The organism is Sphingomonas oligophenolica, from assembly GCF_039522915.1.
Lineage (GTDB): Bacteria > Pseudomonadota > Alphaproteobacteria > Sphingomonadales > Sphingomonadaceae > Sphingomonas > Sphingomonas oligophenolica.
Map to the genome: position 1 here is coordinate 1 of NZ_BAAAEH010000055.1, position 57,671 is coordinate 57,671.

Here is a 57,671-nt window from a genome sequence, read left to right on the forward strand (position 1 = left end):
ACGATCGCCCAAGCCGTCAAGCTAAAGCACTGATATCACTCACCTTAATTTCGGATCAGCCTCTTAGCGATCCAATAGTGCCCTTGGTGAGAGTCCTCGCTGACCGTTAGGAAGTCGGACCGTCAATTTTTGACTACTTCTACGGCGACGTTTGCGCATGTTTGCGTCTGCCCTCCGTATCCACATGCACCGGCCGGTATTGTTTCCGTCCGTCCAAACATCCGACTCCTGATATTTATCTCGCCATCGCGTCCACCTCTTCCCCATGTTGCCTTGCTCTCGTAACCATCGCGCGTAGTTTAGGTGATTATCACGATGGAAATTGAATTCGTGTGGGCCACCTCCACGGGGCTGCATTCTGATAAAATTGTATCTCCAGGAGCTTGACTAGATGGAGCAGCGCCCCCTCGGACAAACTGGAATTTCGGTGAGCGCCTTCGGGCTTGGCGTCATGACATTTGGCGGCCAGACGCCCGAAGAAGATGCGTTCGGCCAACTCGACCGCGCGTTTGCGGCAGGTGTAACGTTCTTCGATACGGCAGAATGTTATCCGTCGCCGATCTCCTCAGCGACGCAAGGGCAATCAGAAGCGATATTGGGCCGCTGGATCATGTCACGAGGCATCCGCGATCGTGTCGTGATCGGGACCAAGGTGAGTGGTCCCGGTAGCCCCGTCGGAGATATGAGCCACATTCGCGGCAAAGATCGCCGGCTAGACGGCGAAAACATCCGGCAGGCCGTCGAGCATAGCCTGCGGCGGCTCAAGACGGATTATATTGATCTTTATCAGGTCCATTGGCCCGAGCGAGTCAATCCGACTTTCGGTCGCTCGCGATATTCTTACATTCCGGACAAAAGCCGCCAGGTGTCGATCGAAGAGACCCTGCTAGCGCTCGGTCGATTGAAGGATGAGGGCAAGATCCGGGCCATAGGTATATGTAACGAAACGCCTTGGGGCGCGATGCATTACCTGTCGTCCGCCGAGCGCCATGGATTGGCCCGAATCGCGTCAATTCAGAACAGCTACAGTCTGCTGGATCGATCGTTCGAACTCGGTCTCGCCGAAGTCGCTGTTCGCGAACAGGTTGGCCTTATCGCCTGGTCGCCGCTCGCCGGAGGTCTCCTCACCGGCAAATACGGCCTCGACGGGCAGGCAATTTCGGGAAGTCGATCGAGCGACGGGCTCGTGCATTTTTCGAACGACCGTCGGCGCGCGACACTTGCCTATGCCGAGATTGCAAAAGCCAACGGCTTGTCTCTTCCGAACATGGCGCTCGCCTTCGCCCGACAAATGCCCTTCATGACGTCGGTGCTCATCGGTGCGAGTTCATTGTCTCAGCTCGAAATGAACCTTGGAGCGCTTGATATCGGGCTTTCCGAAGATGTGACGCGCGCCATCAACGAGGTCCATGACCGCGGACCTAACCCCCTCTGATCCATCGCTTCCTGCATTGAAAGGCTTGCCTATGTCTCGTCGTATTGTCTCTGGCCTCGATAGCGAGGGAAAAAGCGCAATCCTGATCGATGAGGAATTGCAGTTCAACGAGACGGGGGGAATACTGGCCTGGCTGACAACCAGCGTGCCGGCCGACAACACCGGGACGCCGCCAGCCGATGTTGTCCTGAGCCTGGAGCTCATGCAATCGGCGGCAAGCACTTTCATCGTCGTGCGCATTCCCCCCGGGACGGGGTCTGAAATGCATGCGACCGACACGATCGACTACATCACGATGATTTCCGGTCGAATTACATTCGGGGTGGAGACCGGGTCTCTCACGCTGTCGCCGGGCGACGTTCTGGTCGACCGGGGCATTGTCCACAGCTGGCGAAATGATGGCGACGAGGACGCTGTATATACCGTCGTCGCAATGCCCGCGTCGCCTGTCGTTCCTCGCCCGTGACCATGCGGCCCGGCTGGCGAGAGCCGGGCGAGGGGAGAACCGGCTATCTGCCATTGGACAGCCGAGACCATGAATTGATGGATACCGATGGCGCATCCGATGAGGAATTGAATGGCTATAAACATCCTTCCCCGTTCGCGCCTTGAAGAGGCGTTCGGCCTTGTTGGCAAGCGCGCGATCGTTACCGGCGCCGGCTCCGGTCTTGCCGAGTCCATCGCGAAAACGTTGGCCATGGCCGGGGCCAGCGTCGTCGTGGCCCACGATGACATTGCTCAAGCCGAGCGGGTCGTCAGCGAAATTGCCGCTAACGGCGACACTGCGCGCGCTGCTATGTGTGACGTAACTGACGAAGCGTCCATCATCGCGTTGATGGCCGACGAGGAAGAACCGGACATCGTCGTGCTTGGCGCAATGCAGCAGGGCGGGGTGCCCGCGGTGGACATGAGCGCGGCCCAATGGGATGCAATGTTCGCGATCAATACCCGCGGCGCGTTCCTTACGGCGCGCGAGGCGATCAAGCGGATGGTAGCCGCAGGGCGCGGAGGTCGGATCATCGCCTTGAGCACGATCGGCTCCCAACGCCCGATGCTTCGCGGAAACGCGGCCTATGGCTCCTCCAAAGCCGCGCTCAACCAATTGTGCCGCAATCTCGCATTCGAACATGCCGCCGACGGCATCCGGGTAAACGCAATCTTGCCGGGCGCTTTTCCGACCAACGCACCTAGGATGCCGGGCGCCGAAGACTTTGCGCCCAGCGGGCCCGGGCTCACGATGACCCGTCACCTGAGCGGCATGGGCGAGCCGGCCGATATGGGATGGCTCGCGGTCTATCTCGCCAGCCCGGCCGCCCAGTACATTACCGGCCAAAGCTTCGTGATCGACGGTGGCTTCCAGGTTGGCTGAACCGGCTCGCGTCCCGCAACCGGGAACTGGATTGGCCGAAATTTTCGCGCGTGATTTGACGCATTACCTCCCAACTTTATAGCGTACAGTTGATAGAAACGAATCGCATTCCAAAGATCGTGCGAGAGGATCAGATATGGCCAAACAGGACATCCCCGGTGGGGACCCAACTCCACCTCGCCTTGCTGGCCGTGTCGCCATCGTCGCCGGAGCCGGTGGCGCAATCGGCCGAGGGATCGCACTGCGCCTCTGTCGTGAGGGCGCGTCGGTTGCCATCGTCGATGCCGACCCTGAGGCTGCACAGCAGGCATCGGAAATGATCCGTGAAACCGGCGGATCGGCTTGGGCAGCGGGGGATTCGCCGTCCGACCGCACCACAGCCGATGTCGCGGTAGAGCGCGTACTTTCACGGTTTGGCCAAATCGATATCCTGGTGGCAGCCGCGGACTACCGCACACATTGGCAACCGATTGCGGATAAAAGCGCAGCGTCCTTCGCTGAGGCCATGAGGTCGTTCAACGAAGCCCTCTTTCTGATGCAGGCGGTTTACCCGGTGATGCGCCAGGCCGGCGGCGGATCGATCATTGCGTTGGGAACGACCTACGGCCATTTCACGCAGCCCTATATCGCCGATTACATCGCGGCGAAGGAAGCGATCAAGGCCATGGTCCGTAGCGCTGCCCAGGAATGGGGGCCGTTCAATATCCGCGTAAACCTGCTCGAGGCCGCGGCCGATACCAAAGAGTTTCAGTTATACCGTACTCGGCGGGGCGCCGAGGAGATCGATGCGGCGCTGGCGATGGTGCCAATCCCTTACCGGGGAGACGTCGTGCGTGACATTGGCGGGGCTGCGTTGTTTCTTGCCTCGGACGATTCCCGTTACATAACTGGCGAAATCATCCGAGCCGATGGTGGCGAACATCTGGCAACGCCGGTTTTCGAGCCTGACCTCACGCTGGCGGAGTTGATATAATGGGTCGCATGAAGGGGCGTGTCGCCATTGTGACCGGCGCCACACAGGGCATCGGTAAAGGTATCGCCCTGCGCCTGGCGTCCGAGGGTGCGCGGATCGTCTTTTGCTCGCGCAACGAGGCGAGAAGCGAGGACGTGCTCGCGCAAATCGCCGCGCGAGGCGGGCGGGGCGTCTACATTCGCGCGGACTTGACCCAAAAGGACCAGGCCGAAAACCTTGTCGCCGAAGCGGCGAAACAGTTCGGCAGGGTCGATATCCTGATCAACAACGCGCAGAGCCGTACGCCACCCGGCACGATCATGGAGAAGAACGCAGACGACTTTCGCGGGCTGTTCGAAGGCGGTGTCATGGGAAGCCTTTGGACAATGCAGGAGGCGTTCCCGCACATGCGCGAAGCCGGATGGGGACGGATCGTGAATTTCAGTTCGTTCAGCGTTTCCGTCGGCATGGCCAAGAAGGTAGATTACAACGTGGCCAAGGCCGGCATTGCCGCACTGACAAAGACTGCAGCCCAGGAATGGGGTCGATACGGCATCACGGTAAACGCCGTCTGCCCGGCAGGAGCGAACGAAGCGATTCAGGCGTTCCTCGACAGTAACCCGGCCGCCGCTGCCTCCATTCGTGAGGAAATTCCTCTCGGCCGCCTGGGTGATTGCGAGCTGGATATTGGTGCGGCAGTGGTCGGGTTGGTGTCCGATGAAATGGCGTTCGTGACCGGGCACGTGCTAATGCTTGATGGCGGCGGCCATCTCAGGCCGATCGCCGCAGCGGGCAAGCTGCCGGTGAAAACCGCCTCCGCTTCTTAGTCGATTTCCCTCGAGTAACATTGAAGAACGTGCGGCGCGAGACGCTGACGTCACGTCGCTGAAATGGCGATCTTTCCGACGTGCTGCCGCCGCCCAAAATATTCGAACGCTTCGCGAAGCGACGACAATGGGAAAGTTGTGTCGATTACCGGCGAGATCCCGGTGCGCTCGACGGCGGCGATCATCGCCTCCTGATGCTCCCTGCTTCCCACCGTTATCCCGCTGATCCGACGATTGGCGTGAAGCATCGCCTGGGGGGCGAACGCGATCGATTCCAGACTGAGCACTCCGACTAAGCAGAGCCTGCCGCCCGTGCGAAGCGAACTCAAGGATTGCGTCAGGTCTCCGCCCGACACTTCGATAAGGTGGTCGGCGCCGCCATCGGCCAGTTTGCGCACCGCCAGACCCCATTCGGGATCAAACCGATCGACGACTCCATGGGCGCCGAGCGCCCGCAGCCGATCCGCCTTTTCCGGGCTTCCTGTAGTGGCGATGACACGGGCACCGGCGGCACGCGCAAATTGGAGAGCGAACATCGACACACCGCCGGTTCCCTGAACGACGACCGAATCTCCCGGACGCAACGATCCTTCGACGAACAGCGATCGCCAGGCGGTGAGCCCGGCACAGGGCAAACACGCTGCCGCGACCGCGTCGAGCGTCGCCGGGGCCTTCGTGAAGCCCGCTTCGGGCATGACGACGTAGCTGGCACCGAACCCGTCGATATGGTCGCCCCGCATCTGTGCAACACCGTCGGCATAGGCGTCGCCGCGATGCCAATCCGGAAAGAAAGTGCCCATCACTGTGTCGCCAACGCTGAACCGTTGCGCCTGGGGGCCGCACGCCTCAATCACCCCTACGCCATCGGCCAGAGGGATGCGACCCGGCGTGGTCGCTATGACTCCGGTTGCGATGAGGTAATCATGGAAGTTCAGCGAACTCGCCTCGATCCGAACAAGAATTTCATTCCCTGCAGGGGGGCGCGGCTTCATCGGAACGGAAGCCAGCTTCGTGAGCTTTTGGTCAGCCGCAATCTCGTATTTGATCAAACCCATGTTTCTGGCTCCCCTCACAGATTCGCTTTGTAAATCAGCAAAGCGCAAACCTCGCACCCAGGATCAGCGCGTGCCCGACCGGCGCAAACACTTATTCCATTCGTGATGCATGATCCCTGTGGCCGTCACGCATTTCGTCTGGTTCATCGTGCGATCCGCGTGAGACAGTCGTCGTCGGCGTGAACTCAGGCTCTCTGCGGTAACCGGCGCAAACTCCCGTCTTGGAGACACGGTTCGCGTCAATCCCGCCGCGCGGTACAGACTAATGTTGGCCTTCAAATTCACCTCGACCGGCAGGTGGGGCGGGGCCGGCCGTCGGTTGACTTTGCCCCTTTCACATTTAAACTGCATGCGAAAGGGAGAGCCGTAATGAGCAAGAAGCTCGTCAATTCGCTGGAATTTGCGCGGAAATTCACTCAGGTCGAAGACGCTCGCGTCGTTGCTGATCCAGGCGAGATCACTTGGAACGAGGAAAGCGATTTTGTTGTCGTCGGTTATGGAGGCGCCGGGGTTGCGGCTGCCAACCAGGCGGCGGATGGCGGCCTTGAAGTCATCGCGCTCGACCGTTGCGACGGGGGCGGCGCCACCAAGATGAACGGCGGCATCATGTATTTCGGTGGCGGCACATGGGTGCAGAAAGAATCCGGATATGACGACACGCCAGAAGAAATGTTCATTTATCTCAAGCGGGAATTGCGGGACGCGGTGACGGATGAGACACTCCGCGCTTTCTGTGAAAGTGGCCCGGAAACGATCAAGTGGCTTGAAAAGCACGGAGTCGAGTTCAAGGCCTCGGCCTATCCGACAAAGACCAGTTACCCCAGTGAGGGATATTATCTGTATCATCCCGACAATAGCCTCCTGAAGCGCTTCAGGACCAACAGGCGGCCGTCGCCGCGAGGGCACAAGGCGGTGTCTGAAGCGAAGGATGCAATAGGCTCTGGGATCGGCATCTTCCGCCCGCAGGAAGAATCGGCGGCCAGGGCCGGCGTTCGCGTTTATGGCCAGTGCCAGGTTCGGCAAATGATTGTCGACACAAAGGGTGCCGTCGTAGGCCTGAAGGCGCGGCGCGTGCCGGTCGGAACAGCTGCCCACGCCGCGCTGGTCAAAGCCCAGCAATCGATGAACAAGTGGCTGTTCGTCTATCCCAACAGTTACCCCGGCGGGAAGATCCCCTATGGGATTGCCAAATATTACGAGCGCAAGGCAAGCCGGATCGAAGCCGAGCATGGCGAGGATTTCTTCGTCCGTGCGCGCAAGGGTGTTTGCCTGTCCAGCGGCGGTTTCATCTTTAACACCGAGATGCTCCGACACTATGCGCCGACGTGCGCGGACGTGGCGACGCTCGGCACGCCAGCGGATGATGGCAGTGGAATACTCCTCGGCCATTCGGCTGGTGGTGTGATGACCGAGATGGACGAGGTCTCCATCTGGCGCCACATGAGTCCACCGAAGTCATGGCCCAAAAACATGATCGTGAACGCCCGGGGCAATCGGTTCGTCGATGAGGCGTCGTACGGTGCCGATATCGGGCGCGAGATGATGAAGCCGGAGTCGGGGGGGCGGGCCTGGCTCATCCTTGATGCCAATATGTGGAAGCAAGCAAATCTCGACCTCAAGGACAAGAAGCTCGTTACGTTCCAGAAGCTTCCGCCCAAAGCTTCCATGTTGTTCGGGTCCAAGAAGGCGCCTACTCTGGAGGCCTTGTGCAAGAAAGTCGGGATCAATCATGCCGGACTTCTCACTACTCTCGAGACATATCGACGGGCCGCCGCCGGAGAGATTGCGGACCCATTCGAAAAAGACAGCGGGGACATGGTGGTCCCTAAGGACGGGCCATTTTATGCAGTCGACGTCGGCGTCAATACGCCGCTGAACCCTGCGTACGCAATCACGGTTGGCGGGCTTCTGGTAGACGAGAAGTCGGGTCTGGTCATGCGGGAAGATGGTACTACCATCCCCGGACTTTACTCCGCAGGGCGGACGGCTGTCGGCTTATGCACTCGTCTTTACCTGAGCGGCTTGTCAGCGAGTGATTGCATCTTTTCCGGTCGACGCGCCGGTCGGCATGCCGCCGATGCGACGATCGACCATTCGCCCATCCATCAAGGCGTCAGCGCGGTCTGGCCGCAGGAAGAGTTGGTCGGTTGACGAACCCGTGAGGTCCACAACTGGCGCGACGCGCGCTTGATTGAGTGGATACGTGCCGGAGGCCGGCACCCACCTCGGAACTGGCCCAATGATGGAGAGCTATCGCATGACGAGCAACGCCGCACCCGACAGTGCAACCCAATTGGAAATTTACAAGCGGGTCGCTCTGCTGAAGGCAAATGACGAGCGCAGCCGCAAGGTCATCATGACCGGTCGCCTCGTCATGCCCTATTACAGTTATCGCGGGCAGGAGGTGATCCCGTCGGCGCTGGCAGCGACGTTGACCGACGACGACTATTGGGTGACGATCTACCGGGGCATCCACGACATGCTCGCCAAAGGCATGCCCCTCAACGATCTCTGGGCCGAAATCGCCGGTCGACGTGACGGCATATGCAAGGGCAAGGGCGGCCCGATGCATCTGACCTATCCGAAGAAGGGTATCATGGTCACCACCGGGGTCGTCGGGTCGTCAATGCCAATCGCCAACGGCATCGCCTGGGGTTCTCAACTCTCCGGGAACAACCGCGTGACGGTGGCGACATTCGGGGACGGTGCCTCCAACATCGGCGCCTTTCATGAGAGCCTTAACCTGGCCTCATTGTGGAAACTGCCTGTAATCTTCCTGTGTCAGAACAATCTCTATGCCGAGCATACCACGTTCGAGAAGCATTGTTCGGTGCCGCGCGTCGCCGACCGCGCGAGTTCCTATAACATGCCCGGCGTGCGGGTGGACGGCAACGACCCGATCGCCATGTATGCTGCCGCGCGTGAGGCAGTGGACCGCGCCCGCGCCGGCGAAGGCCCGACCCTGATCGAGGCGATGACCTTCCGCTTTCATGGTCATGTGTTCGGCGACGCGGACGGGTATATGGACAAGACCCAGAAGAAGGCGGCGATGGCGGCTGATCCGGTGCCGGTCTTCCGCGCCCGCGTGATCGCTGAGGGCATCGCCACCGAGGATCAGCTTGCAACGATCGAGACTGAAATCGAATCCCGGATCGACGCGGCGGTGGAATTTGCGCTGGGCTCGCCATTCCCCGAACTCGATGAACTCACCAAGGATGTCTACGCTGAAGGATTGGCGGCATGAACGAGACCGCGACCAAGGTGAAGACCGTCACCATCCTCCAGGCTATCAACGCCGCTATCACCGATGCGATGGCCGATGACGAGAGCATCCTGGTGCTGGGTGAGGACGTGGCCGATCCCGAGGAAGGCGGTATCCTCGGTGTGACCAGAGGCCTGTCCTCCCGCTTCGGAGATATGCGCGTACGCTCCACGCCGATCGCCGAGCAGGCGATCGTCGGCGCGGCCATTGGCGCCAGCCTTGTGGGCTACAAGCCGATCGCCGAAATCATGCTGATGAACTTCACCACGGTTGCGATGGACATGATCGTCAATCATGCGGCCAAGCTACGATTCATGTCCGGTGGCCAGACGCATGTCCCGATCGTCGTCCGTACCATGACCGGGACCGGATTTGCTTCCGGCGGACAGCATTGCGACTATCTCGAGGCGTGGTTTGCCCATACGCCCGGTATGAAAGTGGTCGCGCCTTCAAACCCGGCCGACGCTTATGGCCTGATGCGGGCAGCAATCGACGATCCCGATCCGGTGCTCTATATCGAGAATCTGCCGGCATACTGGACGCCGGGCGAGCCTGCGGAGACCGGTCATGTCGTGCCTCTTGGCAAAGCCCGTATCGTGCGTGAGGGCACTGATGTTACTATCATCAGCTATTCGCGTGTCCTTACCGAAGTGGTTGCGGCCGTCGAGGAGATGGAAGCTGCGGGGGTGAGCGCCGAGATTATCGACCTCCGGACCATTTCGCCCTGGGACAGGGAAACCGTGTTCGCGTCGGTCGCCAAAACCGGGCGTTGCCTCATCACCCACGAAGCCGTGACAGAGTTCGGCGTGGGCGCGGAGATCGCCGCGACCCTGCAATCGGAGTTCTTCGGCAAGTTGAAGGCAGCGGTCGGACGTCTCGGCGCGCCTTACGCACCCGTTCCCTTCTCCAAGCCGCTTGAAAATGCCTACGCGCCAACCGCCACGCGCATCGCCAAGGCAGCAATTGCGCTAACGAAATAAGGTATCTCACTATGGCTATCGAAGTGCTTCTTCCCAAGCTCGGCTTTTCGATGAACGAGGGCACTATCGCCGAGTGGCTGGTCGCCGATGGCGGACAAGCTGTCGAAGGCGATCCGCTGTTCGCGCTTGAGAGTGACAAATCGACCAATGAGATCGAAAGCCCCGCCTCCGGCACACTCCGGATACTGAAGCCCGCAGGCGACGTGTATGAAGTCGGAACGGTGCTCGCTGTCATCGAATGATGGCTCGGCCGCGACCATCCTTGGTCGGGAGTGTCTGCGGCAGCGATAAATTGTCGCATGATGGCATTGCTGGTACTTGCCAACCAAGCAGACGGTGCTCGACATCCGGCTCAGGCCGATAACGACACCCGCCCTTGTCTGGCACCCCTCTGGCCAAGGGGCGGACGGCACCTTGAAGGCGGATTCCCAGACCTGTCCCTTCGACTGACTCTGAGCGCGACTTGTCGAGCATCGCATCCGCTAGCAAGCGTTTCCCATCCGAGACCTCTGTATCGCCACATCTGGTGTCGATCATCTTCGCGCGATCTGCATCCGGCATGTATTCCGTCGCCTTACCTACGTGTTTTACCGAAATATCATCGGCTATAAAGTATGAATAAGCGTTGGAATCATGCCCTTACTCTACGTTTCAACATAGCATGGCAAACAAGGTCGTTATTATTTCTGTAATTTCACGTTCCACCATAAATCCACCGGAGGATGTCGTCTCAGCCTTGTCGCTCTTGAATGTCAATGTCGCGCAGCTGACCTAGCTTCAATCATAAATGGGATTCTTGGGCGGCCCTTCTGACATTTTGCTTTACCCGATGCCCGCAAAATGGGCATCTTTGGTTCTCAAGCTGATCAGAAATCGAAACTATCCAAAAGAATTTCGCGCAGCTTCAGTTCAGGAGAGGTATATGGGTATTCTGCAAGACCGTGTCGCCATCGTAACCGGGGCGAGCTCGGGGGCTGGCCAAGGCGCCGCTCGTCGCTTCGCCGAAGAAGGTGCCATCGTTGTTGCCAGTGCGCGTCGCATGGATCGCCTGGAAGCGCTCGTTAAAGACATAAAGGCCAAAGGCGGCAAGGCGATCGCCGTGCGCTGCGATGTCTATAAGGAGGACGAGATCGACAACGTCGTGCAAGCCGCGATTACGGAATTCGGGAAGATCGATGTCCTGGCTAATATCGGACAAGGCGCTCTCGATCAGCAGACCTATCTCGTCGACACGACGAAGCAGCACGCGTTCGATTCATATATAGGCGGCCCCCTGCAGAGCCTCCTTTTCATGCAGAAATGCTTCCCGTATATGAAGGAGCGGAATTACGGTCGCATAGTTAACTGCGGTTCGCAGTCTGCGCTTATGGGGCTGCCTGGTTTTGCGGCTTATCAGATGGCGAAGGCGGCGGTTCAGGCGCTGACGCGAACGGCTTCGCAAGAGTGGGCGAAGTACGGGATTACGACCAACGTAATCCTTCCCGCGCACTGGTCCGATGCGTTTGCGCTATCTCCGCAGGGTATCGAAGCGGGCAACGCCGCCGCCGCGGCGTCTCCGATGGGGCGTCTTGGACAGCCTTATGAGGACGTTTCGCCAATGATCGCTTTTCTTGCGAGCGAAGGCGCAGGCTATATCAATGGACAGTCGATCGCGATCGATGGAGGTGTTCGCTTGATCGCATAGGCGGACTGTACCAATTGTAGTTCAAGAGTGGGATATTCAATAACATTTAACATTGGGAGGGGAACTAGACATGAAAAATAGAAAACTGATTCTTTGTGCATCTGCCGCTTTGGTCACTCTGACGACCGCGCCGTCCGCACTTGCGCAGTCTGCGCCTGAGGCCGCGCAGCCGGGTGGCGGACTTGAGGACATCATCGTCACCGCGCGGCGCACGGACGAAAATCTGCAGAACGTCCCGGTTGCCGCCTCGGTCCTGTCGGGCGAAGCGCTCTCGCGTCAGGGCATTGCGACGACCCGCGACCTGCAATTCAGCGCTCCGAGCCTCGTCGTTAATGCGGACCCGCTGGGCGGTTCGAGCACGCCGATCATCCAGTTGCGTGGTCAGACCTCCCCGCTCGGCACGGATAACACCGTTGTCACCTATTTTGGTGACGTGCCCGTCGATGCTCGCGTACTTGCTGCTGGTGTTTATGATCTGGCCTCGGTTCAGGTGATCCGCGGTCCGCAAGGCACTCTGTTCGGCAAGAACAGCACGGGCGGCGCCGTGGTTTTCACGCCGCAGAGGGCCACGGCCGACGAGGTCAAGGGTTTCGCGGAAGTCACCGTTGGTAATTACAACCTTCATCAATTCACCGGAGCGGTGAACCTGCCAATCATCAAAGATGTTCTGGCGATACGCTTTTCCGGACAAACTACCGATCAGGACGGGTTCGCAAAAAACCTTGCCGGGCCGGACGGAAACGATAAGCACTGGCAAGCTGGGCGTGTGGTAATAAACTTCACCCCTGGTGACCGGCTGTCGAACCAGACCATGTTTACGTATTTCAATGGGCGGCAGCATATCAATCCCAGCATTTTGAGTCAGATCAGCGGGATATCGTTCTTCATTCCTCCGGTAGTCGATGGCTTCAATCTCCAGCAGAAGCTTGGCCCCCGCACGTTTTCGATGTCAGAATCGATCGCACCTAACAACGACACCAATAAAAGTTATCTCATCGCCAATGTAACCACGTACGACTTCGGTGACATTACGCTGAAAAACATTTTTGGGTACAGCAATACTCACATCAACCTCCGCCAAAACCAGCCCGCCATTGAATTTCATGACATCGACGTTCTTCAGGATAGGCATCTGGATCAGTACAGCGATGAACTTCAGCTGTCAGGAAATTCGCTGAACGGAGGTCTGAAGTGGATTGTCGGCGGTTTCTGGTCGCAGGCCAAAAATACGGTGGATCAGCAATCGCGCCTGTTCTCTCCCACCGTTAATTCCGTTTCCCAGTCCACGGAAAAATATACATCAAAGGCTGTATTCGCACAGGCGACTTATGACTTCACCAATATGGGTCTCAACGGTCTGAAGCTCACCGGTGGTATCCGCAGTACATGGGATACGCGGACTGGATCGAACGTGCAGAGTGTTCCAACGCCTATTCAGACAAAGGGCGATCATATCAGCTGGACCGTCGGACTCGATTATCAGGTGACGCATGATATCCTCTTTTACGTCGCCAGCCGACACAGTTACAAGGCGGGCGGTTTCAACCTGGTCTCTCCGCTTATCCCGAAGTCGAGCCTTATTTACACCCCTGAAACGCTTACCGACATCGAACTGGGCGCGAAGGCCAAATTCAATGTTGGATCGGTTCCGGTTCGTACGAACCTGGCACTGTATCGCGGCTGGTATAAAGATATCCACACGCAGGTCACCGGCACTTGCGGCGGCCTTTCCGGACAGACGTCGCTGATTATCAATGCCGGTAAAGGCTCGCCCAAAGGGGCGGAATTCGAAGTCGAGGCGCTCCTGACTCCGAAGTTTCGAGTATCCGCGTTTTACAACCGAACATTGGGCAAATATGACGACTTTGTTGTTCCGGACATCGCCGGTTGCACGATCTCCTCGGTTCCAAATATAACCGGGCAAAGCTTTGGTAATATCTCCAAAAACACGGCTGGGCTCAACGGCACTTATACATTGCCGCTTCCCGGGGATGCTGGTGAACTTCAACTTAACGGCAATATGTATTATCGAAGTTCACGAGTGGGTAATGCGCTGCTGGGCTTTAACTCCCCGATTGCGGGCTATACCATCTTCAATGCGCGCCTAGACTACAACAATATTGCGGGGAGCCGTTTTGGCGTGGGTGTTTATGTCCACAATATCGGTGACAAGCTATATCTTGTGTCACGCAACATATCTCCTAACGCTGGTTATGACGTGGTGCAGTTTGGTGACCCTCGAAGCTTTGGCATAGTCGGCAAGGTTGAATTTTAAGTGGTTTCAGGGGCCAGGTCTCAGGACCTGGCTCTTATCATGGTTGAATGAGGAGAATTGCCCGGCGGCTGGTAAGCAAGCCCTGGCCTTCCACCTACAATTTCTGGTGTTTTGACCAGCTCTGCATGGTGCACGATGTACGCGTTGCGGTTGCTGTCGGAGCTCTGTCCGCTCCGACAGGTCGAAAATGGAGGAGTATTCTCACGCGACGTGTAGCCGCTTTGAGGCTTGACGCGATACGTTGCGTTACCTCATTTTGCGAGAGGCCCGAGTTAATCGAGGTCGGCCGGGTCGTCGAGGATATCCGGAGTGTCCGACTCGTCAGTTTCACGGGGCATCCGGTGCGCTTCGGGTGGAACGATCGAGCCACCCCTTATCGTGATTGCCGTCGGATCAGGCAGCTCCGAAGGAGCGATACCCCGCCTAGAATCGGAATCAAAGGCGCGCGGTCCGTCCTGATGGCGACGACTGGAAGTCACCCAGTCGGGTAGTCTTGGGAGGGTAGCACCTCGGAATGACCTTCATGCCGAACAATCGGTGGCTCAAAAGCGGAGAGGTTCAAGAAGGCCTATTGACATCCCGCTGGTCGGATATACGCAGATTGCCGATCGGTTGTTTGATAGAACGCCTGTTGGACGCGTGCCGCCGGTTGGTGAGTACGCGCGTTTCTGTGTTCGCCAAGCGAGGAGTTAAGTCATCTTGAGCAGTACGCTGGTAGAGCGGCACGATGCTGATGGGGTCGCGACGATCACGCTCAATCGGCCCGAGGTTCTGAATGCGATTTCGGTCGCCACCTTTCGCGAACTTCGTGCGCATATAGATGCCATATCGGCCGACCCGGAGGGGGTCGGTTGTGTTGTGCTGCGCGGAGCCGGTCGTTCGTTTTGCGCTGGCGCAGACCTCAAGGCTTTCAAGGACCGGAAGCCCACTGATCCGGACCCCACGCCGTTCAATCGTGAGACCATGTCGGTTTTGGCGAGCCTGCCCCAGCCGGTTATCGCGGCGGTCCACGGCCATTGCATGACTGGGGGCCTTGAACTAGCGCTGACAGCCGACATCATTATCGCCGCTGACAACACCCGTTTTGCCGACACGCACCAGAAATGGGGGCTGCATGCGGGCTGGGGCCTGACGCAGCGGCTGCCGCGCCGGATAGGAAGCGCGATGGCGAAGGACATGATGTTCTCAGGCCGCGAGGTTTTGGCCGACGAAGCATTGCGCATCGGGCTGGTCAATCGGGTTGTCCCGCTGGACGACCTGCCCGCCGAGGCACAGGCCTATGCGGCGCAGATTGCCGGACACCCGCGACAGGTGGCTCGCTGGCTCAAGACGACGATTGACGTCGGCGGGGAGCTGCCACTCGCCGAGGGTCTGGATCTGGAAGTCCGGACCAACCCCGGCCGCAACCCTGACCTGGAGGCGCGCCTGTCAAGTGGTGGTTTTTGAGGCGTCTCAATATGGGAAAAGGGCACGAGTAACACGGAGGCGATCGGGTGGATCGTTCCCGGTGGAGTGCTCACCCGCCAGCCACCCGGTCACGATGGACGGATATTAGGAATGCGATTGCTCGACACAGAACCGTTCTCCGGAATGCGACTTCCGCTCGTCGCGGCTCCGATGTTTCTGGTTACGGGCCCGGACATTGTCATTGCCGCATGCAAGGCGGGGATCATGGCGGGCGCGGCTTCGGCCTCGGCCCGTACGGCCGAAGAGTATGACGAGTGGCTGGCGCGTATCACGGAGGAACTCGCCCATTTTGAAACGCAGACTGGGCGGAAGCCCGGGCCGTATGCCGCCAATCTCAGCGCGGGCGCGGGCAAGGACGGTCAGCGCGCTGCGCTGTTCGAACGGCAACTTGAGATTTGCAAGCGCCGCCGTGTGCCGATCGTCATCAGCGTGGGCGGCGCGCCGGCAGATTTGGTGAAAGAGGTGCATGGTTGGGGCGGCGTCGTTTTTCACGATGCGACAAGCGTTCGGCACGCGGAGAAAGCCGCAGAGGCCGGTGTCGATGGTATCAATCTGATCGCCGGAGGAGGGGGGGGGCACGCCGGTACGATCAATCCGTTTGCGCTCGTACCGCAGGTCAGACGGTTTTTCGGCGGCGTCATCGTGCTGGGAGGCGCTATCAGCACGGGCAGCGGCATTCTGGCCTCGCAAGCGCTCGGAGCAGACCTCTGTTACATGGGCACCCGTTTCATCGCCACGCAGGAGTCGATGGCGCCGCAGGCCTACAAAGACATGCTGGTCAGCGCCGAAACGAGCGATATCCTCTACACGCCCGCTTTTACCCAAGGGGTGCCGTGCAACTTCATGAAGTCGTCGATCCGGGCTAACGGATTCGACCCCGACAGGCTTTCCGCTGAAGCAACGCCAGACAATCCCCGGTTTGCCGAGCGGAAACCTTGGCGGGATATCTGGGCGGCGGGGCACGGCGTCGGGCTAATCCAGGATGTTCCAACGGTCGCTCAGTTAGTGGATCGCCTTGAAGAGGAATATAACGTCGCCATTGGCTCTTTGGGCACGCGCGCCAAGTGCTTCGCTAAATCATTAGCATGAAAAGTTTTTGCTGAGCTCCCTTGTCGATTGAACGAACCTGGATTGGCTGGCGGAAGAGAGTACCATCGACGAGATACGTTTAGACTCAATGAGATGGAGAGCAGGATGAAGAAGCGCGTTGTTGTATGGGGCACAGGCCCAATTGGAATGCCCGGCTTGCGCGGGCTGATTGACCATCCCGAATATGAGTTGGTTGGCCTGCTGGCCTGGGCTCCGGAAAAGGTGGGTCGCGATGCAGGCGATATCGCCGGGCGTCAAAAAACCGGCGTCATTGCAACCAACAATCCCGCTGATCTGCTTGCGCTCAAGCCGGATTGCCTAGTCTATCAGGGCAACTATTCCCATCGCGAGGCCGAATGCGTGGCAGACGTAATTCCGTTTCTCGAAGCGGGTATCAATGTGGTCGGGCCGGCACTGATGGACCTTATCGCGCCGGACTTCGGCCGACCAGAGTTCGTCGATCCGATTGCTAAGGCTTGCGAGAAGGGCAATTCGTCGATCTTTTGCGGCGGTACAGACCCGGGCTATATGACCATCGGGCACCTTTTTAGCTTGCTCTCGGGCGCTGGCGCCGTCGACAGCGTGGATGTTTGCGAGATTTCCAATCTCAACGGGTACAGCAGCTTCCTCTCGATCATGAACTGGGGGTTCAATCAGCCCCTCGATTACCGCGCGCCGATGTTTTATGACGATATCGGCAAGGGGTGGCACGAAAGCACCATATGGGGCATCGCGCAGTATCTTGGTGTCGAACTCGACGAGATCGTCCAGACCTATGAGACCGCGGCGCTGGACCATGACTATGACGCGGCGTGGGGCAAAGGCCTCGCCAACACGATCGCTGCTACCCGGTGGACGATGAAGGGCATGTATAAGGGTCAGCCGCTGATCATTTATCGCAAGGTCGAGCGTTGTCATACCGACGCCGGCCCCGAATTCGAACAGCCGCTCAACGGCGCGGAGTGCGGCTATCAGGTGATCATCAAGGGAGACCCTAATATCCATACCGAGATGGCGCTCAGCCTGTACGACGGATGCTCGATCACCGCACTGCATCCGATCAACGCTATTAACGAGGTGTGCGCCGCCAAGCCTGGTATTCTCGGCCAGCTTGATATGCCGCATTTCTGGACCCGGAACGTTCGCCGGTAAGGGACAGTTGCCTGGAAACGGGATCGCGAGCACCCGACGGCCGGGCTGCTCGCGACGGCTGTAGGTTTGATAGAAAGCCGCGCCTGAGAATTTTCGACGAGATGCGCGAAAATGTGAACCTTCTGATTGGGGTGGAAGGTAGCCTCGGTCGGCGGATCTGATACCGAAAGGCCCGCCTGCGACCAAATTCGCAAGCGGGCCATCATGCGGTCGGATAGCTTATGGAGCGGCTCGTTAATTATGCCGTGCCGTGCTCCTTGCGGATCACGATTTTATTGATCTTGCCACTGGGCAGTTTGGGCAGATCATCGACGAAGATAACACTCTTGGGGCATTTATAGCCGGCGATCAGTGTCCGGCAATGGGTGATGATGTCCGCCGCACTCGCGCTCGCACCTTCCCGTAATTGCACGACCGCACGCACGGCTTCACCCCACTTCTCATCCGCAACGCCGATGACGGCCGCATTGGCTACCGCGTCATGCTGGTAAATCGCTTCTTCAACTTCGCGCGAGTAAATATTCTCTCCGCCCGAGACGATCATGTCCTTTTTTCGATCGACAAGATAAATATATCCGTCGCTGTCGAATTTGCCCATATCGCCGCTGTGAAGCCAGCCGTCCCGCAGTGTTTCAAGCGTGGCGTTGGAATTGTTCCAATACCCCTTCATCATGATGGGACCGCGCATCAGAATCTCGCCCGGCTCGTCCACGGCGCAGTCCTTGCCCTCTTCATTAACGATGCGGACAAGGATGCCGGGGAAGGGGATGCCGATGGACTGGAGCCTCCGGCGGTCGCGATCATCACCGTCGGGTAGGTGGGCTTCGATCGGCAATACGATTCCCGACCCCTCGGTTTGCCCATACATTTGCAGGAAAACCGGCCCCAGTTTGGCAAGGCCACGCCGCAGGAGAGCAGTCGGCATGGCTGCCGCAGAATAGACGATCATGCGCAGGCTGCTCAGGTCGTAATCATCAACCCGCGGATGATCGAGCAGCATCTGGATCATGGTCGGCGCCATGTGGGTGATTGTAATCCGCTCATCCTGAATCGTACGCAGAATCAGTTCGGGATCGAAGTCCCGGTGCAGATGGATCGCCCCTGCGCGCCAGCTCTGGCCGAGCGACATGTCCTTTGCCCCGACATGGAACATCGGCATCATCAGGAGTATGCGATCCATGGGTCCGGCAGCCATGAGCGAACTAATCGATTGTGCGCATGCCACCTTGCCGCGATGCGTGAGCATGACGCCCTTCGGGCGTCCGGTCGTGCCGCTGGTGTAGATAATGGAACAGATATCCGTATCTTCGACGATGGCCGAGAAGGACTCGTCACCGGTTTTGATGACGTCGTCATAACTTACGGCCCAATCCGGCGCATTTCCGATACAGACGAAATGCTCTACGGATGTCAGCGACGCGCGAATACCATCGATCAGACCTGTAAACTCTTCCTCGAAGACGAGGATGCGAGGCAGGCTGTCATTGACGATATACGTAACTTCAGGCGGAGCGAAGCGGAAGCTGATCGTCGCGGTGACGAAACCGCCGATTTCACTTGCGGCATAGACTTCACAGATTTCGAGCCTGTTCCGGCTCATGACTGCAACGCGCTCCTGCCTGATGAGGCCGAGTTTCGTCCATGCCGAGGCCAGTCGCTTACCCTGCGCAAGATATTCCGTATGTGATAGCGTTTTCCCCTCGAAGACAAGCGCAGGCGCATCTGAATAGTTGCGAGCGTTCGATTCGAGGAGACTGGCGAGCGTGAAAGAAGGGCCATTGCTCAAGGATATTCTCCATTTATGCGGTGGCGATAGCCAAGAAAATAGGTCCGCATCGATACAGTTGCGAACCTTTCAGGATTATCGATCAGGACCACGCCCAATAACGCTTTCCCTCGCCCTTTAGCAAGCGACCGAACTCAAGTCCTGGGAAGTGCGACGAAGAGACATGAATGTTGGTCCCCTCGATTTCCTGGCGGAGGATGTCCTTCGAGCGCTTCGCCATGGCCGGGTCGATATCGGACATGATAGCGAACTCGCTGTCTACCAGTTCGAGCGGACAGTGGATCACGTCGCCCAGCATCATGGCCCGTTCCTCGCGCGAAGATACGATCGCGATTGAGCTACCAGGGGTATGGCCGGGCATATGCCGCAGATCGATGCCGGGGGCTACCGTGCAATCGCGATCCCAAAGCTCGATCTGGTTGTGCACCGGCTTCATCCGGCTCTTCGTGGAATCGACACCCAGCATCAGCTTGAAGGTCGTCTCGTCGGGCGCTGTGTCGCTCAGGAAGAAATCCGCGTCGGCCTGGTGCGCCCAAAGCTTGGCATTGGGGAAGAAGGACGCGCCGTCCCGCGACACCCAGCCCATGTGATCCGGGTGGAGGTGCGAGAGGACGACGTCGGTAATCTCGTCCGGTCGAACGCCTGCCTTCGTCAGGCTGTCTTCCAGCCAGCCATGTTCGAGCTTCTGGACGCGCAGCATGTTGGTGAACCATTCAACCTGCGCTTCGGGCGCTCCCTTAGAGCGGAAAAACTCTTCCACCTCCGCCTCGACCATCTGGGGTTTCATCTGATGTTCCGGATGGCCACAGTCGCCGTGGCCGCAGCCCTGTGCCGAAGGACCAAGGCCTGCGTCCAGCAGGACGACTTGATTGCCGGTACGGACCAAGAACGCACCCAGTTGTGCGCTCATCTTCCCATCGGGCAAGATGTAGTTGCTGTGAACCGCCGCAGCTTCCGGGTCCAGATCCGGCAGACCCGGCGCTGCAGGTGTCGTCCATTCTCCGTCCAGGATCTGGATGATTTCGAGGTCGCCAATTCTCATGTCGATTTCCTTCGCGTTCGGGATCGCTCAGCGGCCGATCATCGCGTTGCCAGCGCCCGCGAGATGCGCGCCATCAACCGCGACTTCGGCGCCGTTTACGTAAGATGCATAATCCGATAGCAGCCACGCGGCGACTTGCGCATCCTCCCACGGACGGCCCATCCGCCCCTGGGGGATCGTCTTGAGAATGGGTTCGAGCATGCCTTCATAGGCGGTTTCTTCCCGCTCGATACCAAGGATGCCGCCGGTTGTGAGCATGTTCACGCGGATATTGTCCTTTGCGTAGGTGGCCGCCGCGACCTTGGTCAATCCGATGATCGCGGCTTGGGAAGACGACGCATAGGGAGCCGGCGTGAAGGCCCGATGGGCGACCGTTGATCCGTTGTTGACGATGGCGCCGCCGCCATTGGCGATCATCACCGGGATCGCATATTTGATCGTCAGGAAGCTGCCGTGTATCTTGACATCGTGGACATATTTCCAGTCCTCGAACGCCACGTCGCAAAGCGCGACCTTCTCGGTATCCACGCCCGCATTGTTGAAGAGGCCGTCGATACGGCCGAACTTCTCAACCGTAATACTGATCAGCTTCTTGACCGACTCTTCATTGGTGACGTCACATTCGACCCCCAGAGCCCGACCGCCCGTTTCCTCGATTTCTGCCGCCACCGCTTCCACGATGGCACCACGACGTGCACAGATGACGACCGTCGCGCCCGCCTTGGCGAAACCGTAGCCCGCAGAAAGTCCGACGCCCTGGCTTGCACCGGTGATGATGATGACCTTGTCTTGCAAGGTACCGGCAGGCACGATTGTCCTGTCTTTTTCGTTCATCATTCTCTCCAGGTCGATTGTCGGGTCTTCCGAAAATTTCTACCACTGTAGTTCAAGCGCATCCAAGCCGAAGCTGATGCCGCCGTGCCAGGGTGGCTGGTAACCGTCCGGCATCCGGAACTGCGGCATGGTCGCCAACCAGCATTCGATCGCCGTAACCAGTTCCAGCCGCGCCAGGTGCATGCCGATGCAGATATGCTGGCCGAAGCCGAAGGCGAGGTGCCTCAGGCTGCCCCGATCGAAATCGACACGGTCGGGATTGATATAGTCGTGCGAATCTCGCGAGCCGAGCGTGCTCGGGCACACGACCCTGTCACCCGCCTTTATGGACACGCCACAGACATCGATGTCGCGGACTGCGGTCCGGGTGAGTGTCGTGAAGGAAAAGGCCCGGAGCATCTCGTCAACCGCTGCCGGGATCAGGGCGGGATCGCGACGCAGCCGCTCCTGATCGTCAGGATGCTCGGCCAAATGCTTGAAGTGCCAACCAAGCGCGGTAACGACCGTATCGAGACCGGCCGCGAAAAGGATCATGGCCATTCCAAGCGCTTCCGCCTTGGGCGCCCGACCCATAGCCTCCGTGCCGCGAACAACCTCGCTCAATAAATCGTCGCGGGGCGTTTGGCGCCGCATCTCGATCGCCTCGTCCAGATAGGTGCGGATTTTGGTCCACGTCTCTGCGAGGTCGTCGGGGCCGTTTCGCCCCATCGCGGTGTCTTCCCACTCCAGGAATTGTGGAAGATCGGCAACGGGCAGCCCCATTATCTCCAGGAAAATCTGGGTCGGCAGCTTGATCGCGAATTCCCGGATGAATTCACACCGATCGTGCCGCGATATCTCGCCGATCAATTCCATAGCAAGCGCGCGAATACGCTCCTGGCGCGCCTTCACGACTTTGGGCTGAAAGAATGGCTGAACGACGGAGCGAAGCCGCTGGTGATCGGGAGCATCGGACTCGAGCGGTGCGAGAACGAGATCCTCGCCAATCAGCTTACCTACCCCGGTTGAACCTTTACTGATGAAATTGCGGTTGTCGATGAGGACGGCCCTCATTTCCTTCGCGCCGACCGCGATCCAGCAACCGTCGTCATGATCCTGGGGCAGGGGATTATAAGGCGAATATCGAAAACCGCTATCGCCCGCTACCTGCCGCAGCCAGTCGTGAGGCGGGGCTGTCCCACTGTGCCAGGGGTTCTCCTTCACCACAAGGGAAGGCGGGACGTGGGCCGGAACTTTATCGAGGATATTCGGGGTCATTCGAGACATCTCGCTGGTTCGAGACTGTATGAGTCGCTTTGCAAGCCGGTCAGCATTCGTCCGTGATCCACCGGACCAGACGATGCAGCGGGAAAAAACCGTCATGGGGAATGCCGACACCGCCGCCCAGTGCCCAACCAAGCGTCACGATACGCTGCGCACCCGCGGCCGCGAGCTTTTCCCTGATTTCGACCTTGCGCGCAGCAGGGTACACGCCAACCGTTTGGGTGGCGACGCTGGCGTAGCGGAGCGCGTCTTCCAATCTTTCGACTGGCACCACATTGACCGTCTTGGCTTCCGGGTGGAAGTCCACCGGGTCCTCCGACAGAATGACGACACCGCGGCCATCGGAATCTCCCCATACCTTGTAGAAAGGATCGAGCGACCGCAGCGCATCGATATCCTCTCGCAGGGCAGGAGGCATCCGCGCCCCGGCGATCGAGGCCGTCTGGCGCTCCTGGCCCATCGCGGCCTGAAGCAGTTCGCAATAGGCCTCCGCCTCCTCCATCGTCGCCTCGATGAAATGAAACCGGCTCGACGTGCATGCCGACTGATCGTAGAGGCAACTGTCGGTCGCGGCGTGATCGGCGACCTGCGCTAATGTTTCCGGTGACTCGAAAGCTTCTCGACCGATCATCGAAATGGACGTTTTCGGATCGAACGCCACCAGTTCGAACCCCGGTCCGACATATTTCTTGGCGCTGCGAAGCGACCCCTCACCACCCCATGCGACGAGCTTGTCGAAATAGATGGGGCGCAGGAGATATTTCTCGACCGCTTCGTCGCCCCCTTTCCAGTACACGGCGGAAAAACTCTTCACCACGGGATGATCGGGGTCCACTTCAGCCATCGTGCGCAGGATCGCGGTCGCGGTGAAGAGATCGTTCGACGGCAGCTTAAGCAGGTTGATGCCTTTGGTCAGGGCCCCCCGGATGATCGAAATCGCCGCCACGCCCGGCGCGTTGCCTGCCAGCACATGGACCAGACGGGGCGGGAAGGCGCGATATTGCGCGGGGCGGCCTGACGGATCGGTCACACGCCGCCAGCCATCCAAAACGTCTGCGCCAAGCTCGCCCTCGACAAGGAATTTGAGCCAGTCCATCGTAAAAAGATGCGGCAGACTGTCATAAGCGCGTTTCAGCACGCCCCGGTCCAGATCGCCGACGTCCGCCATCGCCTCGAAGGCATCCGCCATCACGCCCGAGGGATCGGCCTTCATCCGTTCGCCTGTGGCGACCAGCAGGTCCATGATCTCCTTGAGCGGCGTGGAAAAAGCCGGCCCGGCTTCGCTGCGCGGCCAGACCAGCGCATCGATATCGAGCGCGGGCGTTAAAAAAGCGCCATAATTTGCGTCTTCGCCGACGACGAGCCGACCCTTGACGAAATGAGGCACGGAAACTTTCGGCGCCACCACGCTGGCCAAATCGTTCATGCTCCGATCTCCCCGCTGATATAGGCATCGATCGTGCCGGCGCAGCCGATCTTGTCCTCTTCGCCGATATCGGCGTAACGTGAGATGTTCGGATGCACGACCAACCCCGGCAGGCGCGTCTCGGGACGTGTTTCCCGAAAGTCCATGGTGACGCGGTCCCCGGTGATCAGGCCGTTCCAGCGCGCCTCGTTCGACAGATCGAGATATGCGTATCGTCCTTCGACAACGCCTTCTCGCGGCCCGGCTGGTCTGACCCCGTCGCGATCAAGCACAAACGGAATGATCCAGGGAACCTGATGATAATATCCGTCCTTGTCCATCGGGAACCCGGCCGACATTTCGGACATGCCATAGCCCTGCTGCGTGCGGACGTTGCCGAAAAATTCGAAAAGCTGTTCCCGATAGTCCGCTGGCAGTTTCGCACCCTTGAGGCCGCCGCCGCTTTGGATAACGGTATCGGGATGGAAATCGCCGTTCGGAACGCCGGCGGCACGCGCACCTTCCATCACCTGCCACATTTGCGCCCAACCCCCGGTGATGATCATGGGCTCGTGTCTCAGATCGATGATCTTCGCGATCATTTTCGAGAAACGCTCGGCCATCTCGGCGCCTTTCGAGCGACCGCTATCTTCCAGCGCAGCAATCTCGCTGGGCGCTGCCCTGCCTTCCGCCATCTTCAGGCGCATTTCCGCCATTCGGGTAATATCGCTGAGACGCAGCGGTTCGTCCGAGAGATAATGGCGCGAGTCGGGCCTGCCATAAAGACTTGCGACATGGTTTGCGGCGACCAGCAAAAGATACGGTCCGGTGCGAGGCCCCATGAAGAAAATGTGATGCTTGCCTTCCGGTGTAATTGGCTCCGGCCAGCATAGGTGCTGCAGATAGCGCTGTAACACATCGTCATCACCCTGCGTTCGGTTAAGGAACGAAACCTTGCCTGACGTGCCGCTAGTTGTATTGACCAGATGTCCCGCCGCCCAAAGTCGGCTGACCCAGTCGTCAATATCCTTGACGTCGTTCAGGTCCACGCCGTCCATTGGTCGCGTCGTCAATGTGCCCAGCCATTTCGTCATTCGGTCCCACTGGCCGTTCTGCACGAAGGAATTGGGGTATGACTTGAAGGACGTGTGAGAAAATAGGAGGGGAATGAGGTCGTCGAGAGTTTTTATCTGGTCTACACCGCTTTCGCGCGCGCGCCTGTCCAGGATCGGCAACTGCTCCCGACGTTCCGCGAACAATTCCCTGGCGGCTTCCAGTTGCAACGGCACAAGCTCGGATTGCGGCGCGGTGTAGCACCCGTCCCGGTGAACCATTCCAAGCAAAGTCGCACGTGCTGTCATTACCCGACATCCTCTCAGAACAGATTATTGCGGGCTTGGAAGCCGCTTGTTGACACCATGCCCGATCGAGGCGGATATCGAGGGCTGGCGAATGCCTAACCCGCTGTTTCCGTTGAGAAACCTGTCGCCGTCTGATCTTGGCGATTAGGCTGTCATTTTATCTACCTGTCGTCAATTAGAAAAGTGACGCCGAGCCCTGTCAGCTTGACTCGATCGGCGCATAGTCATATCGGACGCTTGATAGAAATGAACTGCGGTTGGAGAAGCTTCCCCATGAAACCCTATGTCCTCAGCTGCGACTCCCACGTTGTCGAGCCCCGTATGCTATGGGCGGACAATCTGCCCGCGAGCATGCGCGACAAGGCGCTGATGACTCGCAAGGACGAGAAGAACTTTTTCGTCGACGGCAATGGTATGACCCTGCTCAAGATGCAGGTCGCCGACGGTGTTTCGGGAAACGAGAAAATTGGCCGTTTCGAGATTGATCTGCGCATCAAGGACATGATTCGTGACGGCGTCGATGCCGAAGTCGTGTATCCAACGGTGGGGCTGGTGACATCGCGTCTGGCCGACCGTGATCTGGAGATCGCGTCCTGCAACGTATACAACGACTGGGTGCTGAGCCACTTCAGCAGTCACCGCAACATATTCATTCCGGCGGCCGTCCTGCCGATGTGCTCGATCGAGGACGCGGCGGCTGAATTGAAGCGCTGCGTGAGCATGGGCTTTACGACCGCGATGATTCCGGGGCGTCTTCCGGCTGAGGTGCCGGCCTACAATTCCGATCAGTGGGACGTTTTCTGGGATGTTGCCGCCAGCGCCGACATGCCTCTCATCCTTCATTCCGGGACCGGTGGCGCAACGACGATGGAGCGCGGTTACGGCGCGGCGTTGATCAATTACATGCTATCGGGCCGCGGTCCGATCGATGCAGTTACCTATCTGGTAGCGAGCGGCGCACTCGACCGGTTCCCGAAGCTCACGGTCGCGACCATGGAATGCGGGTCGTCCTACCTGAATTATCTGGCCGAGATCCTTGACGAGATTTATCCTGCGCACATTCATTATGTGCGTCCGAAGCTGAGCCGCAAGCCCAGTGAGATCATCGCCCAGCAGGTCAAGGCTGCATTTTCTCACGACCGGTCGGCCGTTGAAAATCGCAAGGTGCTGGGGCATCAGACTCTTATGTTCGCGACCGACTATCCGCATCTCGAGGGTTCTTTCCCCTTCTCGCGCGAGGCGATCGCTGAAAATTTCCGGGACATCGACATCACTGAGACGGAGAAAGCGGACATTCTAGGCTTGACGGCGGCGAAGCTTTTCAAGATCGAAAATCCGCAGGTGCTCACGGACGCCTGAATGCCGTTGCATGGCGATCGGGCCTGCTTGGCGCCGATCGCAATGACACGTTCGGAGGATTGGGAGAGCGATAAGTGAACGTAGCTGTTAAGCCGATCATGGGATCGGCCACCGACGAACGCGTAATGATGCACGGCTGCATTCGTACTTCGCATGCGGTGATGAGCTATCCGATGAGCTTTCGCGACGTGCATGCGGATTCTCTTTTCGGAATGCGTATGTTTCGGGAAATGGGCGTGCAGGCGGGATCGATGGTGATGTTCACCTCCGGCTCTTCCGAATACGCCAACTTCTGGCCCTATGAGGTTGCCGTATCCAATCTGGAAGCGTGCGTCGCGATCGCCGAAAATTTCATTTTCGATGCGGGGCGCTCGGAAATGTTCATGCGCCGCTTGTCGATCAAGGTGGCGTTCGGCATCACTAACGCCATCCTCGACGGAATGGGGGCCTTGAAGCTCGATGTCGTCAAGGCTTTTGAGCCGGCGGAGGTGATTTGCGCGCGCGACGGGGCTGCGGATCGGCTGAAGGAGCTCGGTTTTTCGCCTTGGCGTATGGTCAGCTTCGGCCCGGCTTTTGGGTTCGTGTCCCCGCAGGGCGAGACGTTCTATGACGCCGATGAGTGGTTGATCGAGGAAGTGGGCGGCGAGTTCCTGATCACCGCCCGTGCGACACGGGCATTGCCGCTGGTTCGCCTTCCGACGGGGGTGAAAGGGTCGGTCAACAGCAACGGTCAATTCACGCTGGCCTGACGCAGTGTTATGCGCGAGGTTCCATGATATCATAGGGGCTGTCTCACGCCGCTCCCAGTCCCGGTGCAGCCAGCGGATTGGTCCTGAGGCATGGGCAACCGGCGGTAAGCGCGCTATTCTTTGGAGTATCTGATGTTCGATACCATCCGCCATCTGTCATTCTACACCATTTTAGAAGAGCATGTCCGATCCTATCCGGGGAAGATTGCGCATGCGTTCGGCGGGCAGAGCACGACTTTCGCGCAACTACTCGAACGTGTGGATCGACTGATCGATGCCCTGGAAACCAGTGGCGTGGTGGCCGGTGACCGTATCCTGTGGCTCGGTCAGAATTCGGACCGGATCATGGAGTTGTTGATCGCCGCTTCTCAGCTTGATGCGATGCTGTGCCCCTCAAACTGGCGGCAGAGCAAAACCGAACTTGCCGCACAGATTGACGATCTGGAGCCGAAAGTGATTTTCTGGCAGAATGAGGAGGTCGGCCCGGAAATTCGCGCTGGCCGCGAACTCGCGAGCTTCAAGGGAGGTCGCTGGCTGCAGCATGATGGCGACGGCGAGGATTCTTACGAGAGCTTTCTGGCGTCAGGTCGTGCCGACCGGAATGATCATCGAGAAGTCGATACCCGCGCCGGCGCTCTGATAATTTATACCGCGGCTTTTGATGGTCGGCCAAATGGTGCCGTACTGAGCCAGAATACCATATTGCTCGAAAATCTCGTTCTCGCCCCCACGCAGCGGATATCCAACGAGACGGTATTTCTGGCGGTAGGACCGCTCTTCCACCTTGGCACCTTGATGCAGTGCCTGACGGTGTTCCATTTGGGCGGCACCAACGTCTTCGTTCGGCGGAGCGACGCGCAATCGATCGCGCAATCGATCCATGATCACAAATGCACGCGCACGTGGCTCGTAAGTAAAACGATGGACGAAATCATCGAGCTAAACCATGATCGCCGCTACGATATCAGCAGCCTTCGTTCTATTCCCTATACCGAAGAGTGGAACCGTATGGTGACGGTCGAACCCGTCGAGACCCATGTTCCGGGGTACGGGCAGACTGAGGTTATGGGGCTGGCGGTGCTACCGCAATATGGTCGCCACGCCATCGGCATTTTCGGTCGCCCGTCACCGCTTTGCCACATGCGGATCGTCGATAGCGAGGACCGCGACGTCGAGCCGGGTCAGGTGGGTGAAATCGTGTTTCGCGGACCCATTGTGATGAACGGCTATTGGCGGCGCCCCGAGCTCAACGCCCAGCGCCATCGGAATGGATGGCATCATACCAACGATCTGGGGCGTCGCGAGGCTGACGGCAGCCTGACCTTTATTGGACCCAAGGTCCAGATGATCAAATCGGGCGTCGAAAATATTTATCCGGCCGAAGTGGAGGCCTGCATCCGCCGCCATCCGGCGGTCGCCGATTGCGGCATCATCGGCGTGCCCCATCCCCAATGGATACAGACTGTCAAGGCGATCGTCGTCCTGAAGCCGGGAAGTGAAGCGACCGAGAAGGACATCGTCGAGCATTGTCGTGCGCAGATCGCCTCCTACAAGAAGCCTTCGAGCGTGGAATTCCGGGAGGACATGCCGCGCCTGGCCAGCGGTGGGGTCAATTATAAGTTGCTGGACGAAATCTATGGCGGCGGCAATTATCCGGGTGGTGAAACCCGAACTTCGTAATCATTGAACGAACGCATCGAGTTCAACAGGAAGAGCGCAAGAGACATGGCAACGGAACGTCCATATTTCGACCCTGAAATCGAGACCATGCCGCGCGACCAGATCGAGGCGCTGCAATTTCCTGCTCTAAAGAAAGTCATCGAACTTGCGTACGAGAAGGCCGGTCTCGTGCGAAAGAAATGGGACGAAGCGGGGGTAAAGCCTTGGGATATCAAGTCCTTGAGCGATTTTTCGCGCCTGGTTCCGTTTATCACGAAAGACGACATTCGCGATTACCGTGCCGAAACGGGCGATCCCTTTGGCGGGATCCTGTGCGCACCAGTATCGGAACTGCGCTCGATCAGCGGCAGCTCGGGCACGACCGGCGATCCGACGTTTCTGGCGCGGCGTGATCTTCACGGGCCCCAGGCCAATTCCCGGTTCGATCGCTGCTTCTGGGATCTGGGCCTGCGTCCAGGCGAATATGCAGTTACCATCAATCCAACCATTCGCGGCTCGACGCTGGCTCCATTGTTGCACTTCGGCTTAACGCCGCTTTGTTTTGACCATACGCCTACCGAGATTGGCCGGCTCGTAGAAACCTGTCGGACCTTCAGGCCTACGGTGATCTCGGCGCTATCGACACCGCTGCTGATGGGGCTGGAACAATTCGAGATCGATACCGGCATTGACCTTGCGGAGGTTTTTTCGAGCTGCAAGGCGGTCGTATGGGGTGGCGAGCCGCTCGGTCCGCGCGGCAGGTCGATTACAGAGCGCTGGAAGATGAACATCATCGAGATTTTGTCTCTTGGCGATGCCACCATAACGCTTCAAGCCGCGAATCATACCGGCGCCTATGCCTGGGAAGATGAGGTTTTCGTCGAACATATCGATCCCGAAACCGGCCTGCCCGTGGAAGACGGCACTCTGGGTGAACTGGTGGCAACGCCTCTGCAAAACATGGTCGATCCCTTAATTCGGTTTCGTAGCGAGGATCTGGTCTGGCTTACCCGTGAGAAGTGCCCGTCTGGCCGAACGCACGCGCGTTTTATGGTAAAAGGGCGCGCCGGGGACCAGATTGTCGTGGCAGGCAAGCCCTTGCTGCCGATCAGCATCTGGCCGACGATCGAATCGCAACCCGAGTCCAAAGCGGGGCTGTTCCAGATCGTCCGCCCCGGTGCGCCGGAGGATTTCCTTCGCTTGCGCGTAGGCTATGCCGGGAACCCCGACCTTGTGTCTCTCGAAGAACGGCTGAAAGACGAGATTCGCACACAGCTCGGCCTCGAGTCCCGTCTGGAACTGGTGCCTAATGACGACCTTCTCAAGCTGGGGCCGCCGCACAAGATTCCGCGAATCGTGAAATTGTAGTCTGTTTGCTACGATGACCGGGAAAATCGGCTTTATCGGGCTCGGTCAAATGGGGTCGCGCATGGCGGCCCGCCTGGTTTGCGGAGGTGACGGTCTCGCGGTATTCGATGTGGACCAAACCGCCGTCGACCGGCTGACGGCGATGGGGGCGACAGCGCATGCGTCGCCCAAGACGATCGGCGATACATGTTCGGTCGTCTTGTGCAGCCTGCCCCGTCCCGAGATCGTGGAACGGGTTTTGCTGGGTGACGGCGGCGTTGCGGAAGGATGTGCGGTCAAGATTGTCGTCGACCTTTCGACGACCGGATCGGTCGTGTGCGAGCGCATAGCTTCTGCGCTGGCCGCCAAGGGCATCACTCTGGTTGACGCACCTGTCAGCGGGGGCGTGGGCGCGGCCGAAACCGGATCTCTGACCCTCATGATCGCAGGGCGGCCGGACGCGCGGTCGCAAGTCGATGCTGTTTTGCGGCGCTTGGCTACACACTTGTTCGTCATCGGCGACGATCCTGGCCTCGGCCAGAAGATGAAGCTCATCAACAACATGCTCTGTGCGGCAAACGCGGTGACGACTTTCGAGGCATTGGTGGCGGGGGTGAAGGGCGGTCTTGACGCCGACACCATGCTGAACGTCATCAATGTTTCGAGCGGCCGCAGCTTCATCTCGACGGACAAGGTGCCACAATGCGTTCTTCCCCGTACATTCCCGCCACGCTTCGCGACGGAACTTCTGCTCAAGGACATGAAACTGGGGGTCAATGAAGCCCTGGCGAATGACGCGCCGTTATGGATGATGATCTCGGCGCTGGAATTTATCTCGACGGCGATCGCTGAAACCGGGCACTTGGCGGACTATGCCACCCTGATCCAATATTTCGAGCGTCGTGCAGGCGTTGAGGTTTCTTCAACTGACAATGGGAACCGTGATGACTGACATGCGCGAAACCGGCAGGGGCATCCTGCGCGAAGTTGTCGGCCAGGAGTATTTCGACAAGCGGGAGGCCTCGACCAACAGCTTTAACGCCGACGCTCGCCGCCTTTCGGAGGAATATTGCTTTGGCGAGATTTGGTCGCGCCCCGGCCTGGAGCGTAAAACCCGCAGCTTGCTCTGCGTCGCCACGATGGTTGCGCTTAATCGGCAACACGAATTGCGCATTCATATCGGCACCGCGCTGACCAACGGCGCCACGGCGGAGGAGATCAAGGAGGTCTTGCTCCAGAGTATCATCTACTGCGGACTTCCCGCGGGGCTGGAGGGCTTCCGGGTAGCCGAAGAAGTTCTCGCCTCCCGGGGCGTGCTTTAAGATTTCGCGAACCCGTCGCAGCTGGCGTGGCCCTGATCGAAAATGAGATGCTGGTAGGAGGTTTTGGATGAGCGAAGTTGGGATTCGCGTCGAATGGGCCGCCGACTACGAGGGCGTGCTTGTCGTTACGATCGATAACCCCCCGGCCAACGCCATGAAGCTGTCGTTGTTTCGAAACATGCGCGATCTCTTCCTCAACGTCCGCGACGATTATGTGAATGCGCGTTGCATCATCCTGACGGGCGAGGGGAAGATTTTCTGCGCGGGCGCCGATACGCGTGAACTGGCGGCCCGGACGACCGAGATGCAAATCGCACGCTCCGAGGTTTCCCGCTCCTGCTTTGATGCCATTCGGCGGTGCGCCTTGCCGGTGGTCGGCGCGGTCAACGGGGCTGCGGTCGGAGCAGGCGTCGTGCTCGCCGCATGCTGCGATATCGTGCTTGCATCGGACAACGCCCACTTCTCCTTGACTGAAGTGCTTATCGGCGCACTTGGGGGCACCCGCCATACCGCCCGCCTCGTTCCCAACAAGCTGATGCGATATATGGCGCTTACCGGCCAACGCGTCAGCGCTGCCGATGTGGCCCGTTACGGTGGCGTTCTGGAAGTGACCAGCCAGGAAGAACTGATCGGGCGCGCACTTGAAATTGCGGGTCAGATCGCGAGCTTGAGCCCGTATGGTGTGCAGCTCATGAAGGAATCGATCAACCTCACCGAAGAGCTGCCCGTCACCGAGGGATACCGGATCGAACAGCTCTACACCACACTGGCATCCAATCTTCCCGACGCTGCCGAAGCGGGATCCGCCATGCGGGAGAAGCGCAAGCCAAACTGGACGGGGCAGACCGTATCCCTGCATCGCAGGAACGACCCCGAGCGCTGATCGCGCAGCCGCGCGTGCGCTGGTCTGCTCGGATATGTTGAACGTGACCGAACGGTGGATCGCCGAGCGCCCGTCATTCGGGTCCGCGAGACAGCTGTCTCGCATTAATCGGTCGATTGTTAGAAAATCTCGTTTTTTTTGATCTTGGTCAATGAACCACGATCCGTTTCGCTGTTCTCTTGCTCCAGGAAGCACGAACGCGAGGCCCAAGATGAGCAATGATAACCGTCCCTTCGTATTCAGCTGCGATGCTCACATCGCGGAGCCGTCCGACCTCTTCACTGCCCGGATGCCGGAGCATCTGTCGCAATATGCCATCACCCTGACCACGGAGGGCAACCGTCGTATCTACCGGGTAGGGGACCGCGTGATCATGCGCTTCCTGCCGGACTTTCCGGCCCACAAGACAGGTAAGACCGACGACGAGTTCTACGCCCAATCTGCGAGCGTAGTGGACACGATGCGCCGTGGATTCAAGGATCTCACGCTGCGCGCGGCCGACATGGATCGCGACGGCGTAGATGCGGAGCTTTGCTTCCCCACCGTCGGCTTGCTCATCGCCAAAATCGGCAATCTTGAGGGCGAGCGCGCGGCCGCCCAAATCTGGAACGACTGGGCTTGGGACTATACCGAACCGATGCGGGACAGGCTGATCCCGGCAGCGGTGATTCCGTCACACGACTTCGACGATGCGCTGGCCGAGTGCAAGCGCGCGGCCGCAAAGGGCTTCGCAGCCTTTTGTATCTGGGAAGGTCTGAACAATTACAACGATCCGCGTTGGGATCCCATCTTCGCATTCGCTGGAGAGGCGGGAATCCCGATCGTGTTCCACACCGGCTTCGGCGATATCGATACCCGGCCGCTGAAAGGACCGGGCGGTGCGCTCTTCAACTATACCCGGTTGATGAACGACTCCGTCGATATCATTTCGCAACTGGTCGGCGGTGGCGTGCTCGCGCGAAATCCCAAGGCGCATATCCTGTTTGCCGAACACAGCGCCGGTTGGCTCTGGAGCCTGGCAGAGCGTATGGACGAGGTCTACATCGGCCACGCCAACAGCGTCGAGCCGAAGCTTTCGCGGATGCCGAGCCAAATCGTTCGCGACCAGGTCCATTGCTCCTTCCAAAACGACACCGGCTCCTCGATGGCCATCCACCGTGGCATCGGGACGTCAGCCTTGTTGTTCGCGACGGATTACCCGCATTCCGAAGGCACGTTTCCATTCACCGGCGATGTCATCCGGCAACTGCGGGCGAACAACCCGGACGTCGCGCCGGACGATCTGGCCGAAATGCTTGGTGGCAACGCGGCCAGGTTATTCACCCGCGCCAACCTGAAACGGCAGTATGAAAAACGTCGCGCCGATTTCCTCGAAGTCGCAGAGGCTTGATCGACGGCGGACAGCCAAAGCGCAATCACGACATATCGAGGAGAGCCAAATGTCGGTTCAAGATCTGCTCCGTCCGATTCCTCCCGCCCGCGTTCTACCCGAGACCAAGTGGATGCCGCCAGCGGGCGTTCGCATCATCTCGACCGATGACCACAACCTCGAGGCGCTGCACCTCTGGGAGGAGCGGCTGCCCGATAAGTGGAAGTCCCGTGCGCCGAAGCTTTACCGCGACGAAACCGGCGCGATGCGCTTCGAAGCGGAAGGTCGCTCGCTGATACCTCAAGGCGTCGACGAGGGCGTTTCTTCCGGCCTGCCCGGCTATTGGGATCTCGATGAGAAGATCGCCGCGATGGATGCGGAAGGTATCGACATCAGCTTCCTGTTCCATGGCACCACCCAAGGGCTCAATACCCTGGAAGACAAGGAGTTGTACTGGGCCTGCATCGACACGTACAACGAATGGCTGATCGAATATTGCAAGGGTCGTCTCGATCGCCTTGTGCCGATTGCCATCCTGCCGGCCTTTCTGAAACCTGAAGCGGCACACGACTATGTCGCAAAGATCAGGCAGCTTGGCTACAAGGCGCTCCAGATGCCGGCGTTCCCGCGCGGTGTGCGCTATAACAGCATGAGCATGGACCCCCTGTGGAGCGCGATCGAGGCTTCCGGTATCCCCCTGATGTTCCACGTCGGCCCTTACGTGGAATTCGTCGGGAATGGCTCGGTCGGTGCTAATATCACCCGCAATCTCGCCCCATATCGTAGCTTGCTGGGAGCCTTGACGTTCTCCGGCGTGTTCGATCGCCATCCTGAGCTTAAAGTCGTCTTCTGCGAAGGCGGTGCCACATGGGTAGCCCAGGCGATCGCCGATATGGATTATGTTGTGAAGACCTATCACAGCGAACTTAAGCCGAAACTCGGCATGATGCCCTCGGAATATTGGTATCGTCAGTGCTATACCTCGTTCATCGCCGATGCGGCCGCCTTGCGCCTGGTTGATATCATCGGTGAGGACAACATCATGTGGGGTGCGGATTATCCCCATGCCGAAGGGACATGGGGATACACCAACGAAATGTTGCAGGGCATGTGGGAACAACTCGGCCCGGTTGCCGGTGCGAAGTTCCTCAGCGGTAACGCCGCCAGATTGTGGAACCTGTAACAGGCCGGACGCAAGGTTAAGGTCTGTCCGTGGGGGGCTGGACCTCACCAGGTCAGATACACACCCCCCAGGGGCAAAAAGACAAAATCAACTCTTCACGTCCGTTTCACAACACGTTGCGACAACGCTGGGTTTTAAAAAATGGTCGAGATAGGCTGACGGCGCCCCGCCGCAACGCCAACACGTCCCTCCCGGGATCAGTGGAACGGAGAGCGGCGCCTGCTTCACTGCGCGGCCAGGGGTTCCCAGAACGCCGCCGCCGTTGTCGTTCCATCCATGGCGTCCGTAAGCACCATCCGGTCCGTACCGGCACGGCTCATCAACTCGGCCTTGAATGCCTCGAGATCATCGGTTTCGATTTCGTATATCGTCATATACCGGTGTGGCCCCTCGCCGGCGATCACGAAGCGCTCGGCCGAAACGGCGCCAGGAACAGCCAGAACATCGGGGATATGCTGGCGATCGTACCATTGCCCGAATTCCTCGTCCCGCCCATCGGCGGCGTTGGTTAGCGCCACAAGCTTGTATCGTTTCAAATTTCGTCTCCTGAGGTGCGATCGAACTTAAACCGTCGTGTCGTCGTCTGTTCGCCAAGAAATGCACGGGTGCCCAGATACGGTCAAGCGAAGTGGGCTGCGCTGAACGGTGGCGGCGGTCGTGCGCGTCGACATCCGGCGGCAGCACAGCGGGCACGGGGCGACAGAACCAATGATTTAGGGTCACGCGAGGGAGATGCCACCGACTGACACGACGGTCTGAGCTCCAATTTATACATTTGTGATAATCAGCGTGATCGCGGACGAAGCGCGCGCGTCGGCCAGCCTCCACGGCTTGAGATGTTACTGAATAAACCGCGCATTTTCGCCGTTGCGTCGTGCTGATCGTGCAGGTGCAGCGCATGGCACGGATTGTTGCTGCGGTGCATCAAAAGCAATTGACGGGCCCGTTCGCTCTGAATTAGGTGCCGTTCTAAACCATCAGCAGTGTTTTGATTGGAAACATCATTATGTCTCGTAACCTGTTTGCTCTGTTGACCGCCGTTGCTGTGGTGACATCAACTCCTGCGTTTGCGAAAGATGACGCGCCCAGCGCTCCCGCAGGTAGCGCTGCCGTGGTTGCGAAATCGGGCCAGGTCATCCGTGACGTCAACGGTCGCCGGATCGGCGTGGTCGACACCGTGCGTGGCGACAAGGTCTTCATTATAACTGCCACGAAGATGGTTTCCGTTCCGACTTCCACGTTGAGCCTTGGGTCAGGCGGGCTGCAGACAAGCTTGAAGAGCTCGGACGTTCACTGAAGGTTTGTACCTTGGAACCCGGCCTAATTACCGAAGATTGCGGGGCATCTCCCAATCTGACGATGGCCGGGTTCTCGTGGCTGCCACGTGATGCGCCCAAGATAGTCCGGAGCATTGTCGTGCGATGACGACCAGGCCGCATCGATCAACTGTTCGTGGCCTGATTGTGCCCGGCCGCATTTCAAGCAGAATGTGACTCCGTTCTTCTCTAACCCGAGCTTGGTGAAGCCAGCGCGATTGCGTCACGCTCCGGCCTGCGGGCGAGTTTGGGGACGTACCGGATCGAGCGCCTGAGCCAGCGTTTTCGTTACTTGCGGACACAATCCTGAATGTGTTGGTAGATGAAGTCGATCTTTTCGCTCACTGATGTGCTTGATTGATCAAGCGCAAGCACCGGCAGGATATAGGTGCGAACCACGCGTCGCGCGTCGTCTGCGGATGAATATTGCTGACGGCTGAGATTGAAGATTTGATGCAGCAGCCACTGGCGCAACTCGTCGAGCGGCGCGGTGCAACGACAAATTCCCCGAGACTTGGCTTGTAACAATGCGGGGACGAGCGTCTGCTCGGAAGAGAGTTCGAAGGCATTCGAAAGAATGCCTTGAGTCGCGCTCGATGATCCACGCTCCAGTTCCCGCTGCAGCCAGCGATGGCGATGCGCGGCTAAAATGGAGAAAACCAGAATCTCCTCGAAGCGCTCAAGAAACGATCCCGTGCTTGCCGCCAGGCGCCGGCATTCGGCGATATCCGCGGCGGTGCGGTTAAGGACAAAGGCCGTCAAGATTTCGTCGCGGTTCCCGTACCGCCGATAAAGGGTGGTGCGCGGTACGCCCGAATAACGGATGATATCATCCTGGGTCACCCGTTCGAAACCCTTCTCATCGACGGCCTTTTGCACATCATCGAAAAAGGTCGACGCTTGGTCGGTCCCGGCATTGCCCTCCCCAATGATATCGTCAGCGCGTTGCAGCTCGATCAAGGTCTGGCTCCGATGGAGAGGGTGTCCGGTGCGGCATCTTATAAGGGCTTTGATTTTCGTTTGGAATGGGATAAAGAAGCAACACCGTTCCATAACATGGAACGAAAACTGCCGTCATGTCCTTAGGTTTCCGGGCTGCGCTCAAGCGGAAACCAATGTTTTCATGATGAGTGGAGTATAGGACAGGTGGTGAATGATAGAGCCTATTGAGCCGTTTCATCTGAGGGTGCCACAGGGCGACCTGGATGATCTGCGCGCGCGCCTCGCGAACGCGCGCTGGCCCCAAAAGGAGACCGTCGATGACGGCAGCCAGGGCGTTCCTTTGCAAAAAGTTCAGAAGCTCTGCGATTACTGGGCCAATGATTATGACTGGAGGCGCTGTGAAAGGCAGTTAAACGATCTCGGCCAATTCCATACAGTGATCGATGGACTGCAGATTCATTTCCTGCATATCCGGTCGCCCGAACCCGATGCCATCCCGCTTATCATGACTCATGGCTGGCCGGGTTCGGTCCTTGAATTTACCAAGGTCGTGGGACCGCTCACGGATCCGCGCAGCCATGGACGCAATCCCGAGGATGCCTTCCATCTCGTTCTGCCCTCGTTGCCGGGATATGGCTTCACCCAAAAGCCGACTCAAAGCGGGTGGAACGCCCAAAGGACCGCCGCGGCCTGGGCTCAATTGATGCGTCGTCTGGGCTACGAACGCTGGTTCGCCCAAGGGGGCGACTGGGGAAGCGTGGTGACGCGCGCGCTCGGCCAGAGCAAGGCGCCGGGGTGCGCCGGTATTCATCTGAACCTGGCGTTCGTTCCGCCGGTCGCAGAAGACATGTCGTCCCTGACGCCGGAGGAGCAGGCGATGCTCGGAAAGGCAAAATATTACCAGGATTTCGGCAGCGGTTACGCAAAGCAACAATCAACCCGGCCCCAGACATTGGGCTATGGTCTTCACGACAGTCCGATAGGGCAGGCGGCCTGGATTTATGAGAAGTTGCTGGACTGGACGGATAGCGTCGACGCAGTCGATACGATCCTGACGAACGATGAAATGCTGGATAATATCACGCTGTACTGGCTGATGGGGACCGCCGCCTCGTCCGCTCAGTTCTACTGGGAAAATACCTCGGCCGACACGACGACGAAAGTCGAGTTACCGACAGGAATCACTCAGTTCCCGGGCGATCTGTTCAACGCATCGCGCCGTTGGGTCGAGCGTGCCTACCCGCAGATTGTTTATTGGAGCCAACAGAAGGTCGGGGGGCATTTCGCTGCCTGGGAGCAGCCGGAAATCTTCGCCGATGAACTGGCGGCATGCTTTCGCCAGTTCCGTTAGATGACAACATTTTCTCGATCGAAAAGCTTGTTTTTGGAGTAAGCTGATGCGCGTTAGACAACCCAAATTCGATTTTTCGAATTCTCCGGCCATTTGGACAGCGGTTCCTGAATTCGCCCAGTCACAAAATGCTGCCTCGGTAGGCATTCCGCCGCTGGAGCGTTTTCTGAACCGCGTGATGGCGAAGGCTCGCAAGGAAGTCACCGGTGACGATCCCGCATCGGTCTCGCTGCGGGCCGACATAACGACGTTCATCCGGCAGGAATCCTGCCACTATGCCGTTCACGATCAGATGAACGCAATTCTCGTTCGCGACGGATATGACCGGATTCCAGAGCTAGAGCGGGAGATCGAGGCGCATTATAATCATCTGTTTGAAACAAAGTCGCTGGCGTTTCTGGTAGCCTATTGCGAGGGATTCGAAACGCTCGGCCCTGCTAGCGCGATGGCTTGGTGCGGCGACAGCCTTAACGATTATCTGGTCGGCGCCGATTCGAATGTTGAGATGATGTATCGTTGGCACCTTTTGGAAGAGTTTGAGCACCGACATGTATGCTTCGACACCTTCAAGCGCATTCATGGCGGCTATTTCATGCGTATTTACGCCTTCGTATACCAGCTTATGTGTTTCAAGAAATATTCGTCGTTGGTCAAAGACTATCTTCTCGAAAAAGACCGTTCTACAATGACAGACCAACAGCTCAGGGAATCAAAGCGGCGTGAAAAGGCCGTAGCGCGTGCAGTGATGAAGAATGTAATCTGGAATCTCGTGAAGGTGTTTTCGCCGACCTACCGCCCGCATAATCTGCCTATTCCTACAAGGTGGAAGCAGATCGAGAACGAAATCGACACGACATGGACGCCCCCAGCCGGAAGTCGCAAGGCTACGGCAGCAATGGCGGGATGACGGCGGGGTCAGCTCGCTGACGGCTACGACGAGATGAGGCGCGACCGGCGATAGACTCGGCTTCACTCGTGCCGGCGCGATGCCGATGGAGCCCGAGCGAACTTCAAACTGCACATCAAGCAGCCGACAACCCAGTGGCCAGCACCGTGTGCGTCAGGTTCAGCCATTGACTTCGCCTCTTTCATGCTCTTTGCCTGTCAAAGGAGCGGGGGGGGCAGCGCGCGAGCGTCCCTAATTTGGGGGAGTCGAATGCCAAAGGGCAGGGGGGTCAGAGCTGCCCAGGCTCGTGAGACACGTCAGATGCTGGTCGAGGCAGCGCGGCGGCTCTTTGCGGAAAAGGGCTTCCATGCGACTTCGACAACGGACATCGTCAATGCTGCATTTGTCACGCGAGGGGCGCTGCAGCATTATTTCCCCAAGAAGGAAAGTTTGTTTCGGGCTGTCTTTGAACTTTCCGGACGGAGCTTGGTGGAAAGAACCGCGGCGCGTGTCGCGAACGAGGGATGGGCCGGACTTGTTGCCGACGTGGAAGGTTTCATCGAGAATGTGGAAAGCTTTGAAGATCAAAGGATTGCGTTTATAGATGGTCCGGCGGTGCTGGGTTGGGCAGAATGGCGGCGGCTACAAGTCAATTACGGCTTGCGCATGATGGAATCCGCCATTGCCGACGGGATCTCCAAGGGCCTGGTAAAACCCCAGCCCCCGCGCGCGCTTGCTCACCTGATCCTGTCGATCGTGGAAGAGGCATCGCTAATGGTGCTCAATGCCAAGGCATTGGAGGTCGAGCCGGAAGAGGTCAAGTTCGCTTTGCTTTCCCTGCTGTCGTCGCTTCAGTGGTGACCGGTTGAAAGACGGATGCCGTATGCCCCAGACGCGATGGTGCAGACCCTGAGGTACTGGAAGCAAGCGGCTTTCAGTTTGGGAGAATGGTGTGACTGAGGCTTATCCGAGCGACCCGTCGGGTCTTACCCGTTCGACACTCACGCGCCTGCTTCGAACAATGGACCCTGTCGCAGAGGTCGATACCTTCTCTGTCGTCGGCGGACAATTCTTCGGCAATGGCGAAAACAAGGTCTCCACGGCCGGACGGGCGGAGGTCGAAATCCAGCGCGTGGGCCGACCCTCTCGAAAGATGGTCGTTAAACTGTGTCGACCTGACGTGCCCCTGCAGCCGCTATATCGTAACGAAGTCGCTTTTTATCGATATATCCGGCCGAGCCTCGATCTGGAAATCCCAATGGTCTTCGGGGCGGACTTCGACGAGGAGTCGGGCACTTTCGGTTTGATCCTGGAGGATTTGCGGGACCGTGGCGCGCAATTCCCCAATGCGACGACGCCTGTTTCGCGGGAGCAGCTCCGCTCGCTGCTCGACATATTGGCGCGGCTGCATGCTCATTTCTGGCAAAATCCTGATTTGCTTGGTCGCCTGTCGGTCATTCAGTCGCATACGGAAGGCGAGCTTTTCGAATTCTTCATGGCCCCCGATTCCGTTCCCGCGCTCGTCAGGTCGGAGATCGCGGCGGAGCAGTTCAAGCGCGAGCTGGTCGAATGGATCGGAACCGACGAGGCGGTGCTGTATGACGCGGTGCGGCGGGTACAGCTTCATCAGGCCACGCTGCCTTTCACCTTGTGTCACGGCGATTGTCACATCGGAAACACCTATCTTTTACCCGGCGAAAGGGGTGGCTTGCTCGATTGGCAGCTCGCCGCACGAGGGTGCTGGGCCCATGATGTTTCCTATGTCATCATCACCGCGCTCAGCATTTCCGAGCGCCGGAATCAGGAAAAAGAACTGATCCGATATTATTTGGAACAGCTGTCGCGGCATGGTGTCGTCCAGCCGCCTACAATGGAGGAGGCGTGGCACGAATATCGCCTGGCAGCAAATTGGTGCCTGTATATTGGCTGGTTGACGACGCCCAAGACGCATTACGGAGTCGAGATTACGGCATGCAATGTCATCCGGCTTTGCGCTGCAGTAGCCGATCTCGGGTCAGTCTCGCTTGCAAGTGGTCTGCCGCCGCCGCCCCCTTTCGCCTGGTAGGCGATATTCAGGCGACGAGGATGCCAAGAGACCTTTATGCGATCCCCGCGGTTTGTGATGCAGCTCCGGGTCTCAATAATCCTTCGGACATTCCGCGCTACTGGTGACCTACCGGCACGGCGATGACCGGGGAACCACCCACGCCACCCATACGTTAATGGTGACGTGGGCATGTCCGCTTCAGGCGATCAGTTGAACCCCGCCGTCGATTGCGATACACTGTCCGTTGATATACCCCGCCGCTTCGCTCGCAAGGAAGGTGACCATCGGCGATACGTCTTCGTAGGGCAATCCGAGGCGGCCCATGGGGGAGCGTGCGGCGGCGGAGTTTCCGGCCTCGATCCCTTGCGGCGAGAGCTTGAACGCGTCTGACCAGTGAGCCGGCAGAAACACGTTCGTCGTGATGCCGTATTTCGCCCATTCCTGTGACGCGTTGCGGGTAAGCGCCTGGATGGCGGATTTCGCCATCTCATAGGCTCCAAAACCGGGCAGGCCGCTCATAGCCGATTGCGATCCACAGTTGATGATACGCCCGTAATTTTTTTCCTTCATGTACGGAAAGCACTTTTGCATGAATAACATGCTCTGAATCGGACCGGTCATATAAACATCCATGGCGTTCGCAACCTTGATGTCTTCCAAGTAATCGTGCTTGTCCAGTGCACCCTGACCAATATTCGCCAGGATATCGACCTTGCCGAATTCGGAGATCGTTGTCTGTACGACGCGATCGATATCCTCCTGCTGGTACAAATCGCACTCCACGGCGATCGCCTTGCCGCCCTTGCTGGCAATATCCTGAACCAGCGCGTCAAGGCGCTCCTTGCGCCGGGCGGAGGCTACAATGATGGCGCCTTCCTCGGCGAAACGAAGTGCGCACCCATGGCCGGCACCCGAACTGGCGCCCGTGACGATCGCGACGCGATCCTGCAAGATTCCCACGCTTCCATCTCCTTTGATTGTGCCGGACACCACAGAGTGCTTCGGTCAGTGATTGAACGTGGTCTGGCATGGCGTACGAACTCCGGGCCGGGCAATGCTCCCTCAAAGGCACAAACAATTCATTCCATTTATGATATTGGCTCGCGGCAGGTCTTCGTTTGTTACAGAGCATCGTGTTGCCTCGGTGCGGTCACTGCTGTAGCAATCTATCGCAAGGTAGATTTTGGATGTCGGTTTTCAGGTGCATTGACGACCTCGTCGATGGCCCCGCAACGCTTCGCCGTCGGCTGACCGCCATGGAAGAGGGACGGAAATGGTAGATTTCAGCATCGATAGCACATTTCAGGTAAAACTGGATTGGATGAAGGACTTTGTCGAAAACAAGGTACGTCCGCTCGAATATATTTATGACTATGACTTCGATGCGCCTTTCGATACCAGCAATGTGGCGCTTCGAAAAATCGTCGTTCGTTTGCAGAATGAGGTCAAGGCTCAAGGGTTATGGGCGGCTCATCTTCCACCACATCTCGGTGGGCACGGCTTTGGTGCTGTTAAACTGACATACATGAATGAAATGCTTGGTCTTTCCGCATTTGGATCCGTGATATTCGGTTGTCAGGGCCCAGATACGGGCAATTCCGAGATATTGGCGATGTTTGGCACCGACGAACAGAAGCGCACGTATCTGCAACCATTGCTCGATGGCGAAATTTTCTCGACTTTCGCCATGACGGAGCCGCAGGGAGGTTCGGACCCGACCAATCTGCAATGCGTCGCGCGTCGTGATGGTGATGACTGGGTTATCACGGGTGACAAATGGTTTTCATCGAATGCGCGCAACGCCGCCTTCATCATCGTGATGGCGGCGTCGGACCCGGAAGCGCCTCCTTATGAGCGGGCCACCATGTTCATCATTCCCAGGGACGCTCCCGGTTTCGAGATCGTTCGCGACATCGGTTTCTGGACGGACGCGCCGAATTCCGGCGGCCATCCCTGGATCCGGTTCAACGATGTGCGCGTACCTGACAGCGCGAGGCTGGGGCCGATTGGCGAAGGGTTTAAGGTTGCCCAGTCCCGCCTCGGAGGGGGCAGGCTTCATCATGCGCAGCGCAACATCGGCCTGGTCAAACACCTGATCGATCTGATGGCGGAGCGCGCCGTCAGCCGGTTTTCCGGCGGGAAACCTATCGCGAGCAATCAGGCGGTGCAGCACACGATCGCACAGAGCTATATCGAATGGACGCAATACCGGCTGCTCGTTCTTTATACGGCGTGGCTGTTCGACCAGCAGATGGAGCATGGGTCGGAAGGTCGAAAGATGATCAGCGCGGTCAAAGCCGCGATGGCGAAAATCGCCGAGGACGTGGTGGTACGCGCGGTCCATCTTCATGGATCGCATGGCTTGTCCAATATCATGCGTTTTGGTCATTATCTGGCATCCGCGTTGCACGAGGGCGCGGCTGACGGAGTCACCGAACTGCATCTCGGCCTCGTTTCGAAGCTCTTTCTGCGCGATTATACCCCGCGCCTCGACAGCAACCTCCCCGGCGAGACGACCTTCCTCAAGAAAGCCTGGGCGCAGGAAAAACTGCAGCCCCTGTTGGACGAGCTCGGTTTGACGTTCGAAGACGGTCGCGCCAGCATTGAAACCGACCTTCCAGAGGAAAAGTACAATCTTCGCAAGGGTTCGATCGGGGCCTGACGGGCGACGTCGGGGCAGATTGCGAGGCGCAAAGCTGAAAGGTGCTAACGGCCTGATCGACTAACGGGGGATTTTGAGTGAATGTGAAACCACCGGCATTGGTCATCGGTGCAGGCGGAATGGGAGCAGCCGTCGCCCGCAGGCTCGCGGCAGACTATCGGATATTGCTGGTCGATATCGATGTACAGCGCGCAGCGGACGTTGCCCGCGAATTGCGCCTTGGTGGCGCTCGGGTCGACACGGCGCAGTGCGACGTGACCTCTCCTGATTCGGTAAGGGCCCTTGCCGGTCGGGTAGGCGAGGAGGGCGGTATGCGGGTACTTGCGCATGTTGCCGGCCTGTCGCCCACGATGGGCGACTTCGATCGCATCGTGCGCGTGAACCTGGTTGGTCCTGCGCTGCTGACCGAGGCGCTGCTGCCTCACGCCCGACCCGGCGCGGCCGCTATTTTGATCGCCTCGCTGGGCGCGCACATCCGCACATTCGACGACGATGTCCTGAACGCGTTGCGGGAAGGGGCGTCATCGCTCAATTTGCCGGATCAGTTGCGTCGGTTGCTAGGCGACGCGCACGCCGATCCTAACACCGCATATCAGCTTTCGAAATTTGGTCTGCTCATGCTGGCGCGACGTCGTGCGCGCGACTGGGGCGCGCGGGGTGGACGCATCGTGTCGCTCTCGCCGGGGATCATTGCCACGCCGATGGGGGCGAAGGAATTTGAGAGCAATCCAGCCAAGCGACGCCTGTTCGAACTGTCGCCGCAAAAGCGGGAGGGCACGATGGACGAAATCGCCGATGTGGTGGCGTTTCTCGCATCGGCGAAGGCATCGTTCATTTCCGGTACGGATATCCTTGTCGATGGTGGGCTGGCCGGTGCCTTGTCCGATATCCCCTTCGGCGACATGCGCCCGACCCGGTCCTGAGGCCAAAGGCCTAACATAATTACGATTGTAGATTGTCTCGACTGCACATTCGTGATCGGAAGTCGCTCTGCTAACGTCCTTCCAGGCTGGGTTGTGCGAGGCCGCTTGCAGCAATGGCATCTAAGGATCGGCAAAGTTCGTCGCAATTTGGAGAATAGGATGACTAAGAGACGCGTGATCGCATGGGGAACCGGGGCGATCGGCATGCCGGGCTTGCGGCAGTTGATCGAGCACCCTGAGTATGAGCTGGTTGGTTTGCACGCATGGTCCAAGGACAAGGTGGGCCGCGATGCTGGCGAGATCGCCGGCGTGCAGAAGGCGACCGGCGTCATCGCCACCGACGACGTCTCGCAGCTTCTGGCGCTCAGGGCGGACTGCCTGGTCTATCAGGGCAATTATGCGGACCGCGAAGCACAATGCACGGCCGATGTGGTTCCTTTCCTGGAGGTGGGCACGAATTGCGTCACGCCCGCGCTCATGGATCTGATCGCGCCGCGCTATGGCCGTCGCGAGTTCGTCGATCCGATCGAGGCCGCCTGCAGGAAAGGCGGAGCATCGATTTTCTGCGGCGGCACGGACCCGGGCTTCATGACTATCGGGCATCTTTTCTCGCTTCTGTCGGGCGCTGGGCAGGTCGAGTGCGTCAACGTGGCCGAGGTATGTGACCTCAGCAAATATGCCGGCGTCGATTCCATGGCCCTTTACGGCTTCAACATGCCGCTGGATTTCCTTCCGGAGATGTACACCGGCGACACCGGGCGTGCCTGGCACGAAAGCACGCTCTGGGCCATCGGCGAGTATCTTGGCGTTCAACTGGACGAAATCACGTCCAGTTGGGAGACCGCCGGCCTCGATTATGACTTCGAGGCGGCTTTTGGCACGATTAAAGCGGGAGATACCGCGGCGATCCGATGGACGATGACCGGCATGTACAAGGGCAGGCCGCTCGTGATCTACCGCAAGATCGAGCGCGTCCATCGCGACGCCGGGCCACAGTTCGAGCAGCCGCTGCACAATGCAGAAGGCGGGTATCAAATCACCATCACGGGTTCGCCCAGCTTTCACACCGAGATGGCGATGAACCTTTATGATGGTTGCGCGATCACGGCGCTTCATCCAATCAACGCGATCGGCCGGATTTGCGACGCGGCACCGGGGATCTACGGCCAGCTTGATCTGCCGATTTTTTATTCCAAAAACGTCATTCGATGATGAAGCCGGTACGCATATTCTCAGCCGGCCATTATTGGCGGGGTGCGGCCCACACCCACGAGCGAGGAAATCGTCGATAGGGAACGAGCCATGTACAAGTCGATCTACCTCGCACAGCGCAACCCGGCGCTCACATCGGAACAATTTCACGAGCGATGGAAGGCGCATTCCGCGCTTACTGGCACGACACAGCACATCCGCCCCTATTTCACGCAGGTCGATCAATGCGCGCGCTTTGACGGTGTCGGGCCTGAGGACGCCTCCCAGGCGTTTGACGGCGCAAACCTTCTGGGGCTCGTAGAGCGCGCGGGCGGCTATGGTGTGTTCGATAAGCCCGAACGTCGCGACATCATGTTGCCTGACGAGCTCCTTACGTTCTCAGGCCCGATCCGCGATTGCTCGCTGGTGACGCGCGAGCATGTCTGCAAGTCGGGCAGATTTTCGCGCTATCTCATTTTGAGGTTTATGAACTTCGCGCGTCCGGCCGAGCCGGAGGAACTGTTCAGCCGCTGGTGCGACCAGCAAACCGCGCGCGACTGCAAGGGGACGCGGCGTCGTTGGTATCCCGTTCAGTCGCGAACCTCGTAGTGGAGCCCGCCCCGTCTGCGGTGAACTATGATTTGGTCACGGAGACCTGGTTCCGCGATGCGGCTGATCTGAAGCGACACTCGACCGAGGATCAGGCTGGCCGACCGCTTAACGAGGCAATCGGCGCACTGTGCGATTCGACCGGAAGCGTCACTTTTTATCGCGCGGGTGAACCATGCGCGACCTCCGATCGAAGATTGGACCGGGTCGTTCTGGTGGGAGACGATAGGCGATGACGTATCGTTTCTGGCCCTATCGAATGCGATCGACCTGATCATCACAAAGATGATTTTTGAGCGCTGACCTGATCGCGCGTAGTGCGGTGGGGAATGCTTCGATAACGAAGGCGAGATTAGTTCGGAGAAATTTTTGATGTTCCAATCTGCCACTGGACCTCTGTCCGGCCTCCGGGTCATAGACATGACCCGTGTTATCGCCGGTCCGCTATGTGGCCAGATATTGGGCGATCTCGGCGCTGACGTGGTGAAGATCGAACGCCCCGGGGAGGGCGATGACAGCCGACGTGTAGCCCCCCCCTGGTTTCGCGAGCCCACCGCCGAGGTGCCTGGAGATTCGACCTATTTTCTTGCGGTTAATCGCAACAAGCGCTCTCTCGCCGTCGATTTCGCGAAGCCGGAAGGGCAGGAGCTGATCAGACGCCTGGCAACGCAGTCCGATATCCTGATCGAAAATTATCGGACCGGGACGCTTGCTCGCTACGGATTGGGTTATGATGATTTGAGAGCCATCAATCCTCGCCTAATCTATTGCTCGGTCACTGGATTTGGCCAGACTGGCCCCTACAGCGGTCGTTCGGGCTACGATTTCCTCGTTCAGGGCATGGGCGGCCTAATGGCCGTTACCGGCATCGAAGACGGTGAGCCCGGCGCGGGCCCGATGCGCATCGGCGTTCCGCTTGCCGATACCTTTGCGGGAATGAACGCGGCCATTGCGGTCATGGCTGCGCTCGAAGCCCGGCACAAAACCGGCGAGGGGCAGCATATCGACATTTCGCTGTTCGAATCCGCGATTGCATCACTGCTCAATACCGCATCCGCCTGGCTGAATGCCGAGATAAACTTGGGACGTAGCGGTAATGATCATCCCAGTGCCGCGCCTTATGGCGTGTTCGCGGCTTCGGATGGTTACATCATCGTGGCGACGTTCAATGATCGCGAATTTGAGCGGCTCGCGAATGTTCTCAAGCACCCTGAATGGCTGGAAGACGACCGCTTCCGATGCAACAGTGACCGTGTTCGCAATCGGGTCGCGCTAAAGGAAGCGGTCTCCGCGGTCATCTCTCAGAAGACGCGGGCGGAGTGGGTCGACATCCTGAACAAGGCGACCGTATCCGCGGGCCCGATCAACGAGATGAGCGACCTCGAAAAGGACGAGCATGCCATCGCGCGCGATATGTTCGTGACCATGGAATCCAGTCGGGGCACGGTTAGGACAGTCGCCTCCCCTTATCGGCTGTCTTCAACGCCGCCTGATTATCGCCTCCCCCCGCCAGCCATCGGCCAGCATACGGACGAGATTCTCGAGCAGCTGGGCTATACGATCGACCAGCGGGAAGCCCTTCGCGCTACCGGCGTCCTTTGAACGACGCGGGCATGCAACGGTGATGCTCAAGAGGTCGGGCAGTTGGCATGTAGCGTCTGAAATTCGCCGCAGCATCGCGGCTTAGCATTAAGGAACGAAAGATGGAAAATATTGCGAATGCTAATCCCATGTCGCTGGCGGGCCGGACGATCATCGTTACCGGCGCCGCTCAGGGTATTGGGCGCGCCATTGCCAATCTTGTAGTGGCTCTCGACGGGAATGTCGTGGTTGCCGATATGAATGCTACGGCTCTCGCCGGTATCGAAAGCGAATTCCCCAAGGGTCGCTTTCTTGGCGTAACGGCGAACGTCTCCGATCCAACAGAGGTGCAAGCGCTCGTCGATCGCGCCGTCGAGACGTTCGGCGCCGTGAACGGCCTCGTCAACAATGCCGGATTCACCCGCCCGGGCATGATGGACAAGCTGTCCCTCGACCAATGGAACCAGGTGCTCAGCGTCCACCTGACCGGAGCCTTCCTTTGTTCACAGGCCGTTGGCAAGCATATGATCGAGCGCGCCAAGGCGGGCGAGGCAAATCCGGGGGCGATCGTGAACGTTTCATCGGATGCGGGCGTGCAGGGGACGATTGGTCAGGTCAATTATGCCACCGCGAAGGCTGGCGTTTTGGGCATGACCATGTCGACGGCGCGGGAATGGGCAAAATATAACATCCGCGCCAATTGTGTGGCCTTCGGCCTTGTTGAGACACCGATGACCGAAGTTATCCGCAGCGAAAGGTTCGCGGACACGTACCTTTCGCGCATACCGCTTGGCCGTTGGAGTTCCGCAGAGGAGGCCGCCAAGCCGGTTTGTTTCCTCCTTTCAGACGCAGCGTCCTTTATCACTGGACAGCGCATATCCGCCAATGGCGGCATGCAGATGGCGTGCTGACATGGGGTGGCGCGTAGACGATGAATTGCAGCAGATGCTGCGGGACAGTGCGGTTCACTTTCTAGGAGCGGCCGGTGGGCCGGATCATTTTCGCAAGGTCCGCGCGAGCGACAGCGGCTTTGATCCGGTGGTCTGGGCGCAGATGGGTGAACTCGGCTGGACCGGAATATTATTGCCAGAAGCCGCCGGCGGTTCCGAAATGGGGCTGGAAGGCGCTCTGACGTTGGCAGAAGAACTCGGCCGCGCGATCATGCCCGAGCCTTTCATCGCTTCGGCTGTCGTCGCTGCGACGGTGCTGGGCGCAAGCGAAACGCAGGCTGCGCTCACGCTCTCCCGCGCCCTTGCGGTTGGGGAGCGGAGTGTGACGTTGGCTTGGCAGGAGCAGCGCGGGACGATCGGCGTCCCCGCGTTCCAAACCCGCCTTGATGGAAGGAAGCTCACTGGGGCCAAGCGCTACGTTCCTGCGTGGCACGCTGATACGGGCGTTTTGGTGGCTGCGACCGACGGCACGGAAACGGTCGTCGTCGTGGTCGATCCTGCTTCGCCGGGGGTCGTACTACGGCCCGCGCGCCTGTCGGACGGAAGCTTTGGCGCGGATATTGACTTCAATGGCGTCGATGTCGGCGAAAGCGGGATAATTCTGAGAGGACAAGCGGCCGACCAGGCGCTGGACCTGGCGATCGCGCGCGGCACGGTTGCGTTGAGCGCCCAGCTTGAAGGACTTGCTGGAGCGCTTTGGCACATGACGCTGGATTATATGCGTCAGCGTTCTCAGTTCGGATCCAATCTGTCGGATTTTCAGGCGCTGCGCCACCGTATGGTCGATCTCTATAGTGAGGTCGAACTGGCGGGGGCGAGTTGGCGCCGGGCCTCGAAGCACCTCGCAGACGGTGCGACGTCGGGCATTGCCCTGCATGCCGCCAAGGCGCGGTGTTCTCAGGTCGCACAGGACATGGGCAAGTGGGCGATCCAATATCATGGTGCCTTCGGATATACCGACGAAGCCGACGTGGGGCTTTATGTCCATGCCGCGCTTCGCTGGTCCAGCTGGTTGGGCAATGCGGCAAGCCATCGGCGCGAGGCGCTCGTGGCACACCGCCGCGAAAGGGATTTCGATGCCTGAAGATCTTAATCTGCTGTCGAACGATGAGTTTCGTGGCCGCTGGAGGGCGTGGCTGGAGGCGAACTATCCGGAAGAATGGCGTATTCCGATCGTCTTTCGCCTCATGGGGGATGACGAACGGCGTTGGCACCGCATGACCTATCAAGCGGGTTGGCGTGCGCCGGCGTGGCCGAAAGAATATGGCGGGCTGGGTCTGAGCCTGGAAAAGCAGCTCATCATGCATCAGGAGATGGAACGGCATAAATGCGCCCGCGTGCTGGACAGCGGCGCGTTGTTGCTGGCCCCCGTGTTGATGAAATATGGTACGCAGGAACAGCGCGACCGTTATCTCAAGCCGATCCTGCGGGGTGACGAACTGTGGTGCCAGGGCTATTCCGAGCCGAATTCCGGTTCCGATCTGGCGAGTCTGCGGACCACTGCCGTCCCGGAAGGTGATGAGTTCGTCATTAACGGGCAGAAGATCTGGACGACCCTCGCAGCCCAGGCCGATCGCATATTCGTGCTGGTACGTACCAACAAGGACGTCAAGAAGCAGGCTGGAATCAGCTTTGTCCTAGCCGATATGGATACACCCGGGTTGACCGTGCGCCCGATCATGAACCTGGCGGACGAAGACGAGCTGTGCGAAATCTTCTTCGAAAATGTGCGCATACCGGCAGAAAACCTGGTGGGTGAGCTGAACCAAGGGTGGACGGTAGCCAAGGCACTTCTTGGGGACGAACGTATTGCGAATGGTGCGCCCACGTTATCGCGCCAAGCTTTCGAAGTGCTGGAGCAGTTGGTTCGGGGCGTGGGATTGCTGGACGATCTTGGCGAGACCGACCGCGTGGCGCAGCTATATTGTGATATTGAGGATCTCGCTGCCCTTCATTCGCAGGTCGCCGATGCGGCGATCCGGGGTGAGATCGACAATGCCGTGCTCGGTCTGATGAAGGTATTGGCTACCGATCTTTTCCAACGTGTGTCGGACGAACTGCTGCGCGTTGCCGGGGAAGATGCCGGGCTTCGAAAGCCGGTGGGTGTTGCCGGCGTGGAGCTTGACCTTCGCAAAATCTATATGATCGCGCGACCCTCAACGATCTATGCTGGCGCAAATGAAGTTCAGCGTAATATCGTCGCGACAATGCTAATGGGCCCGGCCGCCAAGTAAGAGGGAAGGGTGCGCGGCATCGCTCGCCGCGCACCACAATTGTTACCAGACGTTATCACCGCGCAGGATCGCTTCCGTGCCGCGATCGGCGAAAATGCACTGCCCAATCAGCAGGCTGTTTTCAGGAGATAATAGAAAACGGGCCAAGTCACCGATTTCGGTGGGCTGAGAGCGCACATCCTCAGCTTGCGGATGAGCCTCAAGCATCCAAGCCGCGGCCGCGGGATCGAGCATTCCGGTACGTGTCCTCGGGGTTTCAATAAAACCAGGCGCAAGTGCGTTGATGCGAATACCGTGCTCGTTCCACCGGCGCGATATGGCATTGCGCCGCATCCAGCGGGCAACCGCTGTCTTGGCGGCGATATAATAAGAAAGCTTCGTGGTTTCATTGCCGTAGCCTGCGACGATTTCCGCCTCTTTGTGCGCCAGCAGCAGATCGACCAATGTTTCGTCGCACGGCTCCAGCGTCATGCGGGAGCTGGTAACCAGCACCCGCGGTGCGGAGGATTTTGACAGGAACGGATGAAGCCCATCGACGATATCGACCGTACCGAAATAGTTGACCCGCAACATATCGACCGTTTCGCCGCCGCCGCCAGCCCAGGTGACCAGGGCATCGATCCGCTCGCCGGCCAGCTCGCTAATCTTTCGAACGGTCTCCTCCCGGCCCTCGGATGAAGACAGATCGGCATTGACATCGCAATTGGCAATATCGACGCGAATGACGCGGTCGCCATCCGCCTCCAAAGCGGCGCATGTCGCCGCACCCAGGCCGCTTGATGCCCCAGTGACTACTGCAACTCGATTCACGTGCTCGTCCTCTCTATCCGTTTCATGATCTGTTTCTGTTGGTCAACAAATGGCAAGGGCCGCCGTCGAATATCGACGACGGCCCCAGCATTGACGATAGCGAGGATTAAATACCCCAGAGTTTCGCAGCGTTCCCGCCGACGATCTTCTTGAAGCGCTCTTCACCGGCTTTATCATAGATCTGCTTGGCGATTTTCATCGACTCACCGAACACGCCTTCTGGGTGCGGATAGTCGATTGACCACATCAGCTTATCCTCGCCGATCCAGTCGATCAGGTCGAGCGCCACCGGATCGTCCATGAACGTCGTCCAGCAGTTCTTGTGCCAGTAATAGCTTGGCTTATGTTCGATTCGCGGACGAAGGGCCGAGATATAGTCACGATAGACCTTGTCCGCACCGGTGATGGCCGGGGCCACCCAACTCGCGCCGCCTTCGGTAAACACGATCTTGAGGTCCGGGAAGCGATCGAAAATGCCGGAGAAAACCAGCTGACCGAACAAAGCGTTGAACGGTTGCAGGTTGCGGTTGAGGTTGATGGCCAGCGCACCGGTGCCCGAGTATTCGATGGTGACACCAATGTGGATCGACAGCGGCATGCCGGCTTCGGCGATCGCCTCCCACATCGGGAGCATTTCCTTGCCGTTGTATCGCACGCCCCGCGGCGACATCGGAATTTCAACTGCCTTGAAGCCCAGATCCTTGACCTTTTGCATGTAGTCGCGGGTCATCTCCGGCTTGTAGAAGGTCGGCAGATAGGCAACGGGGAAGAGCCGATTAGGTGCGGCCATTCGCCATTCGGCCATCCACTCGTTGAAAACGTCGATGCATTTGAACCACAGTTCCTTGTCCTGCATGCGGATGAGCGAGGCTGCACGCGAATGGAAGGTGATCGACGCATCTATGCCCTCGGCATCCATGTCCTCAATGCGCTTCTGGGTATCCCAAAAGCCGGGACGCCCTTCCGGGAACGACAGATCGAAACCGGGCGTGTTGTAAGACACGCCATCCACTTCCAGGTGGAAGATACCCTGTTCGTCCTGCCAATATTTGGGAGCCCGGTCCTTGTCGGCGCCCGTCAGGCGGTCTTCCCACAGATGCTCGACTTCCATCAAATGATCGTCGGACGAAATGAAACGCGTGCCGGCGGGAGGCGTCCACTCGCCCTTTGAAAGAACCCGGTTTTTCGGCCAGAATGCAGTCAAGTCGTTCATGTCATTTTCCTCTTCTCAAAATTTAAGCCTTTTTCGAGAGGCGCTGGATCATTGCCGCAATAAGGTCCTTATGCTCGTCTCCCAGGAACAAAATGCTGTTCGAGAGACGCTCCACGTTGCGTGCCTGTTGTCGATCGAGGTCCGCAGCAAGTTCAATAGTTAGCTTGGACAACGCGACCGCCTCCGGTGGCAGTGAAGCAAGTTTAGCACAAAATTTCATCACGCGCTCATCGAACTCGTCGTCCGGATAAACATCATGCAGCAGACCCATGTTCAACGCCTGATTGGCGGAGGCAGTTTCTCCGGCCAGAACGAACCAGCGCGCCCAGTGCGGCCCGAGCAAGCGCGTCAGGCGGCTCGTTCCTCCCGATCCCGGGAGGCAACCGATGTCGATTTCAGGCATCCGGTATGTCGCGCTGGCAGCACCCAGCCTGAAGTCGCACGACAGGGACATCTCGAACGAGCCGCCGAAGCACGGCCCCTGATGGGCAACGACGATCGGCTTTTCCACAGCTTCCATCTCGTCAAACAGCGGGTGAAAGCTGCCCTCACCCTGCCGATACCAACTCCTTTCCGCCGACGAACTCCCGTGCGCATCGGGGCGGGTGATATCGGTCAGGTCTGCGCCCGCGGAAAAATATTTGCCATTCGCGCGAATGAGCATCACCCGCAGGTCACGGCGGTCGCGAAGTTCCGCTACCGCGCTGCTCAACCCGTTCCCGATGGCCCGGTTCATGGCATTATATTTTTTGGGACGGTTGAACACGACCTCAAGTATCGGCCCATGTTCAATTCTGAGGAGATCCGGTTCCATTCTGTCCTCCTAAGCCCGGGTTCGCGGAAGCTTGAGAGCCGACTCGGCGATGATGCTACGCTGAACTTCGCTTGTCCCGCCATAAATCGTGGCCTGTATGGACTTGCGACCTTCCAGCTCTACGACCCCCAGATCGTCATGGCTCTGCAGCAGCGACCACGGCGCGGCAAGATTGAGGAGGTCGGTCGAGCAGGATACCAATGCCTCGGAACCGAACAGTTTCGACATCGGGCCAAAGTGCTTTCCCGGAACATTGTTCACGAAGGCCCATTGGCAACGTCTGTCCAGCACATCGGCCACCAGAATATGGACGTGCGTGGCGGCCATTCGGGTCCTGACAGCGACCGAGTCGAAAGGCCTCTTTCCATCTGCTCCCGGAGTTCGTGCCCATTGCTCGGCATGCCGCAGCATGATGCGCAGGGCACTCACGAAATATTCCCCACCGCCCTGTTCCAGCTTGAGCGCCGTACCAAGCACCTTGGTTCCGCCATTTACCTCCCCGATCCGATACCGGTCGGACACCCGTACGTTCTCGTAATAGGTGATGTTGGTGCGTTCACCGCCCAAGGTCTTGATCTCATGAACCTCATAGCCCGCGGTTGGAATCGGTATGAGAAAGAGCGTGAGCCCGGCATGCTTGGGGCGGTCCGGATCAGTTCGCGCGATCAGGAGCACATAGTCCGCCAGGTGGCCCTGACTGGTGAACATCTTCTGGCCGTTGACGACCCAGTCGTCGCCCTCTCGCACCGCGCGGGTTGCGGCTGCGAAAATGTCGGAGCCGCAGGATGGTTCCGAATATCCCAAGGCAACGTGGGACCTGCCGGAAGCCAGGCGCGGCATCACTTCCTGCTGAATATCTTCACTGCCGAAATGCATCAGAATCTTGCCGACCATATGGGTCACCGTGCTGGGAACCCTCGGCCAGGAATATTCGGTATAGACGCCGCTCAACGCGGTCATTTCATAGGGAGAGCGGCCGCCACCGCCATAGGCTTCCGGCCAGTCGGCATAGAGATAGCCCGCGGCGGCCAATTCCGCGTTGAAGGGATGATTCCCATCGTCCGTGTCATGGGTAAAAGCGCGCATTTCCGGCGTCATGCGATCCGAGAAGAAAGCACGAACCTCAGCGCCAAAGGCTTCGGCCGCCGCGCCATACTCGAACGAGACGTCGTTCTCCCCGCGTACCGGCACAGGATCGTGACGGCCTCCCCAGAGCCTGTCCCCCAGAATTTCCAACTCAGCGGCGGGATCCCCGATCAGCAGGGACCACGCACGGCCCCGACGGAAATAAAGCTGAGCGTCATATTCCATCGACATGCCATAGCCGCCCAGCGTCCGCATCGCGCGGATCGTCGCTGTCGCGACAGTCCGGGCGGACCACCAATAGGCCGCCGAAATACAGGTTGAACGGGCGGCATCGTCTTGTTCGGTCGCTGCCCGCCAGCACAGCAGCGCGGCGCCGTCGACATCGGTCGCGGAATCGGCCAAGGGGTGCGCGAGACCCTGGTAGCTGCCGATCAGCTGGCCAAAAGCCTCACGCTCATTGGCGTAGGCAGCCGCTTCGGAAAGTGCCTTGTTCCCGATCGCCGCGACGCATGCCGCGACCAGCAGCTTCCACTCATCGATGCAGGCCGACCAGATGCTTAGCGCATCGGGCCCCTTGCCAAGGACAATCGCTCCCGACACATCGAGTTGGATCGAAGCGAGGGGCATTGTCCCGGTGTTAAGCAGCGTGCCGGCCTTCTCGCCGGCCTCTACAAGATATACCGCTTCATCGTCGGAGCAGATGACCCAGTCGGCCACGGCGGCCGCCGGCACCAGCTGCGCTACGCCCGGCTTCACAGGATGAAGCGCCAGCGTTACGATCTTCTCGCCCTCGAAAGCGGCGGCGAGATACGGTTCGGCACGTTCACCGCCAACCCTCGCAAGCATTTGACTGGCGACAATACTTTCGATCAGCGGGGCGGAAGCGAGGTAGCTGCCCGCCAATTCCGCAACGAGAACCGCATCGAGCAGGCTGAGGCCGGCCCCGCCCGCTTCTTCGGGCACTCGCAGCAGAGGGAGGCCAAGCGCCGTCAGTTCAGCCCAGAGCGCGCGATCGAAGCCAAGTGGTTCCACTGCCCGAATGCGCGCAGATGTAGAATCCCGCTGCAGCAAGCGTTCCAGGGTGTCGCGCAGCATAACCTGCTCTTGCGCCAACTCCAGGTTCAACGTCGTCTCCTCAAATCACGGCGGACTGTCTTGCGGGACACCCAACATAGTCACGCACCCGCGCAAAAGCTAATGGCTGATAGATTCAGTCAAGCGCGTCTGATCGAAATCAGCTACGTGTTGTCAAAGCCCTGCGCTTTGATCCAACTCACGGGCCAGCACAGGCACGTCGGCAAGCGCGCGCAGGACGTCATTCAGGTGCGTACAGCCTAACGTGCCGGGTAAAACATCCACCACGGCCTCCCGAAAATCCTCCACCTTGTGCCCGACCATGCGCGCAGCTTTTACCGACGCGCCTGGACATTCGGCGAAAGGAAGGATGAGAGGCAATGCCTGAAGGGTCAGCAGAATGCCGGTCTTCGCTTCGATTTCGGCATAGACCCGATACTCATGCACGCCACGCCGACCGCCTTTCGGGGAGGTTCCGCTATCCTGGAACGCGGCATCGACCATCAACAGATCGGCGTCGCGCCATACATCGATACGTCGGGCGCGCCGCATCGCGGGCCCGCTTTGAACGGGCATCGCGTGCCATCCATCGGGGTCTTCGCTATTCTCAAGCGAGCCGACCTGCGCTGGATCGTTAAAGCTTTGACCCCTTGTTCCGCCGGTTTCCAGCGCCGACGAACCTTGAGCAAAGCCGACGCAGATGTCGACCATATTGCCGTTGCGACCATGCGATTGCTGCTGCGCCGGATTTTTCGCGAACGTTTCCCAATCGTCCAGCCATTGAGACCAGATCCAGCGCGCTACCAGGCTGGCGCCGGCAAAATCGTCCAGGATCTGATACAGAGGCGTGCCGATCCGGTCACCGGCGATGGC

Annotated in this window: 50 protein-coding genes (1 of these 50 running past the window's edge); 35 read left to right on the top strand and 15 right to left on the bottom strand. The window is 58.8% G+C overall.

The window, feature by feature from the left end:
• Window positions 1–391 precede the first annotated feature (391 nt).
• From ABD050_RS24765 to ABD050_RS24785, 5 genes are all read left to right on the top strand, one after another.
• Window positions 392–1,435 carry an aldo/keto reductase gene (locus tag ABD050_RS24765; protein WP_343892216.1) on the top strand — a complete coding sequence of 348 codons (1,044 nt, stop codon included), beginning with the start codon at window positions 392–394 and terminating at the stop codon, window positions 1,433–1,435.
• The gene (locus ABD050_RS24770) at window positions 1,410–1,901 is read left to right on the top strand and encodes a cupin domain-containing protein (RefSeq protein ID WP_343892217.1); all 492 of its coding nucleotides are present in this window, start codon (window positions 1,410–1,412) and stop codon (window positions 1,899–1,901) included. The genes ABD050_RS24765 and ABD050_RS24770 overlap by 26 nt, the downstream gene beginning before the upstream one ends.
• A 111-nt stretch (window positions 1,902–2,012) precedes the next feature.
• Window positions 2,013–2,804 (top strand): SDR family NAD(P)-dependent oxidoreductase, encoded by a 792-nt coding sequence (locus ABD050_RS24775; protein WP_343892218.1) that lies wholly within the window; start codon window positions 2,013–2,015, stop codon window positions 2,802–2,804.
• 136 nt (window positions 2,805–2,940) lie between these two features.
• Window positions 2,941–3,777 carry an SDR family NAD(P)-dependent oxidoreductase gene (locus ABD050_RS24780; RefSeq protein WP_343892219.1) on the top strand — a complete coding sequence of 279 codons (837 nt, stop codon included), beginning with the start codon at window positions 2,941–2,943 and terminating at the stop codon, window positions 3,775–3,777.
• Window positions 3,777–4,583 carry an SDR family NAD(P)-dependent oxidoreductase gene (locus tag ABD050_RS24785; protein ID WP_343892220.1) on the top strand — a complete coding sequence of 269 codons (807 nt, stop codon included), beginning with the start codon at window positions 3,777–3,779 and terminating at the stop codon, window positions 4,581–4,583. The genes ABD050_RS24780 and ABD050_RS24785 overlap by 1 nt, the downstream gene beginning before the upstream one ends.
• Window positions 4,584–4,633: 50 nt before the next feature.
• On the opposite strand, the gene ABD050_RS24790 is transcribed toward ABD050_RS24785, so the two are convergent.
• Window positions 4,634–5,638 (bottom strand): zinc-dependent alcohol dehydrogenase family protein, encoded by a 1,005-nt coding sequence (locus ABD050_RS24790; protein ID WP_343892221.1) that lies wholly within the window; start codon window positions 5,636–5,638, stop codon window positions 4,634–4,636.
• Between the two features lie 369 nt (window positions 5,639–6,007).
• Here ABD050_RS24790 and ABD050_RS24795 point away from each other — a divergent pair, with 369 nt between their 5' ends.
• From ABD050_RS24795 to ABD050_RS24835, 9 genes are all read left to right on the top strand, one after another.
• Window positions 6,008–7,789: an FAD-binding protein gene (locus ABD050_RS24795; protein ID WP_343892222.1), complete on the top strand. Its 1,782-nt coding sequence runs from the start codon at window positions 6,008–6,010 to the stop codon at window positions 7,787–7,789.
• 106 nt (window positions 7,790–7,895) lie between these two features.
• Window positions 7,896–8,882: a thiamine pyrophosphate-dependent dehydrogenase E1 component subunit alpha gene (locus tag ABD050_RS24800; RefSeq protein ID WP_343892223.1), complete on the top strand. Its 987-nt coding sequence runs from the start codon at window positions 7,896–7,898 to the stop codon at window positions 8,880–8,882.
• Complete coding sequence (locus ABD050_RS24805) at window positions 8,879–9,880, top strand: alpha-ketoacid dehydrogenase subunit beta (RefSeq protein ID WP_343892224.1); 1,002 nt, start codon at window positions 8,879–8,881, stop codon at window positions 9,878–9,880. Before ABD050_RS24800 ends, ABD050_RS24805 begins: the two co-directional genes overlap by 4 nt.
• 11 nt (window positions 9,881–9,891) lie before the next feature.
• A complete protein-coding gene (locus ABD050_RS24810) occupies window positions 9,892–10,122 on the top strand; it encodes a biotin/lipoyl-containing protein (protein WP_343892225.1) in 231 nt (76 codons plus the stop codon).
• A gap of 680 nt (window positions 10,123–10,802) precedes the next feature.
• On the top strand, window positions 10,803–11,564 hold the full coding sequence (locus tag ABD050_RS24815) for an SDR family NAD(P)-dependent oxidoreductase (RefSeq protein ID WP_343892226.1): 762 nt from the start codon (window positions 10,803–10,805) through the stop codon (window positions 11,562–11,564).
• Window positions 11,565–11,634: 70 nt separating this feature from the next.
• The gene (locus ABD050_RS24820; RefSeq protein ID WP_343892227.1) at window positions 11,635–13,839 is read left to right on the top strand and encodes a TonB-dependent receptor; all 2,205 of its coding nucleotides are present in this window, start codon (window positions 11,635–11,637) and stop codon (window positions 13,837–13,839) included.
• 699 nt (window positions 13,840–14,538) lie between these two features.
• The gene (locus ABD050_RS24825; RefSeq protein WP_343892228.1) at window positions 14,539–15,285 is read left to right on the top strand and encodes an enoyl-CoA hydratase/isomerase family protein; all 747 of its coding nucleotides are present in this window, start codon (window positions 14,539–14,541) and stop codon (window positions 15,283–15,285) included.
• Window positions 15,286–15,396: 111 nt separating this feature from the next.
• Window positions 15,397–16,395, top strand: a complete 999-nt coding sequence (locus ABD050_RS24830; RefSeq protein WP_343892229.1) for an NAD(P)H-dependent flavin oxidoreductase — start codon at window positions 15,397–15,399, stop codon at window positions 16,393–16,395.
• A gap of 105 nt (window positions 16,396–16,500) precedes the next feature.
• Window positions 16,501–17,547 carry an NAD(P)H-dependent amine dehydrogenase family protein gene (locus tag ABD050_RS24835; RefSeq protein WP_343892230.1) on the top strand — a complete coding sequence of 349 codons (1,047 nt, stop codon included), beginning with the start codon at window positions 16,501–16,503 and terminating at the stop codon, window positions 17,545–17,547.
• 238 nt (window positions 17,548–17,785) lie between these two features.
• On the opposite strand, the gene ABD050_RS24840 is transcribed toward ABD050_RS24835, so the two are convergent.
• From ABD050_RS24840 to ABD050_RS24865, 6 genes are all read right to left on the bottom strand, one after another.
• Window positions 17,786–19,333, bottom strand: a complete 1,548-nt coding sequence (locus tag ABD050_RS24840) for a long-chain-fatty-acid--CoA ligase (RefSeq protein WP_343892231.1) — start codon at window positions 19,331–19,333, stop codon at window positions 17,786–17,788.
• Window positions 19,334–19,415: 82 nt separating this feature from the next.
• The gene (locus tag ABD050_RS24845) at window positions 19,416–20,375 is read right to left on the bottom strand and encodes an MBL fold metallo-hydrolase (protein ID WP_343892232.1); all 960 of its coding nucleotides are present in this window, start codon (window positions 20,373–20,375) and stop codon (window positions 19,416–19,418) included.
• Between the two features lie 27 nt (window positions 20,376–20,402).
• Window positions 20,403–21,209: an SDR family NAD(P)-dependent oxidoreductase gene (locus tag ABD050_RS24850; RefSeq protein WP_343892233.1), complete on the bottom strand. Its 807-nt coding sequence runs from the start codon at window positions 21,207–21,209 to the stop codon at window positions 20,403–20,405.
• A gap of 39 nt (window positions 21,210–21,248) precedes the next feature.
• Window positions 21,249–22,475: a cytochrome P450 gene (locus ABD050_RS24855; protein WP_343892234.1), complete on the bottom strand. Its 1,227-nt coding sequence runs from the start codon at window positions 22,473–22,475 to the stop codon at window positions 21,249–21,251.
• A gap of 40 nt (window positions 22,476–22,515) precedes the next feature.
• On the bottom strand, window positions 22,516–23,898 hold the full coding sequence (locus ABD050_RS24860; protein WP_343892235.1) for an acyl-CoA reductase: 1,383 nt from the start codon (window positions 23,896–23,898) through the stop codon (window positions 22,516–22,518).
• Window positions 23,895–25,238, bottom strand: a complete 1,344-nt coding sequence (locus tag ABD050_RS24865) for an acyl-CoA synthetase family protein (RefSeq protein ID WP_343892236.1) — start codon at window positions 25,236–25,238, stop codon at window positions 23,895–23,897. The genes ABD050_RS24860 and ABD050_RS24865 overlap by 4 nt, the downstream gene beginning before the upstream one ends.
• Before the next feature lie 273 nt (window positions 25,239–25,511).
• On the opposite strand from ABD050_RS24865, the gene ABD050_RS24870 reads away from it, so the two are divergent.
• From ABD050_RS24870 to ABD050_RS24910, 9 genes are all read left to right on the top strand, one after another.
• On the top strand, window positions 25,512–26,597 hold the full coding sequence (locus tag ABD050_RS24870) for an amidohydrolase family protein (RefSeq protein WP_343892237.1): 1,086 nt from the start codon (window positions 25,512–25,514) through the stop codon (window positions 26,595–26,597).
• Between the two features lie 74 nt (window positions 26,598–26,671).
• Window positions 26,672–27,346 carry a hypothetical protein gene (locus ABD050_RS24875; protein ID WP_343892238.1) on the top strand — a complete coding sequence of 225 codons (675 nt, stop codon included), beginning with the start codon at window positions 26,672–26,674 and terminating at the stop codon, window positions 27,344–27,346.
• Window positions 27,347–27,478: 132 nt separating this feature from the next.
• Window positions 27,479–29,026, top strand: a complete 1,548-nt coding sequence (locus tag ABD050_RS24880) for an AMP-binding protein (protein WP_343892240.1) — start codon at window positions 27,479–27,481, stop codon at window positions 29,024–29,026.
• Window positions 29,027–29,029: 3 nt separating this feature from the next.
• The gene (locus ABD050_RS24885) at window positions 29,030–30,373 is read left to right on the top strand and encodes a phenylacetate--CoA ligase family protein (RefSeq protein WP_343892241.1); all 1,344 of its coding nucleotides are present in this window, start codon (window positions 29,030–29,032) and stop codon (window positions 30,371–30,373) included.
• Between the two features lie 13 nt (window positions 30,374–30,386).
• Entirely contained in the window at window positions 30,387–31,304 is a 918-nt protein-coding gene (locus ABD050_RS24890) for an NAD(P)-dependent oxidoreductase (protein ID WP_343892242.1), read from the top strand.
• Entirely contained in the window at window positions 31,297–31,674 is a 378-nt protein-coding gene (locus ABD050_RS24895) for a carboxymuconolactone decarboxylase family protein (RefSeq protein ID WP_343892243.1), read from the top strand. Before ABD050_RS24890 ends, ABD050_RS24895 begins: the two co-directional genes overlap by 8 nt.
• A 67-nt stretch (window positions 31,675–31,741) precedes the next feature.
• A complete protein-coding gene (locus ABD050_RS24900) occupies window positions 31,742–32,557 on the top strand; it encodes an enoyl-CoA hydratase-related protein (RefSeq protein WP_343892245.1) in 816 nt (271 codons plus the stop codon).
• A 211-nt stretch (window positions 32,558–32,768) separates the two neighbouring features.
• Window positions 32,769–33,947 carry an amidohydrolase family protein gene (locus tag ABD050_RS24905; protein ID WP_343892246.1) on the top strand — a complete coding sequence of 393 codons (1,179 nt, stop codon included), beginning with the start codon at window positions 32,769–32,771 and terminating at the stop codon, window positions 33,945–33,947.
• Between the two features lie 49 nt (window positions 33,948–33,996).
• Entirely contained in the window at window positions 33,997–35,109 is a 1,113-nt protein-coding gene (locus ABD050_RS24910; RefSeq protein ID WP_343892247.1) for an amidohydrolase family protein, read from the top strand.
• A 224-nt stretch (window positions 35,110–35,333) separates the two neighbouring features.
• Here ABD050_RS24910 and ABD050_RS24915 read toward each other — a convergent pair whose 3' ends face one another.
• Together ABD050_RS24915 and ABD050_RS24920 are read right to left on the bottom strand one after the other, a co-directional pair.
• Window positions 35,334–35,645 (bottom strand): hypothetical protein, encoded by a 312-nt coding sequence (locus ABD050_RS24915; protein WP_343892248.1) that lies wholly within the window; start codon window positions 35,643–35,645, stop codon window positions 35,334–35,336.
• A 1,068-nt stretch (window positions 35,646–36,713) separates the two neighbouring features.
• Window positions 36,714–37,385 (bottom strand): TetR/AcrR family transcriptional regulator, encoded by a 672-nt coding sequence (locus ABD050_RS24920; protein WP_343892249.1) that lies wholly within the window; start codon window positions 37,383–37,385, stop codon window positions 36,714–36,716.
• Between the two features lie 193 nt (window positions 37,386–37,578).
• On the opposite strand from ABD050_RS24920, the gene ABD050_RS24925 reads away from it, so the two are divergent.
• The 4 genes from ABD050_RS24925 (at window position 37,579) to ABD050_RS24940 (ending at window position 41,669) form a co-directional block, all read left to right on the top strand.
• Window positions 37,579–38,718: an epoxide hydrolase family protein gene (locus ABD050_RS24925; protein WP_343892250.1), complete on the top strand. Its 1,140-nt coding sequence runs from the start codon at window positions 37,579–37,581 to the stop codon at window positions 38,716–38,718.
• 46 nt (window positions 38,719–38,764) lie between these two features.
• Window positions 38,765–39,625, top strand: a complete 861-nt coding sequence (locus ABD050_RS24930) for a metal-dependent hydrolase (RefSeq protein ID WP_343892251.1) — start codon at window positions 38,765–38,767, stop codon at window positions 39,623–39,625.
• A gap of 300 nt (window positions 39,626–39,925) precedes the next feature.
• Window positions 39,926–40,465, top strand: coding sequence for a TetR/AcrR family transcriptional regulator (locus tag ABD050_RS24935; RefSeq protein ID WP_343892252.1), 540 nt, complete (start codon window positions 39,926–39,928; stop codon window positions 40,463–40,465).
• Between the two features lie 91 nt (window positions 40,466–40,556).
• Entirely contained in the window at window positions 40,557–41,669 is a 1,113-nt protein-coding gene (locus tag ABD050_RS24940) for a phosphotransferase (RefSeq protein ID WP_343892253.1), read from the top strand.
• A 180-nt stretch (window positions 41,670–41,849) separates the two neighbouring features.
• Here ABD050_RS24940 and ABD050_RS24945 read toward each other — a convergent pair whose 3' ends face one another.
• Window positions 41,850–42,611 carry an SDR family NAD(P)-dependent oxidoreductase gene (locus ABD050_RS24945; RefSeq protein WP_343892254.1) on the bottom strand — a complete coding sequence of 254 codons (762 nt, stop codon included), beginning with the start codon at window positions 42,609–42,611 and terminating at the stop codon, window positions 41,850–41,852.
• 313 nt (window positions 42,612–42,924) lie between these two features.
• Between ABD050_RS24945 and ABD050_RS24950 the strand changes: the two genes are divergently transcribed.
• The 8 genes from ABD050_RS24950 (at window position 42,925) to ABD050_RS24985 (ending at window position 51,801) form a co-directional block, all read left to right on the top strand.
• Window positions 42,925–44,313, top strand: a complete 1,389-nt coding sequence (locus tag ABD050_RS24950) for an acyl-CoA dehydrogenase family protein (RefSeq protein ID WP_343892255.1) — start codon at window positions 42,925–42,927, stop codon at window positions 44,311–44,313.
• Between the two features lie 77 nt (window positions 44,314–44,390).
• Window positions 44,391–45,236, top strand: coding sequence for an SDR family oxidoreductase (locus tag ABD050_RS24955; protein ID WP_343892256.1), 846 nt, complete (start codon window positions 44,391–44,393; stop codon window positions 45,234–45,236).
• Between the two features lie 159 nt (window positions 45,237–45,395).
• On the top strand, window positions 45,396–46,448 hold the full coding sequence (locus tag ABD050_RS24960; protein WP_343892257.1) for an NAD(P)H-dependent amine dehydrogenase family protein: 1,053 nt from the start codon (window positions 45,396–45,398) through the stop codon (window positions 46,446–46,448).
• A 90-nt stretch (window positions 46,449–46,538) separates the two neighbouring features.
• Window positions 46,539–47,036, top strand: coding sequence for a hypothetical protein (locus ABD050_RS24965; protein WP_343892258.1), 498 nt, complete (start codon window positions 46,539–46,541; stop codon window positions 47,034–47,036).
• A gap of 372 nt (window positions 47,037–47,408) precedes the next feature.
• Complete coding sequence (locus ABD050_RS24970; protein WP_343892259.1) at window positions 47,409–48,638, top strand: CaiB/BaiF CoA transferase family protein; 1,230 nt, start codon at window positions 47,409–47,411, stop codon at window positions 48,636–48,638.
• A gap of 101 nt (window positions 48,639–48,739) precedes the next feature.
• Window positions 48,740–49,528 carry an SDR family oxidoreductase gene (locus ABD050_RS24975; protein ID WP_343892260.1) on the top strand — a complete coding sequence of 263 codons (789 nt, stop codon included), beginning with the start codon at window positions 48,740–48,742 and terminating at the stop codon, window positions 49,526–49,528.
• A gap of 1 nt (window position 49,529) precedes the next feature.
• Complete coding sequence (locus tag ABD050_RS24980) at window positions 49,530–50,651, top strand: acyl-CoA dehydrogenase family protein (protein WP_343892261.1); 1,122 nt, start codon at window positions 49,530–49,532, stop codon at window positions 50,649–50,651.
• Window positions 50,644–51,801 (top strand): acyl-CoA dehydrogenase family protein, encoded by a 1,158-nt coding sequence (locus ABD050_RS24985; protein WP_343892262.1) that lies wholly within the window; start codon window positions 50,644–50,646, stop codon window positions 51,799–51,801. Before ABD050_RS24980 ends, ABD050_RS24985 begins: the two co-directional genes overlap by 8 nt.
• Before the next feature lie 42 nt (window positions 51,802–51,843).
• On the opposite strand, the gene ABD050_RS24990 is transcribed toward ABD050_RS24985, so the two are convergent.
• The 5 genes from ABD050_RS24990 to ABD050_RS25010 all read right to left on the bottom strand — a co-directional run.
• Entirely contained in the window at window positions 51,844–52,611 is a 768-nt protein-coding gene (locus ABD050_RS24990) for an SDR family NAD(P)-dependent oxidoreductase (RefSeq protein WP_343892263.1), read from the bottom strand.
• 106 nt (window positions 52,612–52,717) lie between these two features.
• Window positions 52,718–53,824: an amidohydrolase family protein gene (locus tag ABD050_RS24995; RefSeq protein WP_343892264.1), complete on the bottom strand. Its 1,107-nt coding sequence runs from the start codon at window positions 53,822–53,824 to the stop codon at window positions 52,718–52,720.
• Between the two features lie 22 nt (window positions 53,825–53,846).
• Window positions 53,847–54,638 (bottom strand): enoyl-CoA hydratase/isomerase family protein, encoded by a 792-nt coding sequence (locus tag ABD050_RS25000; protein ID WP_343892265.1) that lies wholly within the window; start codon window positions 54,636–54,638, stop codon window positions 53,847–53,849.
• Window positions 54,639–54,647: 9 nt separating this feature from the next.
• The gene (locus tag ABD050_RS25005) at window positions 54,648–56,849 is read right to left on the bottom strand and encodes an acyl-CoA dehydrogenase family protein (protein WP_343892266.1); all 2,202 of its coding nucleotides are present in this window, start codon (window positions 56,847–56,849) and stop codon (window positions 54,648–54,650) included.
• Between the two features lie 123 nt (window positions 56,850–56,972).
• A protein-coding gene (locus ABD050_RS25010; protein ID WP_343892267.1) for a DUF2889 domain-containing protein crosses the window boundary here: on the bottom strand, window positions 56,973–57,671 show its 3' portion. The gene runs 192 nt beyond the window's last position; only the last 699 of its 891 coding nucleotides appear in the window; the start codon falls outside the window, past its right edge — the gene reads right to left on this strand; its stop codon occupies window positions 56,973–56,975.

Bases quoted from the DNA above. Each gene is read 5' to 3' on its own strand.
- ABD050_RS24765 (WP_343892216.1), top strand. From the start codon at position 392: ATGGAGCAGCGCCCCCTCGGACAAACTGGAATTTCGGTGAGCGCCTTC.
- ABD050_RS24770 (WP_343892217.1), top strand. From the start codon at position 1,410: ATGACCGCGGACCTAACCCCCTCTGATCCATCGCTTCCTGCATTGAAA.
- ABD050_RS24775 (WP_343892218.1), top strand. From the start codon at position 2,013: ATGGCTATAAACATCCTTCCCCGTTCGCGCCTTGAAGAGGCGTTCGGC.
- ABD050_RS24780 (WP_343892219.1), top strand. From the start codon at position 2,941: ATGGCCAAACAGGACATCCCCGGTGGGGACCCAACTCCACCTCGCCTT.
- ABD050_RS24785 (WP_343892220.1), top strand. From the start codon at position 3,777: ATGGGTCGCATGAAGGGGCGTGTCGCCATTGTGACCGGCGCCACACAG.
- ABD050_RS24790 (WP_343892221.1), bottom strand. From the start codon at position 5,638: ATGGGTTTGATCAAATACGAGATTGCGGCTGACCAAAAGCTCACGAAG.
- ABD050_RS24795 (WP_343892222.1), top strand. From the start codon at position 6,008: ATGAGCAAGAAGCTCGTCAATTCGCTGGAATTTGCGCGGAAATTCACT.
- ABD050_RS24800 (WP_343892223.1), top strand. From the start codon at position 7,896: ATGACGAGCAACGCCGCACCCGACAGTGCAACCCAATTGGAAATTTAC.
- ABD050_RS24805 (WP_343892224.1), top strand. From the start codon at position 8,879: ATGAACGAGACCGCGACCAAGGTGAAGACCGTCACCATCCTCCAGGCT.
- ABD050_RS24810 (WP_343892225.1), top strand. From the start codon at position 9,892: ATGGCTATCGAAGTGCTTCTTCCCAAGCTCGGCTTTTCGATGAACGAG.
- ABD050_RS24815 (WP_343892226.1), top strand. From the start codon at position 10,803: ATGGGTATTCTGCAAGACCGTGTCGCCATCGTAACCGGGGCGAGCTCG.
- ABD050_RS24820 (WP_343892227.1), top strand. From the start codon at position 11,635: ATGAAAAATAGAAAACTGATTCTTTGTGCATCTGCCGCTTTGGTCACT.
- ABD050_RS24830 (WP_343892229.1), top strand. From the start codon at position 15,397: ATGCGATTGCTCGACACAGAACCGTTCTCCGGAATGCGACTTCCGCTC.
- ABD050_RS24835 (WP_343892230.1), top strand. From the start codon at position 16,501: ATGAAGAAGCGCGTTGTTGTATGGGGCACAGGCCCAATTGGAATGCCC.
- ABD050_RS24845 (WP_343892232.1), bottom strand. From the start codon at position 20,375: ATGAGAATTGGCGACCTCGAAATCATCCAGATCCTGGACGGAGAATGG.
- ABD050_RS24850 (WP_343892233.1), bottom strand. From the start codon at position 21,209: ATGAACGAAAAAGACAGGACAATCGTGCCTGCCGGTACCTTGCAAGAC.
- ABD050_RS24855 (WP_343892234.1), bottom strand. From the start codon at position 22,475: ATGTCTCGAATGACCCCGAATATCCTCGATAAAGTTCCGGCCCACGTC.
- ABD050_RS24860 (WP_343892235.1), bottom strand. From the start codon at position 23,898: ATGAACGATTTGGCCAGCGTGGTGGCGCCGAAAGTTTCCGTGCCTCAT.
- ABD050_RS24865 (WP_343892236.1), bottom strand. From the start codon at position 25,238: ATGACAGCACGTGCGACTTTGCTTGGAATGGTTCACCGGGACGGGTGC.
- ABD050_RS24870 (WP_343892237.1), top strand. From the start codon at position 25,512: ATGAAACCCTATGTCCTCAGCTGCGACTCCCACGTTGTCGAGCCCCGT.
- ABD050_RS24880 (WP_343892240.1), top strand. From the start codon at position 27,479: ATGTTCGATACCATCCGCCATCTGTCATTCTACACCATTTTAGAAGAG.
- ABD050_RS24890 (WP_343892242.1), top strand. From the start codon at position 30,387: ATGACCGGGAAAATCGGCTTTATCGGGCTCGGTCAAATGGGGTCGCGC.
- ABD050_RS24895 (WP_343892243.1), top strand. From the start codon at position 31,297: ATGACTGACATGCGCGAAACCGGCAGGGGCATCCTGCGCGAAGTTGTC.
- ABD050_RS24900 (WP_343892245.1), top strand. From the start codon at position 31,742: ATGAGCGAAGTTGGGATTCGCGTCGAATGGGCCGCCGACTACGAGGGC.
- ABD050_RS24905 (WP_343892246.1), top strand. From the start codon at position 32,769: ATGAGCAATGATAACCGTCCCTTCGTATTCAGCTGCGATGCTCACATC.
- ABD050_RS24910 (WP_343892247.1), top strand. From the start codon at position 33,997: ATGTCGGTTCAAGATCTGCTCCGTCCGATTCCTCCCGCCCGCGTTCTA.
- ABD050_RS24925 (WP_343892250.1), top strand. From the start codon at position 37,579: ATGATAGAGCCTATTGAGCCGTTTCATCTGAGGGTGCCACAGGGCGAC.
- ABD050_RS24930 (WP_343892251.1), top strand. From the start codon at position 38,765: ATGCGCGTTAGACAACCCAAATTCGATTTTTCGAATTCTCCGGCCATT.
- ABD050_RS24935 (WP_343892252.1), top strand. From the start codon at position 39,926: ATGCTGGTCGAGGCAGCGCGGCGGCTCTTTGCGGAAAAGGGCTTCCAT.
- ABD050_RS24950 (WP_343892255.1), top strand. From the start codon at position 42,925: ATGGTAGATTTCAGCATCGATAGCACATTTCAGGTAAAACTGGATTGG.
- ABD050_RS24960 (WP_343892257.1), top strand. From the start codon at position 45,396: ATGACTAAGAGACGCGTGATCGCATGGGGAACCGGGGCGATCGGCATG.
- ABD050_RS24965 (WP_343892258.1), top strand. From the start codon at position 46,539: ATGTACAAGTCGATCTACCTCGCACAGCGCAACCCGGCGCTCACATCG.
- ABD050_RS24970 (WP_343892259.1), top strand. From the start codon at position 47,409: ATGTTCCAATCTGCCACTGGACCTCTGTCCGGCCTCCGGGTCATAGAC.
- ABD050_RS24975 (WP_343892260.1), top strand. From the start codon at position 48,740: ATGGAAAATATTGCGAATGCTAATCCCATGTCGCTGGCGGGCCGGACG.
- ABD050_RS24980 (WP_343892261.1), top strand. From the start codon at position 49,530: ATGGGGTGGCGCGTAGACGATGAATTGCAGCAGATGCTGCGGGACAGT.
- ABD050_RS24985 (WP_343892262.1), top strand. From the start codon at position 50,644: ATGCCTGAAGATCTTAATCTGCTGTCGAACGATGAGTTTCGTGGCCGC.
- ABD050_RS24995 (WP_343892264.1), bottom strand. From the start codon at position 53,824: ATGAACGACTTGACTGCATTCTGGCCGAAAAACCGGGTTCTTTCAAAG.
- ABD050_RS25000 (WP_343892265.1), bottom strand. From the start codon at position 54,638: ATGGAACCGGATCTCCTCAGAATTGAACATGGGCCGATACTTGAGGTC.